Consider the following 54,935-nt stretch of genomic DNA (forward strand, 5'->3'; position numbering starts at 1 on the left):
AGGCCTGGTCCACGTGCGGCGGGGGGTGACCAACGCCATGATGGCGGGCATGTGGAACTGGCTCACGGAGGAGGTGGAAAGGAGGGCCCGCGAGGCCCTGTCCCGGGAAGAAGCCGAAGCCCTCGCTGGGGCCTGGCGGCGGCTGGCCTTCACCGTGGCCGCCCTGATCTCCGAGGAGTACCTGGACGCCTACCTCGAGGCCCTGGCCGAGGCCTTCGGCAGGGAGCCCAAGGAGTTTCGCCGCCTGGCCCAAGGGGAGGCGGAGCGCCTCCTAAGGGAGCTTAGCCCCCGGTGAACCCGCCCCGCCTCCTCCTCGCCGCCCCCCACTCGGGAGCGGGGAAGACCACGGCGGCCTTGGCCCTCCTCCTCCGCCTCCGGGGGCTTGGCCTCAGGGTGCGCCCCTTCAAGGTGGGGCCGGACTACATAGACCCCACCCACCTGGAGCGGGCGGCGGGCCTCAGGCCCTACAACCTGGACGGCTTCTTCCTGGACGAGGCGGGGCTCCTCGCCCTCTTTGCCCACGGGATGAGGGGGGCGGACCTAGCCCTCATAGAGGGGGTCATGGGCCTCTTTGACGGCAAGGACCCCCTGGGGCGGGTGGGCTCCACCGCCCAGGTGGCCCGGATCCTAGGGGCCCCGGTGGTCCTGGTGGTGGACGCCAAGGGCATGGCGGGCTCCATCGCCCCCCTGGCCCTGGGCTTCGCCCGCCATGACCCCGGGGTGCAGGTGGTGGGGGTGGTGGCCAACCGGGTGGGTTCCGAGCGGCACGCGGCGATTCTGAGGGAGGCCCTGGAGGCCCACGGCCTTCCCCTCCTGGGCTGGCTCCCCCAAGACCCCGCCCTGGAGCTTCCCGAGCGCCACCTGGGCCTGGTGCTGGCGGGGGAGGTGGAGCCTCCCCTAAGGGCCCTGGAGGGGGCGGGCTTTTGGGACCTCGAGGCCCTCCTCCGCCTGGCAAAGGCGGCCCCGCCCCTCCCCGAGCCCCCCTCCTTCCTTCCGGAAAGGCGCCCGCCCCGGGTGCGGGTGGCCTACGCCTGGGACCGGGCCTTTTCCTTCTACTACCCCGAGGCCCTGGAGCTCCTCTCGGCCTTGGGGGCCGAGCTCGTCCCCTTTAGCCCCCTGGCGGACGAGGCCCTCCCCGAGGCCCACGCCCTCCTCCTCGGGGGCGGCTACCCCGAGCTCTTCGCCGAGGGGCTTTCGGAGAACCAGGCCATGCGGGAGGCCATCCGGGGCTTCCGGGGGCCCATCCTCGCCGAGTGCGGCGGGTACATGTACCTCTCCGAGGGGCTTTGGGTGGGGGAGCGCCTCTTCCCCATGGTGGGCCTGGCCCCAGGGGAGGCCCGCATGGGGGGGAAGCCCGTCCTCGGCTACCGGGAGGTGGAGGCCCTACGGGACAACCCCGTGGCGGCGAGGGGGGACCGCCTCAAGGGGCACGAGTTCCACTACGCCAGGCTTCCCGCCTCCCCAAGCCCCGCCTGGCGGCGGGTGGGGGGAGGGGAGGTGGAGGGGTGGACGGACGGCCGGGTCCTGGCCAGCTTCGTCCACCTCTATCTCCCCGCCAGGCCTGCCGCGGCCCAGAGGTTTTTGGCCCAAGCCGAGGTGCTGATAGGGTGATCCCTTTGTGGCCTAGCCCCCTCGTCTCCTCCGCGCTTCGGGTATAGTGGAGCCTGCAGGCTGGGGGTGCCCCAAGGGAGGGGCTGAGAGCTGGGTGGTCCCAGCAACCCTTGGAACCTGATCCGGGTAATGCCGGCGGAGGGAAGCCTATGCGGAAGACCCCAATCCCCCAAAACCCAACCCCCCTCGGGCCGCGTGGGCCTTTCCCGTCGGCCTGAGGAGGTGGAAGCTTGCTGGGAAGGCTCTACCTGGTGGTGACTCCCAGGCCCGGTTGGTCCTGGGAGGAGACCCTGGACCGCACCGAGCGGGCCCTGGCGGGGGGCGTGGAGGTCCTCCAGCTTCGGGCCAAGGACTGGGAGGCAAGGCCCACCCTGGACCTGGGGGAGAGGATGCTGGCCCTGGCCCGGCACTACGGGGTCCCCTTTTTCTTGAACGACCGGCCCGACCTGGCGGCCCTCCTGGGGGCGGATGGGGTCCACCTGGGCCAGGGGGACCTGACCCCAAAGGAGGCCCGGCGCTTCTTCCGGGGCCTGATAGGCCGCTCCACCCACGCCCCGGAGCAGGCCCTAGGGGCTCTGGAGGAGGGGGCGGACTACCTCTCCGTGGGGCCCGTCTGGGAAACCCCCACGAAGCCCGGGAGGCAGGCGGCGGGGCTTGGTTATGTGCGTTGGGCGGCGGAGAACCTCGGGAATAGACCCTGGTTCGCCATCGGGGGGATTGACCTCACCAACCTGGACCAGGTCCTGGAGGCCGGGGCCAGGCGGATCGTGGTGGTGCGGGCCATCCTGGACGCCCCTGACCCCGAGGGGGCGGCCAAGGCCTTTAGGGAGAGGCTCTATGGTGTGGCTTAACGGCGAGGCGAGGCCCCTCGAGGGCCGTTCCCTCCGGGACGTTCTGGAGGAACTTGGGGTGGACCTGGAGCGGGTGGCCGTCCTCCTCAACGAGGAGGCCTTCCCCGGGCGGGACCTACCCCCCTACGTCCTGAAGGAAGGGGACGTGGTGGAGGTGGTCTCCCTCATGCAAGGAGGCTAGATGGACACCTGGAAGGTAGGGGAGGTGGAACTGAGAAGCCGCCTCATCCTGGGCTCGGGGAAGTTCCGGGACTTCGGGGTGATGCGGGAGGCCATCGCCGCTGCGGAGGCCGAGGTGGTCACCGTGTCCGTGCGGCGGGTGGAGCTAAAGGCCCCGGGGCACGTGGGGCTTCTGGAGGCCCTGGAGGGGGTGCGCCTCCTCCCCAATACCGCCGGGGCCAAGACGGCGGAGGAGGCGGTGCGCCTGGCCCGGCTGGGCCGGGTCCTCACCGGGGAGAGGTGGGTGAAGCTGGAGGTGATCCCCGACCCCACCTACCTCCTCCCCGACCCCGTGGAGACCCTGAGGGCGGCGGAGGTCCTCTTGGGGGAGGGTTTTTTGGTCCTCCCCTACATGGGGCCGGACCTGGTCCTGGCGAGGAGGCTTGCCGCCCTGGGCACGGCCACGGTCATGCCCCTGGCGGCCCCCATCGGTTCGGGCTGGGGGGTGAGGACGAGGGCCCTTTTGGAGCTCTTCGCCCGGGAGAAGGCCTCCCTTCCCCCGGTGGTGGTGGACGCTGGCCTGGGCCTCCCCTCCCACGCGGCCGAGGTCTTGGAGATGGGGCTGGATGCTGTCTTGGTCAACACCGCCATCGCCGAGGCGGAGGACCCCCCCGCCATGGCCCTGGCCTTCCGCCTGGGGGTGGAGGCGGGGAGAAAGGCCTTTTTGGCGGGGCCCATGCGGCCCAGGGAGGGGGCGAGCCCTTCCAGTCCCACCGAGGGCGTGCCCCTGGGGAGGGGGGGATGAGGGCCGAGGTGGCCGTGGTGGGGGCAGGGATCATCGGGGCCCTGGCCGCCTACGAGCTCGCTAGGCGGGGCCTTTCCGTCCTCCTCCTGGACGCGGGGAAGGAGGGAGCGGCCACCCCGGCCAGCGCCGGGATGCTCGCCCCCTACCCCGAGGGGCTTTCCGGGGAACTTCTGGAGGCGGGGCTTTTCGGCCTGGACTACTACCAGGAGCTCCTCGCCGAGCTCAAGGAGAAGGGCTTCCCGGTGGAGGCGGGCTTTGCCGGCACCCACGTGGTGGCCCTGAGCGAGGAGGAGAAGGGGATTTGGGCTGCCCAAGAGCCCCTCCCGTACCCCGTGCGGGGCGGGCAGGGGGCGAGGCGCTTCCCCGGGGGGTACGTGAACCCCAGGGCCCTCCGGGAGGCCCTCCTCGCCGCCCTCCGGGGGATGGGGGTAGGGCTGGTCCAGGCCGAAGCCGAGGGGGTGGAGGAGGGGCGGGTCTTCTGGCGGGAGGGGGAGGTGCGGGCCCGCTTCGTCCTCCTCGCCGTGGGGGCCTGGGGCGGGCGGTTTGGCCTCAGGGTGCGCCCCCTGAAGGGGGAAGCCCTTCTCCTAAGGGGCGAGGCCCCGCCCGGCCCCCTCTTCGCCGGGGACGGGTACCTCCTCTCCCGGGAGGGCGGGGTCTACGTGGGGGCCACGAGCCGGGAGGGTTGGGCCGAGGGCGTGGACCTCTTCGGCCTCCGTTGGCTTGCCGACTACGCCCACGAGCGCTTTCCCCTCCTGGAAGGGGCCCCCTTCCGGGGGGTCCTCTGGGGCTACCGGCCCTTGGGGGAGCTCTTCGTGGGGGAGGTGGCGAGAGGGGTTTATGCGGCGGTGGGGCACGGGCGGAACGGGGTCCTCCTGGCCCCGTGGACGGCAAAAAGGCTTCTTGGGCTTTTGGGGGTGGAGGGATGACGCAGTTGGAAGCGGCAAAGAAGGGACTTGTCACCGAGGAGATGGCCTACGTGGCCGAAAGGGAAGGGGTTTCCCCCGAGTTCGTGCGGGAGGGGGTGGCGGCGGGGCGGATCGTGATCCCCCGGAACCCCAACCACAAGACCCTCAAGGACTTCAAGGGGATCGGGGAGGGGCTTTCCGTCAAGGTGAACGCCAACCTGGGGACCTCCTACGACTACGTGGACGTGGAGGAGGAGGTGGAAAAGGCCAAGGTGGCCATCCGCTATGGGGCGGACACCCTCATGGACCTCTCCACTGGAGGGGATCTCAAGGAGATCCGCAGGAGGGTCCTCGAGGTGGCCACCGTTCCCCTGGGCACCGTCCCCATCTACGAGGCGGAGTTTAGGGCGGCGAAGCGCAAGAACTTCTTTGACATGTCCGCGGATGAGCTCTTCGGGGTCATAGAGGAGCACGGGAAGGAGGGTGTGGACTACATCACCGTCCACGTGGGGGTAACCCTGAAGAACCTGGAGGTTTACCGGAACGCCGCCCGCACCACGGGCATCGTGAGCCGGGGCGGGGGGCTCATGGCCGCCTGGATGCTCCATCGGGGGGAGGAAAACCCCCTCTACGCCCGCTTTGACGATCTCCTGGAGATCGCCCGTACCTACGACCTGACCCTCTCCCTGGGGGACGGCCTTCGCCCGGGCTCCCTGGCGGACAGCACCGACCGGGCCCAGATCGCCGAGCTCCTCACCATCGGCGAGCTGGTGGAAAGGGCCAGGAGGGCGGGGGTGCAGGCCATGGTGGAGGGGCCGGGGCACGTCCCCCTGAACGAGGTGGCCGCCAACGTGCAGATCCAGAAGAAGCTCACGGGGCACGCCCCCTTCTACATCCTGGGGATGCTCCCCGTGGACACGGCGGCGGGCTTTGACCACATCGCCGGGGCCATCGGCGGGGCCCTGGCGGGGTGGATGGGAGCCGATATGCTCTGCTACCTCACCCCGGCGGAGCACCTGGGCCTGCCCACCCCCGAGCACGTGAAGGCGGGGGTCATCGCCTTCAAGATCGCCGCCCACGCCGCCGACGTGGCCCGGGGGAACAAGGGAGCTTTGGAGCGGAACCGGAGGATGTCCTTGGCCCGCTACCAGCTGGACTGGGAGGCCCAGTTCGCCCTTTCCCTTTTCCCGGAGGAGGCGAGGCGCCTCAAGGAGGAGCGGGGGTCTAGGACCAAGGCCTGCAGCATGTGCGGCCCCTTCTGCCCCATGAACCTGGTGGAGGCAGTCCTCAAGGGGCGGGCCCGGATGGAGCTTCCCCTCGCATGATGCGGACCGCCCTCACCATCGCCGGCTCGGACCCCTCCGGGGGAGCAGGGCTCCAGGCCGACCTCAAGGCCTTCCAGCGCTTCGGGGTCTACGGGATGGCAGCCCCCACCCTCCTCACGGTGCAGAACACCCTGGGGGTCAGGCGGGTGGAGCTCCTGCCCCCGGAGCTCGTTTATGAGGAGATCGCCGCCATTCTGGAGGACATCCCTGTCCACGCCGCCAAGACCGGGGCCCTGGGGAGCGCCGCCATCATCGCCAAGGTGGCGGAGGCGGTGGAGCGCTACGGGATCTCCCCCCTGGTGGTGGACCCGGTCATGGTGGCCAAAAGCGGGGACCCCCTCCTGGACCCTTCCGCGGTCTCTGTCCTCGTGGAAAGGCTTTTCCCCCTGGCTACCCTCATCACCCCGAACCGCATGGAGGCCGAGGCCCTTTTGGGTAGGCCCATCCGGGGCCTGGAGGAGGCGGAGGAGGCTGCCTTGGCCCTCCTGGCGCTGGGCCCCGGGGCCGTCCTCCTCAAGGGGGGGCACCTCGAGGGGGAGGAGAGCGTGGACCTCTTGGCCACAAGGGGAAGCTTGAGGCGCTTCGCTGCTCCCCGCATCCCTACCCGAAACACCCATGGCACCGGGTGCACCCTCTCCGCCGCCATCGCCGCCCTCCTGGCCCTGGGGAAGCCCCTGGAGGAGGCCGTGGCCGAGGCCAAGGCCTACCTCACCCGGGCCCTCATGACCGCTCCCCCTTTGGGCCACGGCCACGGGCCCCTGAACCACGGGGCCTGATCACCAGGCCCGCACCCCCTGGACCAGGGCGTAGAGGTAGACCACGGCCGCGGCGTCCCAGGCCTGGGGGCGGCAGGCCACGGGGTAGGGCACAGGGGGTAGGCCTGCCTCCCTGGGGAAGCCCCCCACGAGCTCGGGCAGGCGCAGATCGGGCTGGCTTTGGGCTAGCTCCAGGAGGGCCTGGGCTACCTGCGCCCCCTGCTCCTTGCGGCCATAACGGAAAAGCCCCCCGGCGAAGAGGGCGGTGTCGTGGGGCCAGACGGAGCCGTTGTGGTAGGAGAGGGGGTTGTAGCGGGCCTCCCTCCTCCCCAGGGTGCGCAACCCCCAGCCCGTCCACATCTCCTCGGAGAGGAGGGTTTCTAAAAGGTCCCCCACCTGCTCCTCGGGTACCGCCCCTGCCCAGAGGAGATGGCCGGCGTCGGAGGCCTTCACCCTCAGGGGCTCCTTGTGCCGGTCCAGGGCCAGAGCGTAGGTCCCCAGCTCGGGAATCCAGAAGCGCTCCTGGATGAGATGGAAGAGTGCCTCCGCCCGCTTCTGGTGCCTCCTGGCCTTCTCCTCCTCCCCTAGGGCCATGTAGAAGTCCCGCGCCACCAGGTGGGCGGCGTAGGCGTAGCCTTGGACCTCGCTCACCGCCAGAGGGGGTTCGGCCAGGCGGCCGTCCCTATGGCTCATGGAGTCGTGGGAGTCCTTCCAGGACTGGACGGCGAGCCCTCCTCCCTTAGGGGCGAACTCCAGGAGCCCGTCCCCGTCCAGGTCAGCCCTCTCCAGCCAGCCCAGGGCCGCCTCCCAGTGGGGCCTCAGCTCCTGCACCAGGGCCAGGTCCCCCATGAGGTCCAGATACCGCCCCAGGAGGACTACGAAAAGGGGGGTGGCGTCCACGGTGCCGTAGTAGCGGGCGAAGGGGACATGGCCCAGGCGGGAGAGCTCCCCGAGGCGTTCCTCGTGGAGGATCTTCCCTGGCTCCTCCTCCCGAAGGGGGTCTAGGGCCGCCCCCTGCCGCCTGGCCAGGTAGCGGAGGACCCCGCGGGCCACCTCCTTTCCCCAAGGGAGGAGCATGAAGGCGGTGAGGAGGCTGTCCCGGCCGAAGGGGGCCACGAACCAAGGGATGCCCGCGGCGGGCACGGGGCCCTCGGGGGTGGCGAGGAGGAGGGCCCTCAGGTCCAGGAGGGCCTGCCGCAGGACCGGGGCCCAGGGGCCTTCCCCTTGGGGGAAAGCGGCTAGGAAGGCCTCGTAGCTGGGGAGGTCGCCTTGGGTCCCGAGGGGGCTTTCCAGGGCCACCGTCCAGCCCAGGACCCCCTCCTCCTTGGGGGGAAGGGCCAGCCGATGGCCGCCCGGCGGGGGGGAGGGGGAGAGGGCCACCCGCTTCTCCACCCCATCCGGGGCCCGGTAGGCGAACCCCCTTTCCGGAGGGGGGGAAGGGTGCCAGCCGCGGGCCTGGAACAGGTCTTGGAAGCTGGGCACCGCCTCCACCACCACGGCCACCTCCTGGGCTTCGCGGCCCAGGTTGCGGAAGAGGAGGACCTCCTCCACCCGCCCCCGGGCCACCCTCAGCGTGCGCCTCAGGTAAAGTTCCCCCTCCGGCCCCCCGAACCTGGCCCAGTCCTGGACCAGGTGGTCGGGCCTAGGGGAACGGCTTTCCAGCAGGGCGAGGCCAGGGGGGAGCCCCAGGCGGTAGCGGGAGAGGAAGCGGGTGTCGTGCCGGTAGAACCCCTCCGCTCCCGCCTCAGCGAAGCCCCGCTCGTTCAGGACCAGATAGGTGTCGTCTTCTTTGAGGGGAAGGACCATGGCTCACTCCTTGACCGCCCCCACGCTGACCCCCTCCACGAAGTAGCGCTGGAACACGGCGAAGAGGATCAGGATGGGGATCATGGACAAAAATCCCCCCGCCAGGATCAGCCCCCAGTCCCCCACCTGGCCGTAGGCGTTGCGGAAGGCGAGGAGGCCCAGGGGCAGGGTGTAGATCTCCCGGGGAGTGGTCAGGACGATGAAGGGCCAGAAGAACTCGTTCCAGGCTCCTTGGAAGGTGAGGATGGCCACGGCCCCTAGGGCTGGGGTGGCCATGGGCAGGACCACCCGGAACAGGGTCTGGAAGGGGGTGGCCCCGTCTATGAGGGCCGCCTCCTCCACCTCCTTGGGGATGGACTCAAAGAACTGCTTCATGATGAAGACGGCCCCGGCCCCCACCAGCCCCGAGAGGATGAGCCCGGTGTAGGTGTTGAGGAGGGTCTCCACGCCAAAGAGCCTGGAGAGGCCGAAGATCCCGTCCCTTAGGACCAGGTAGTTGGAGATGAACGTGACCTGGACCGGCACCATCATGCTGAAGAGCATGAAGAGGAAGAGGGCCTCCTTGCCCGGGAAGCGCAGCCGGGCCAGGGCGTACCCCGCCATGGAGGCGAAGACCAGGGTGGTGGTTACCTTGAGGAAGGCGATGAGGAAGGAGTTCAGGGTCCAGCGCAGGAAGAGGCTTTGGCCCGTTTCCAGGCTACGGGTTTCGCGAAAGGCCCGGACGTAGTTGTGGAAGGTATAGCCCAAAAGGCCGGGGACTACGTTGTCCCAGGAGGCCACCCTTCCCCGGCGCTCAAAGCGGATGGGGTCCAGGGTGGCCGCCACCAGGAGGGCCCCCCGGGGGGCCTCGAGGTCCAGGGGAACCCGCTCCAGGTAGGGGCCTTCCCCCTGGTAGGCGATCTGCAAGCGGTAGCGGTAGAGGTAGCCTTCGGCCTCCCCCAGCCGGAAGGGCCTCGTTTCCAGAAGGTCGGGGCCAAAGAGTTGCACGTAATCCGCGGCGTAGGGGCTCTCAAACACCGCCCCCATTCCCGCCCCCGGCCTGCGCCGAGGGATGACAGCCTGAAGCTCCGGGGGCGTGGCCTCGGGCCAGAAGTAGGCCACCTCCAAGGCCACCTCCCTTCCCGGGCGCATCCCCCCAAGCCAAGGATCCCCAGCCCCCTCCCGCCCCAGGCGCCAGGCCGCTACCCAGTTCTTGGGGCTCACCTGGGCGAAGCCCAGGTTGAAGGGCCACTCCAGGGGGTTGGTCTTGAGGCTAGCCAGAAAGCCCATGAGGAAAGGTCCCACGAAGAAGACCCCGAAGGCGAGGAGAAGGCCGTAGGCCCAGGCCACCCGGGCCCAGCGCCTCCTTGCCGCCTCTTTGGGGCTCATTACCCCCACCCCCTCTCGCTCACGCCGAGGCGGCGCTGCAGGAGGACCACGAGAAGGGTGAGCCCCGCCAGGAAGAGGGCTGCTGCCGAGGCCAGGCCCACCCGGGGCGTGGCCCCCGAGGGGAAGACGTTGCCGTAGACGTAGTAGGCCAGGGTGACCGTGGCCTCGAGGGGGGCCCCGCCCGAGCCGCCCACGAAGAGCACCTGGTCAAAGAGCTGCAGGGTGCCGATGAGGCCTAAGGTGATCACCAGGAAGAGGACCGGCCGCAGGAGGGGTACGGTGATGCGGCGGAACATGGTCCAAGGGGTAGCCCCGTCCAGGGCCGCTGCCTCGTAGAGGGTCTTGGGGATGCCCTTGAGGCCGGCCAGGAAGAGGACCATGAAGGTGGGGATGGTGGTGTAGGTGTTCATGAGGATGATGGCCCAAAGGGGGTAGGGGATGCCCAGGAAGGTGGCCGTGGTGGGGAGCCAGGGGATCTCCACCCGCACCTCCCGGGGCCCGACCAGGCCCAAAAACCCCAGGGCGTAGACCCCGAGGAGGGCCAGGGGCAGGCTGATCAGGGCCAGGGCGGGGTCCCAGAACCCCGTGGGGGCGCCCCTCCTCCTCTCCCAAAGCACCTGTCCTCCTTGGACCAGGGCGAAGATCAGGGCCAGGGCCAGGAGGTGGGGGAGGTAGGCGAGGAGGAGGGAAAGCCCCTGGTTCACCAGGCCTGTGCGCTGGAAGAGCCAGAGGAGGAGCAGGCTGGCGGCGGCGGTGGAGACCACCGAGGGCAGGTAGTAGACGGTCCGGAAGGCGGTGATCCCCCTTAGGGGCTGGTTCAGGGCTGTGGCCAGGAGGAGGGCGAAGAAGGTCTGCAGGACGGTCACCACCAGGCTGTAGGCCAGGGTGTGCCAGAGGGCCCTCAGGAAGAGGGGGTCCTCCAGGAGGCGGAGGTAGTTGGCGAGGCCCACGAACTGGGGCGGGGAGAAGAGGTCGTAGTCCGTGAAGCTGAAGTAGACCGCGCGCAGGAAGGCGTAGAGGAAGAAGACCCCCAGGGTGAAGAGGAAGGGAAGGAGGAGGAGGAGGGCGTAGAGGCCCTCGAGGGTGCGGGCATTCAGGCGCATGGGCGCTCCCAAAGGGGCAAAGGGGGGCGAGGCCCGCCCCCCCATGTTCTCCCTACCTCCTGCCCGTGAGCCGGTCCAGGGCTACCTGGGCGTCCCTCAGGGCCTGGTCCACGGTCTTTTGCCCGGTCATCACCGCCTGTAGGGCCTCGTTGATGGGCCGCATCCAGTCCCCGCCGAAACCCCGGAACTTGAAGGGATAGACCACCCCTCCCGGGGCCACAGAGCCTTGGAAGACGATGCGGTTTAGCTCGGGCTCCCTGCCCGCGCGCTGGAAGTAGGGGTTTTGGGCCAGGGCCCTGCGGCTCGGGATGGCCAGGCCGCGCTCCAAGACCCACTGCTGGGCCTCCGGGGAGGTGAGGGCCCTCAGGACCCTGGCCGCCGCCTCCTTGTTCCGGCTTTGGGCGTTCATGCTCCAGGACACGGTGAAGATGAAGTTGCCCCGCCTCTGGGTCACGGGGTCCAGGGGCAGGAAGGTGGTGCCGTACCTCAGGTTCGGGGCCCGGTCCCGGAGGAAGCCGGCGATCCAGGCCCCCTCTATGGCCGTGGCCGCCTTCTCCCCGCCGAAGCATCCCCCAGTCCAGCCCTCCCCCAGGTCCTGGGCGAAGCGGGCTGCCCCCCGCCTGGTCAGGCCGGTGTACCACTCAAAGGCCCGGCGGAAGTTCCCGTCCAAGACGGTGTGCCCCCGGTCATCAAAGGGCCTCCAGCCGGTGGCGAAGGCAAAGGGGGCAAAGCGGGCGACGTCGGCTACCACACAAAGCCCCGCGACGTCCCCCAGCCGGGTCTGCACCTGGCGGAGCTTGGCCTCAAAGGTTTCCCAGGTGTCCTGCTGGTTGGGGTACCTAACCCCCGCCTCGTCAAAGAGGTCCCTGTTGAACTGGAGGGCCAGGGTGTTGAAGTCCTTGGGGATGCCGTAGAGCCTGCCCCCGTAGGTGAAGGCCTGGACCAGGTTGGGCAGAAACTCGGCGATCTCCTGCCTGCTGAAGTAGCGGTCCAAGGGCTCCACCCGGCCGGTGGCGAAGAGGCTTTCCGACCAGAAGATGTCCACGTAGAAGAGGTCGGGGGCCGTGCCTGCAGAGAGGGCGTTGAAGAGCCACTGGGTGTAATCGCCTTCTATGGGCTCGTAGATGACCCGGATGCCCTCCCTGTCCAGCCTGGGCTGCACCACCTCCCGGAGAAGCCCGGTGACGATGGCGACATCAGGGCCGCCCCAGCCCGAGATGCGCACCTGGGTCTGGGCCAGGGTGGAGAGCCCGAAAAACACCAGAATGGTCGCAAGAATCTTGCGCATGGTTTGCCTCCACTTGGCGTTCCAGAAACCAAAGGACCTATGGCCGAAGACCTAGGGTTTTTGCCTGGCTATCACCTCCTTTGGGGCCGTGGTCCCCCGTACCACCAGGCGCACAGGGACCCGCTTGCCCGTGGGCGCCTCGCCTGCCAGGGCCTTGTGCAGCAAGGCTACGGCCTCCTCGGCGATGGTGGGGATGTCCTGGTGCACGGTGGTCAGGTCCTGCCCCACCTCGGGTAGGTCGTCGTAGCCCACCAGGCTCACGTCCCAGGGGATGCGGAGGCCCAGGTCCTCGAGGGCCGCCTTGGCCCCCAGGGCCATCTCGTCGGAGGCGGCGAAGAGGGCGGTGAAGCGCAGACCCCCCTCCCAGGCCCGGCGCACCGCCCGGTAGGCCCCAAGGGCTTCAAACTGCCCGTCCAGGACCAGCTCGGACTGGAACTTAAGCCCCTTCTCTTCCAGGGCCTTGCGGTAGCCGAGGAGGCGCTCCCGGCCCGCCTGGTGGTGGAGGTGGCCGGTGAGGTGGGCTACGCGCTCGTGCCCCAACTCCAGGAGGTGGCGGGTGGCCTGGTAGCCCCCGTCCACGTCCTCCGGGGCCACGGCGAAGACCCCGGGGTAGGCGCCGATGAGCACAAAGGGCCTTCCTTCCCGCTTCAGGTGCTCCAGCCTGGGGTCGTGGTCGTGGGCCCCGAGGAGGATGTACCCCAGGGCTTCCTCCCGGGGGAGGCCCACGGAGTCGGTGGCCACCTCCCTAACCCTGAGGCCCTCCTTGGCCAGGGCCTCGGACAGGGCCTCGAGGAGCAGGGTGAAGTACGGGGTGTACCGCCGCACCCTGGGGGCCAGGAGGAGGCCCACGGTGGCGGAACGCCCCACCAGTTCTCGGGCCGCCGGGGAAGGGGCGAAGCCCAGGTTCCGGGTCAGTTCCAGGATGCGGGCCCGGGTTTCTGGGCTCACGCCCGGGCGGTTGTTCAAGGCGCGGCTGACCGTGCCTACAGAAACGTTTGCTAGCTGGGCTATTTCTTTAACGGTGTAGCGCGCTTTTCTGCCCATCGTAAACGTTTACGAACACCATACCCTATCCCTCGCCTTCTGTCAAGTGGCCCTTCTGGGCTTCCCTTGTTCCAAAGGGCTACGGTGGAAGCAAGCGGCACCGCCAGATGGCCAAGCTCCCGCCGTTGGGCTATGGGAAGGCGGCCAGGCGCCTCCAAGAGGGAGGAAGAGACCAGAATCCCCCGCCCCTACCCCGCCCGACCCCCCTTTCCCCGTCGCCACTCCCCGCAGGGCCTCCCCCATCACCATCCCCAGTGCAGGCCAAGGCCAAAAGCCGCGGGGTCTGGGTCCCCAACCCCCACCACGTCCACCCGGTAGCCCCCCAAGACCCCTTGGCCCGCAGTAGGCCCCCAAGGGCCTCACCTCCCCCCCCGGCCAGGCTTCAGGGCGGTCCCCTCGCCCTCTCCGGATGGCGTGCCGCACCCCCGCTCCCTCCCTCACCCCCGGCCACCCGGCAAGGGCAAAGCGTCCCCCTTGGGGCAAAACCGCGCCCGGTCGCTCTTGTGGGCCGAGCCTGAGGCCAGGAGGGCGTGGCGCGAGCGGGCCGGCCTTTCCGTGCTCCTGGGGTCCGCTTTGGGGCCCCTACCCCAAATGAACCGCCAACCCCCGCTCCAAAAGGGGCATCGGGCCTTTGTGGGTGAAGGGAAGTATCCTGCATAAAAACTTATCCCTTTGCTGGAAACTGGTGGATAGGTTGGGTTCAACAGGGGGCTAAGGTTGCAAACTTATGCGGCAAATGGTAGTATGCGGTAGGTGGTAGAATGTCCAGCAAAGGGAGGTAAGCCATGTGCGCGCCCTTGGTGATGGAGACGGTGGCCCGTTCCCTCTCCCGCAGGGCCTTCCTAGCCTCGGGCCTTGGGGCCTTTTCGGGGGTGGCCCTGGCCCAGGCGAGGGTTCCCGGTAAGGCCTTCTCTCGGGCAGCCGACCTTACCCACGAGCTCTCCCCGGAGATCCCCCTCTTCCCTGGGGCTGAGCCCATGCGGATCACCACCCTGGTCACCGTGCGCCAAAACGGCTATTACGGCAACCGCTTGGACCTCTGGGAGCACTCAGGCACCCACATGGACGCCCCAGCCCACTTCGTGGAAGGGGCTCCCACCGCGGAGAGGCTCCCCGTGGCTAGCCTCATCGCTCCCCTGGCCATCATCCGCATCCGTGAGAAGGCGGCTAGGGACCCAGACGCCCAGGTCACTGCGGAGGATATCCTGGCCTACGAGAGGGCCTATGGCCGCCTGCCCAGGGGGGCCTTCGTGGCCATGGACTCGGGCTGGGAGGCTAGGTGGAAGGACCCCAAGGCCTTCCTCAACCAGGATGCCTCCGGCATCCTGCACTTCCCCGGCTTTTCTCCGGAGGCGGCGGAGTTTTTGGTGAGGGAGCGGGAGATCGTGGGCGTGGGGGTGGACACCCTCTCCCTGGACTTCGGCCCCTCCAGGGACTTTAGGGCCCACGTCACCCTCCTCGGCGCGGGGAAGTACGGGCTTGAGAACCTGGCGGGCCTGGCCCAGGTGCCCCCCTCTGGGGCCCTGATCTTCGTGGGTGGACCCAAGCACAAGGGAGCCTCCGGGGGTCCGGTGCGGGCTGTGGCGGTATGGTGATCTCTTGGCTTGGGGTTTTCCGAGGAGGTGCGGGGGCTCTTCGCCCGGTTTCAGGAGAAGACAGGTTTCGTACCCAACGTGGCCCGGGCCAGGATAGACCTAAAGCCTACCTACTCAGTTCCTGGGCCGGGCTTTGAAGCAATTAGGCATGAAGGAGGTGCGGCGATGAGGCGAATTCTTGCGGGACTCGGTTGGTTGACCCTTGGCGCTTTGGCCCAGGCCTGGAACATGGCCACCCCCTACCCCCCGGCCAACTTCCACACCCAAAACATCCAGCAGTTCGTCAAGGAGGTGGAGGAGGCCACGGGGGGTAGGCTCAAGGTCACCGTCCACCCCGGGGGCTCCCTCTTCCCCCATCCCCAGATCCTGCCCGCGGTGAGGAACGGCCAGGTGCAGATGGGGGAGGTGCTCATGTCCCTCCTGGCCAACGAGAACCCCCTCTTCAACCTGGACGCTATTCCCTTCGTGGCCACCAGCTATGAGGAGGCCTGGCGGCTCTACCAGGCCCAGCGCCTGGAGGTGGAGAGGTGGCTGGCGCAAAGGGGTGTGGTCTTCCTCTACGCAGTCCCTTGGCCGCCCCAAGGGCTTTACACCAGGCGGCCCGTGGACTCCGCCCAGGACCTCAGGGGCCTCCGCTTCCGGGCTTACAACCCCGCTACCGCTAGGATGGCGCAGCTCTTGGGCATGGCCCCGGTCCAGGTGGAGGCCGCCGACATTCCCCAGGCCTTCGCCACGGGGATTGTGGAGGCCATGGTGACCTCGGCCGTGACCGGGGTGGACAGCCAGGCCTGGGACTTCGCCCGCTACTTCTACGACGTCAAGGCCTGGATTCCCAAGAACATGGTGGTCATCGGCCGCCGGGCCTTTGAGAGCCTCCCGCCCCAAGACCGGGAAGCCCTCTTGCAGGCGGCGAGGCGGGCAGAGGAAAGGGGCTGGAGGCTTTCCCAGGAGCAGGAGACCAGGGCCATGCAGACCCTAGCGGGCCGGGGGATGCAGGTGGTGAAGCCGTCCTCCCAGCTCATGGCTGATTTCAAGCGGGTGGGGGAGGCTATGGTCCTGGAGTGGCAGCGGCAGGCGGGGGCCACGGGGATTAGGGTCTACCGCCAGTACCTGGGGCGGTGAGGGTGCTAGGGTGGGCCCTCGAGGCCCTCTACCGCCTGGCCGATGGGCTGGCCGTACTCCTGGGGCTCTTCATCCTTCTCGTGATCCTGGCCCAGGTGGCGGGGAGGTTCTTGGGGTTCGTAGTGCCCTCGGCCCTGGAGCTTGCCGGCTTCGCCACCGCGGGCCTCATCTTCCTGGGCCTCGCCCCCACGCTGAGGGCCGGAGGGCATGTGCGGGTGGTGGCCCTCTGGCAGAGGCTGCCTCCTGGATCTCGGGCTCTGGTGGAGCGGCTTAGCCTCCTCCTCAGCCTCCTGGCTGCCCTCTACGCTGCCCTCCAGGCCTGGGGCAGGGTTGGGGAGAGCCTCCGCTATGGGGACCTGGCCCCCGGGCTTCTCCCCCTGCCCCTATGGATTCCCCTGGCGGTGGTGGCCTTTGGGGTTAGCGTCTTCGCCCTGGCCCTCCTCGAGGCCCTTCTGAAGACCTTCCGGGGAGGAAGGACGTGAGCCTCCTTGGTATCGGCCTCCTTCTGGTGGCCCTCCTGTTCCTTCTCCTGGGCCTGGGGGTCTACGTGGGCCTGGCCCTCCTCCTGGTGGGCCTGGCCGGCCTCGCCCTCTTCACCACCGCTCCCCCTGGGCCCAACGTGGCCACGGCCCTTTGGACCAGCACCTCCGGGTGGAGCCTGGCCGCCCTGCCCCTCTTCGTCTGGATGGGGGAGATCCTCTACCGCTCCCGCTTGGCCCAAAGCCTCTTCCAGGGGCTTACTCCCCTCCTCGCCCGGCTTCCCGGGGGCCTGCTCCACGTGAACGTGGTGGCCAGCGCCCTCTTCGCCGCCGTTATCGGCTCCTCGGCGGCCACCACCGCCACCGTGGGGCGCTTCACCCTGCCCGAACTCCTCAGGCGGGGCTACCCCAAGCCCCTGGCCCTGGGCTCCTTGGCGGGAGCGGGCACCTTGGGCTTCCTCATCCCCCCCAGCGTGGTCATGATCGTCTACGGGGTCATGGCCGAGGTGTCCGTGGCCCGGCTCTTCATAGCAGGGGTGGTGCCCGGGGCCCTTCTGGCCCTCCTCTTCATGTTTACCGTGGCCTTTCTGGCCTTCTTCCGCCGGGAGGAGCTTCCCCGGGAGCCCGCCCCGCCCCTGGCCGAGGTCTTCCGAGGTCTTGGTGCCGTGCTCCCCGTCCTTGTCCTGATCCTCCTTGTTCTGGGTTCCATTTACCTGGGCGTGGCCACCGCCACCGAGGCGGCGGCCATCGGGGTGAGCGGGGCCCTAGCCCTCACCGTCCTAAGAGGAGAGTTCAACAGGGAGCTCTTACGGGAGAGTCTCCTTGGAGCGGTGCGCACCACTAGCCTGATCGGCCTGATCCTGGCGGGGGCAGGGGTCCTCACCTTGGCCATGGGCTTCACGGGCATTCCCCGGGCCCTGGCGGCCTGGGTGGCAGAGTCGGGGATCACCCCCCTCCTTTTCATCCTCTTTCTCAGCCTGGTCTACATCGTCCTAGGGTGGTTCCTGGATGGGATCTCCATCGTGGTCCTCACGATCAGCGTTATCCTGCCCGTAGTCAAGGCTATCGGCCTGGATCCCCTTTGGTTTGGTATCTATCTCGTGATCATGGTGGAGTTCGCCCAGATCACCCCGCCCGTGGGTTTCAACCTCTTCGTCATCCAGTCCCTCACGGGGGAGGACCTCTTCCGCATCGCCCGCTACAGCCTTCCCTTCATGGGGGTGCTCCTCCTCATGGTGGTCCTCCTGGTGGCCTTCCCGGGCCTGGCTACCTGGCTTCCCCGGACCATGATGGGAGGGTAGGGTGAAGCTGGTTCCCCTGTACCTCGGTTTCCCTGCCCGGAGCCACAGGGGTTACTTGGGCCTTTCTAGCGCCTACCTGGTCGTGGGGGAGCGCCTTTTCCTCTACGATACCCTGGGCTATGGGGAGCGGGAGGGGCTCTTTGCGCGCATGGAGGCCTTGGGGTTCTCGCCCTTGGACGTGGGAGTGGTCATCCTAAGCCACCTGCACTTTGACCACGCTGCCAATGCGGACCTTTTCCCTTGGTCGGAGGTGTGGGTGCATGAGGCGGAGCTGGACCATGCGCTCCGGGTCTACCGGGACCCAAGGGTGGACCCCGCCTGCCTGGCCTGGCTCCCTGAGGTCCTTCCGCGCCTGCGGCCCGTGGGGGAGGGAAGGGTGGCCCCGGGCCTCACCCTCCTCCACCTGCCGGGGCACACCCCGGGCCTTTTGGGCCTCGAGGTGGAGGGCCTTGGGGTACTGGTGAGCGATGCGGTAAAGAGCCGGTACGACCTGGAAGGACCAACTGCGCCCCCTTGCTGGAACCCGGGCTTGGCCCAAAAGAGCCGCCAGCGGCTCCTGGCCTATCCGAGGCTTTTCCCCGGGCACGACGTCCCCCTGCGCAAGGAGGGGGGAGCCTTCCTTCCCGAGGGGGAGGCGGAGATCCTCCTGAGGCTTGGCGATGGCAGGGAAGTGATTTTGCGTTTATAGGGGGTGGTGAAGGTGGTGGTGGACTTAAATGCGGACGCGGGGGAGTCCTATGGGGCCTTCACCTACGGCCACGACCGGGAGATCTTTCCCCTGGTGACCTCGGTGAACCTGGCCTGCGGCTTCCACGGGGGGAGCCCCGCCAGGATCCGGGAGGCCGTAGCCCTGGCCAAGGCCCACGGGGTGGCCGTGGGGGCCCACCCGGGCTTCCCCGACCTGGTGGGGTTTGGCAGGCGGGAGATGGCCCTTGCCCCGGAGGAGGTGTACTCCGACGTCCTCTACCAGCTCGGGGCCCTTTACGCCTTTTTGAGGGCAGAGGGGCTTGCCATGCACCACGTGAAGCCCCATGGGGCCCTCTACCTCAAGGCCTGCCGGGACCGGGAAACGGCCCGGGCCATCGCTGAGGCGGTGCGGGCCTTTGACCGGGGGCTTCCCCTGGTGGTCCTCCCTGGGACGGTCTACGAGGAGGAAGCGGTGCGGGCGGGGCTTAAGGTGGTGCGGGAGGCCTTCCCGGAGCGGGCCTACCTGCGAAACGGCCAGCTTGCCCCCCGCACCATGCCGGGAAGCTGGATCACCGACCCCGAGGAGGCGGCCCGGAGGGCCCTGGACATGGTCCATAAGGGCAGGGTGGAGGCCCTGGACGGGGGCGAGGTGGAGGTGCGGGCCGAGACCCTTTGCATCCATGGGGACAACCCCCGGGCCCCGGAGGTGGCCCGGGTGGTAAGGGAGGCCCTGGAGGGCGCAGGGGTGGGGATCCGGGCCTTCTGAGGTGCCCTATGGGAGGAAGGGGCTCGAGGGCCCAGCCCGGGCCTTACCTGTGGTATCCTGAAACCCCAAGGGAGGAAGGGATGGGCCGCCTACGGTGGGCTCCACCGGTTTCATTGGCTATGGGATGGGCGCTGGCCCAAAAGCCGCAGGCGATCGTCCCCCCTTTGCTGCGGAACCGCCCTTCCCGAGGCCGTGTCCCGCAGAGGTCCAAGTCCAGGCCCTTCAGTCCAAGGGTTGTTCATAGAATTTATGTAGATCGGCTACAACCTGGAGGTGAAGGGTGAAGACCAAGGCCGCGGTCCTGTTGGAGATGGGCAGACCCATGCCCTATGCGGCGACGAGGCCCTTGGAGGTCCTCGAGGTGGACCTGGAGGGGCCAGGGCTGGGAGAGGTCCTGGTGGAGGTGAAGGCGGCGGGGCTTTGCCACTCGGACCTTTCCGCCGTGGACGGCACCCGCCCCTGGCCCTTGCCCCTCGTCCTGGGCCACGAGGCGGCGGGGATCGTGCGGGCGGTGGGGCCTGGGGTTGGGGACCTAGCCGAGGGCGACCACGTGGTCTTTTCCTTCGTCCCCATGTGCGGGAACTGCCGCTACTGCGCGGCTGGAAGGCCCCATCTATGCGAACGGGGGGTGCAGGCCAACCGCGAGGGAAGGCTCCTCACCGGGGCCCGTAGGTTCTCCCTGGAGGGCAGGCCCCTGCACCACCACCTGGGGGTGGCGGCCTTCAGCCAGTTCACGGTGGCGGCCAGGGAGTCCCTGGTCCCCATTCCCAAGGAGGTGCCCCTGGAAACGGCGGCCCTCTTTGGGTGCGCCGTGGCCACGGGCGTGGGGGCTGTCCTCAACACGGCCCGGGTGGAGGAGGGGGCCAGCGTCGCCGTCCTCGGCCTGGGGGGCGTGGGCCTGGCCGCGGTGATGGGGGCGGCCTTGGCGGGGGCCCACCCCATTGTGGCCGTGGACCTCCTCCCCCACAAGGTGGAGCTGGCCAGGGGTCTGGGGGCGACCCATGGCGTCGTCGTGGGGGATGGGGATGCCGCGGAGGCGGTGCGGGAGATCACGGGGGGCGGGGCGGACTACGCCTTTGAGACCGCGGGCTCGGTGGCGGCCATGGAGCTGGCCTACAGGGCCACCCGGAGGGGCGGGGTGACGGTGACCGTGGGCCTGCCTCAACCGGAGAGGATGCTGGCCCTGCCCGCCGTGGGCCTCACCGCGGAGGAGCGGACGCTGAAGGGGAGCTACATGGGCTCCTCCAATCCCCGCCGCGATGTGCCCCGCTTCCTGGCCCTGTACCGGGCGGGGAGGCTGCCCGTGGACCGCCTGTTGACGGGGACCCTGCCCCTGGAGGCCATCAACGAGGGGTTGGACCGGCTGGCCCAGGGGGAGGCGGTGCGGCAGATCGTGATTCCCTAGAACGCTACCGACGGCTGGGAGGGCTAGAGTACGAAGGAGGAGGTGTTCATCTTGCCGGCTCTTGAAAAGGAGGTTTCCAGGGAGGCCCTGATCGGCGGGGCCTGGCGGCCCCTAAAAGAGCGGTTCCCGGTGGTCTCCCCGGCCACCGGGGAGGTGGTGGCCGAGGTGGCGGACTGCGGGGAAAAGGAGGCCCGGGAGGCCTTGGAGGAGGCGGTGGCGGCCTTTTCCACCTGGAGCCGGGCCACGGCCTATGAAAGGGCCCGGGTGCTCAGGCGCTGGTGGGAGCTCATCCTGGAGCACCGGGAACCCCTGGCCCGGCTCATGGCCCTGGAGATGGGCAAACCCCTAAAGGAGGGGAGGGGGGAGGTGGTCTACGCCGCGGGCTTCGTGGAGTGGTACGCGGAGGAGGCCAAGCGGATCTACGGGGAAACGGTCCCCTCCCAGTTCCCCCACAAGCGGATCCTGGTGCGCTACGAGCCCGTGGGGCCGGTCTATGGGATCACCCCCTGGAACTTCCCCGCGGCCATGGTGACCCGGAAGGTGGCCCCGGCCCTGGCGGCGGGGTGCACCTTCGTCCTCAAGCCCGCGGAGGAGAGCCCCCTGACCGCCTTGTACCTGGCCCGGCTCTTCCTGGAGGCGGGGGGGCCGCCCGGGGTCTTCCAGGTCCTCCCCACCTCCCGACCCGCCGAGGTCTCCCGGCCCTTCCTGGAGGACGAGAGGATCCCTAAGCTCACCTTTACCGGGAGCACCGAGGTGGGGCTTAGCCTCTACCGGGAGGCGGCCAAGACCCTGAAGCGGGTCTCCCTGGAGCTGGGCGGGGGGGCTCCGGTCCTGGTCTTCGCCGATGCCGATCTGGAGCGGGTGGTGGAGGAGACCCTGAGGGCCAAGTTCCGGAACGCCGGGGAGTCCTGTGTGGCGGCGAACCGGATCTTTGTGGAGGCTGCGATCGCCGAGGCCTTCGCCGAGGCCTACGCCGAGAGGGTCCGGGCCCTCAGGATGGGGGACCCCCTTTCCGAGGAGACGGACATCGGTCCCCTGGTGAACGAGGCGGCCCTCAGGAAGGTGCGGGCCCACGTGGAGGACGCCCTAGCCCTAGGGGCCTCCTTGGTGGTGGGCGGGGAGGCCAAGGGGCTCTTCTTCGCCCCCACGGTGCTTTTAGACGTGAAGCCGGAAAGCCTCCTCTTCCGGGAGGAGACCTTCGGCCCGGTGGCCCCCCTCACGGTCTTCCGGACCGAGGAGGAGGCGGTGCGCTGGGCCAACGGCTTCCCGGTGGGGCTCGCCGCCTACGTGTTCACCCGGGACCTCTCCCGGGCCTTCCGGGTGGCCGAGGCCCTGGAGTACGGGATCGTGGGGGTGAACGACGGGGTGCCCTCCACGCCCCAGGCCCCCTTTGGGGGGAGGAAGCGCTCGGGGTTGGGGCGGGAAGGGGGGAAGTGGGGCCTAGAGGAGTACCTGGAGGTCAAGTACATCTCCTTGGGGCTTTAGGAGCCGGGATCCCCGCTCTCCTTGGGTTTCCGCTTTGATGCCCAAGCGGAGGTACCTCACCTTCCCCTACGCCACCCCCGTGGCCCTGGTCTACGACTCGGGCAACTACGAGGAGGCCTTCCAGAAGGCCTTGGAGCTCGTGGGCTACTGGAACCTCCGCAAGGAGCAGGCGGAGCTCAGGGCCAAGGGGCGCTACCTGGGCATCGGCCTCTCCTGCTACATCGAGGCCTGCGGCCTCGCCCCCTCCAAGGTGGTGGGCCAGCTTGGGGCCCAGGCGGGGCTTTGGGAGAGCGCCCTGGTGCGGGTGGCCCCCACGGGCAAGGTGGAGGTCTACACGGGCAGCCACAGCCACGGCCAGGGGCACGAGACCGCCTTTAGCCAGGTGGTGGCCGACCTCTTGGGGGTTTCCCTGGAGGACGTGGAGATCGTCCACGGGGACACGGGCCGCATCCCCTTCGGCATGGGCACCTACGGCTCCCGGAGCGCCCCGGTGGGGCTTTCCGCCGTGGTCCGGGCGGTGGAGAAGGTCCTGGACAAGGCGAGGCGCATCGCCGCCCACCTCTTGGAGGTGGCCCCCGAGGACCTGGAGTACCGGGAGGGGCGGTTTGAGGTCAAGGGGGTGCCGGGGAAGGCCAAGGGCTTCCAGGAGGTGGCCCTCCAGGCCTACCTGGCCCACAACCTGCCTGAGGGGATGGAGCCGGGCCTGGAGGCCACGGCCTTCTTCGATCCCTCTAACTTCGTCTTCCCCTTCGGCACCCACGTGGCCGTGGTGGAGGTCTTCCCCGAGACCGGGGAGGTCAAGCTCCTCCGCTACGTGGCTGTGGACGACTGCGGCCCCCAGATCAACCCCCTCTTGGTCAAGGGGCAGGTGGAGGGGGGCGTGGTCCAGGGCATCGCCCAGGCCCTTCTGGAGGAGGGGGTGTACGACGAGAACGGCCAGCTCCTGACCACGAGCTACATGGAGTACGCCATGCCCAGGGCGGCCCACATCCCCCGGATCGAGCACGGCCATACGGTGACGCCCTCCCCGGTGAACCCCCTGGGGGTCAAGGGGATTGGGGAGGCGGGGACCATCGCCGCGGCCCAGGCGGTGGTCAACGCGGTGATGGACGCCCTTAGGCCCTTTGGGGTCCGGCATCTGGACATGCCCCTTACCCCGGAGAAGATCTGGCGGGCCCTTCGGGACAGGGTTCCCGTGGCTGCTGACTAGGGAGGTCTGGGATGTACCCGGCAAGCTTCCGCTACCTCCGGCCGCAGACCCTGGACGAGGCCATCCGGCTTCTGGAGGAGAACCCGGAGGCCAAGCTCCTGGCGGGGGGGCACTCCCTGATCCCGGCCATGAAGCTCCGCCTGGCCACCCCTCCTCTCCTCGTGGACATTGGCCGCCTCCCCGAGCTTAAGGGGATCCGCGAGGAGGACGGGGCCTACTTCGTGGGGGCCCTCACCACCCACGCCGAGCTGGAGCGCTCCTCCCTCCCCCTCCTCCCCCTGGTGGCCCGGGTGATCGGGGACCCCATGGTGCGCAACCTGGGCACCCTTGGGGGGAGCCTGGCCCACGCCGACCCCGCGGCGGACTACCCGGCGGCGGTCCTGGCCCTGGAGGCCGAGATCCTGGCCAGGGGGCCCAGGGGGGAGCGCTGGATCCCCGCCCGGGACTTCTTCCAGGGGATGTTCCAGACCGCCCTGGCCCCAGGCGAGGTCCTCGTGGGCCTAAGGGTCCCCAAGCTCCCCGGGTACCGCTTCGCCTACGAGAAGTTCCTCCACCCCGCCTCGGGCTACGCTGTGGTGGGCGTGGCGGCGGCGGTCCTCCAGGAGGGGGAGGCCCTCAAGGATGTCCGCCTGGGGGCCACCGGGGCGGCCTACGGGCCTTTCCGCCTGGAAGGGGTGGAGGCGGCCCTCAAGGGGGGTGCGGGCCCCGTGGAGGCCACCCGGGACTACACCCCCCCTGTCCCCCTGGCCGAGGACCGCTTCGCGAGCGCCGAGTACCGGCTCCACCTCCTCCGGGTCCTGGCCCGGCGGGCCCTGGAGAGGGCCCTGGCCGGATAGGGGTTCACCGGGCGGGCCTGGGGGGCTAACCTGGAGGCCATGGACCCCAAGCCCGCCTTCGCCCTGGAAAGCCCCGCGGCGGTGGCCGCCCTCCTGGAGAGGGAGCGGTACATCGCCGAAGAGGGGCTTGCCGTCGCCACCTTCCTGGCCCTGCGCCTGGGGCGGCCCCTCCTCCTGGAGGGGGAGCCCGGGGTGGGGAAGACGGAGGTGGCCCGGGTCCTGTCCAAGGGCCTTGGGGTGCCCCTGGTGCGCCTCCAGTGCTACGAGGGGCTGGAGCTGGAGCAGGCCCTCTACGAGTGGGACCACGCCCGGCAACTTCTGGAGATCCGCCTCCTGGAGTCCTTGGGGGAGCGGGACCTGGACCGCCTGCGGGCGGGGGTCTACCGGGAGGAGTTCCTCCTGAAGCGGCCCATCCTGGAGGCCCTGGAGCTAGGGGAGGCGGTGCTCCTCATCGACGAGGTGGACCGCACGGACGAGGCCTTCGAGGCCTTCCTCCTGGAGGTGCTCTCCGACTTCCAGGTCACCATTCCCGAGCTCGGCACCCTCAGGGCCAGGGCCCGGCCCCTGGTGGTCCTCACCTCCAACCGCACCCGGGAGCTCCACGATGCCCTGAGGCGGCGGTGCGTCTACTACTGGATCGACTACCCCTCCCTGGAGAAGGAGCTGAGGATCGTGCGGGCCCGGCTCCCCGAGCTCCCCGAGGCCCTGGCCCGCAAGGTGGTGGCCCTGGTGCAGCGGGTGCGGGGCCTGGGCCTCCTCAAGCCCCCTGGGGTGGCGGAGACCCTGGACCTCGCCGCCTCCCTCCTCGCCCTAGGGGTGGGGGACCTGGCCCCTGAGGCCCTGGACCCCGCCCTCGGGGCCCTCCTCAAGGCCCGGGAGGACGTGGAGAGGGTGCGGCGGGCCTTGGGGGACCTCCTCATGGCCCTCGGATGACCGACCCCCGTATCCTCGAGACCCCTCTTCTTCGAGGCCTCCTGGGGTTCGTGGGGGCCCTCCGCGCCGAGGGCCTCCACCCGGGGAGGGCCCAGGTCCAGGCCTGGCTCCAGGGCCTCCTCCTGGTCCCCTGGGAGGGGGAGGCCTTCTACCTGGCCTCCCGGGCCCTCCTCGTGGGGCGCAAGGAGGACTACGCCGCCTTTGACCGGGCCTTCCGCCGCTACTTCGGCCACCTCAGGCCCAAGGCCCTTCCCCGGCCCCAGGCCCAGGGAACCCTTCCCGTCCTGGGCTCGGGGGAGGCGGAGGGGGAAGGGGTCCTGAAGGGGGCCTACAGCCCCCTGGAGCGCCTCCTCAGGCGCCCCCTGGAGGGCCTGACCCCGGGGGAGGCCCTCCTCCTTGCCCGGTTGCTCGCCGCCCTGGCCTTCCCGCCCCCCCGCTTTGCGGCGAGGCGGAGGCGCCGGGCTCCCAAGGGGGAGAGGCTATCCCTCCCCGCCACGCTGCGGCGGGCCTTGAGGACCGGGGGGGACATCCTGGAGGCCCGCTTCCTCAGGCCCAGGCGCCAGGCCTACCGCTACTACGTCCTCCTGGACGTCTCGGGCTCCATGGCCCCCTACGCCCGGGCCCTCTTCCTCCTCCTCCAGGCCCTGAAGGGGCGGGGCCTCCCCCTGGAGGCCTTCGCCTTCGGCACCCGCCTCACCCGCATCACCCCCCTCCTCCCCCTGCCCCCCCAGGAGGCCCTCCCTGGGCTTGGCCGCCTGGCCGAGGACTTCGCCGGGGGGACGCGGCTCGGGGAGAGCCTCAGGGCCTTTCTGGAGGGCGAGGGGCGGAGGCTTGGCCGGCGGAGCCTCCTCCTCGTCCTGAGCGACGGCCTGGACCAGGGGGACCCTGAGGCGGTAGCCCGGGCCCTAGGGGCCCTGAGGCGGCGGGTGCGCCGGGTCTACTGGCTCAACCCCCTGGCGGGCCTCCCTGGGTACGCCCCCCTGGCCCGTGGGATGCGGGCAGCCCTGCCCTACCTGGACGCCCTCTTTCCTGCGGGGACGGGGGAGGAGCTTTTGGCCTTTCTCCGCCGCCTCAGGGACCTCCCCTGAGGAGGGTGGCCGCCCCCCGGGCGAGGAGGCGGAGGGCGTCCCGCTCCGCCAAGAGGGGGCCGGCGTAGGCCCCGGGGCGGCCATAGAGGAGGAGGGCGGGCCCCAGGCGGAAGAGGGGGGTGCGCCGGAGGAGGGCCGGGTGGGGGGGCCGCGCCAGGGGAGGGGAGGGTGGGGGAGGGTCCAGCCCAGGGCCCGCACCAGGTGGGCGTAGGCCTCCCAGGTGTCCACGTCCAGGCTCCAGGGCCCCGGGCCCAGCTCCACCACCCGGGCCCCCAGGGCCAGGAGGAGGCCCTTGGCCCCCTGGTCGCCTTGGATCCGCCAGGCCTCCCTCCTGGCCTCCTTCCCCAGGAGGGCGGGGCTCATGGCCACTCCCCCGTGCCCCGAGAGGACCCCGGGTTCGCGAAAGGCCCTGAGGAGGGCTTCCAGTTCCCCTGGTCCCACGCCCCCTTGGTCGGCGGGGAGGACCAGGACCGGCCCCTCGGGGAGGGCCCGGAGCCCGGCCTTGAGGCTTTGGGAGAGGCCCAGGGCCCAGTTCCTGCTATGGGCCAGGCGGACCCCCCTCACCCCCTCCAGGGCCCGGCGGTGGAGAAGGGCCTCGTGGCCCAGGACCACGGCCACCTGCCCTGGGACGCTCTCCCGCAGGAGGAGGGCCATGCGGCGAAGGAGGGTGCCCTCGGGGGCGGGGAGGAGGAGCTTGGGGGCCCCCATGCGGCTTGCCCCCCCGGCAGCCAGGAGGAGGCCGTGGAGGCTCACGCCTTGTGGATCTTGCCGGGGCGGTGCCGGAGGGACCCCCCTTCGTAGCCCCGGGACACGGCCAAGACCTCCCCTAGGACCGAGAGGGCAATCTCCTCGGGCCCCTCGGCCCCGATGTCCAGCCCCACGGGGTTGTGGATGCGGGCCATGGCCTCTGGCCCGAAGGCGAACCCCTCCTTCTCCAGGGCCTCCCGGAGCCTCTGGAAGCGGTCCCGGGGTCCCAGGACCCCGATGTAGGGGGCCTGGGAGCGGAGGGCGTAGGCCAGGGTTTTGCGGTCCCTTTCCAGGTGGTGGTTCATGATGACCGCATAGCTCTGGGGCCCGAGGAGGCCTTCGGGGAGGTCCTCGGGGTGGGCGAGGACCAGGCGGCAGCCGGGGAAGTTCCCCTCGTGGACGTAGGCCGCCCGGGGGTCCACCACGGTGACCTTGAAGCCGTAGCGCCGGGCCAGTTGGGCCAGGGGGATGGCGTCGTGCCCGCCCCCGAAGAGGACGAGCTCCAGGGGAGGGGCGTGGGGGTCCAGGAAGACCTCGGCCCCCGCCACCTCCAGGAGCTTGGCCCTGGGGGTCTGGGCCGCCAGGAGCGCCTCCCCCAGGGCCTTGGTCCCCTCTTCCAACGCCCTGGGCTCCATCCTGCCCTCCCAACGCCCCTCCCGGTAGAGGAGGCGGCCCTCGCCGCCGGAGAGGGCGGTGGCCAGGAGGCTTGGCTCCTCCCCTCTGAGGCTCTCCAGGAAGGCCAGGAGGAGGGGGTCCGTGAGGGGTTCCAGGTAGACCTCCACGCTCCCCCCGCACCCCAGGCCGAGCCCCCAGACCGTATCCTCCTCCAGGTCGTAGGCTACCCGGAGGGGCCTTCCCGTCTCCATCACCTCCAGGGCCCTTTGGGCCACGTCGGGCTCCAGGCAACCCCCCGAGAGGCTGCAGACCGTGGTGGCGTCGGGGAGGACGAGCATCTTGGCCCCCTCCCTGCGGTAGGCAGAGCCCCGGACCCAGATGACCGTGGCCAAGGCTCCCCGGTTGGGGGAGAGGGCTTCCAAAAGGCTTGCGATCTCGGCCGGGCTCATGGTGGTCCCCTCCATTTTAGGGTTTGCGGGTCCAGGAGGCGAGGGGGTGGGGCGGAGGCTGGCGGCGGGCGGGTTGCGTCCCGTGGGAGTGCGGGAGGCCCCATCGGCCCCCACCCAGACCCGGGAAGGGCCCCCGTCAGGACCTGGGCTCCCCCGGGCCTGCGTAGATGTTCATGCGGCCGGGGCGCAGGAAGCCCACCAGGGTGAGGCCGAAGGCCCGGGCCAGGGCCACGGCCAGGCTGGTGGGGGCGGAGACGGCGCAGAAGACCGGGATCCCCGCCATCACCGCCTTGGCCAGGAGCTCGTACCCCGCCCGGCCGCTCACCAGGAGGAGGTGGCCGTGGAGGGGAAGCCTCCCCTCCAGGAAGGCCCAGCCGATGAGCTTGTCCAGGGCGTTGTGCCGCCCCACATCTTCCCTAAGGGCTAGGAGACGCCCCTCCTGGTCGAAGAGGGCAGCGGCGTGGAGGCCCCCCGTGGCGCGGAAGAGGCGCTGGGCCTCCTGGAGGCGCTGGGGCAGGGTGAGGAGGAGCTCGGGGTCCACCCCTAGGGGCGGGGGAGGGGCGGAGCCCAGCCGGGCGGGGTCCAAGACCTCCCCCCGGCCACAGGCCCCGCAGGCGGAGCTGATGGCGAAGCGCCGCTCGGGAAGCGGGGGGATGGGGCGGCGGAGGAAGACCTGGAGGACGTTCTCCCGCTCCTCAGGGGGGAGGCTTCCGTCCGTGCAGGGGGCCATGGCCAGGATCTCCCCGGGCTCCCTCACCAGCCCCTCGGTATAGAGGAAGCCCGCCGCGAGCTCCACATCCTGCCCCGGGGTGCGGAGGAGGACCCCCAGGGGGGCCACCTCCTCCCGGTAGCGGAGCCGGATCTCCAGGGGGGCCTCGGCGGCCACCTCGTCCACGACCTCCCGCCACCTGCCCCCCTCGAGGCGGGCCACCCGGACCCTGGCCTTGGCCCTCATGGCCTAAGGATAGGGGAGGCCTCGGCGGGAGCCCGCTCCACGCGGGCCACGATCTCCTTGTAGGCGGGGATGCGGGCCAGGGGGGAGCGGGCCTTGGGGTCTACCAGGACGTTCCCCTCGGGCCAGTGGACCTCCAGGGTCCCCTCCTTGACCTCGGCCAGGTGGACCCGGCCCACGTAGCGGCCGAAGGGGTTCTCCAACGCTACCTGGTCCCCCGGCTTAAGCCCTAGGCGGGCGGCGTCCTTGGGGTTCATGTAGACCGCATCCCGCGGGGCCCCGGTGAGGGGGTCCTGGTCCTCGTGGACCATGGAGTTGAACTGCTTCCCCCGCCGGGTCACCACCCGGAAGGCCCCCTGGGGCACCTCCCGCCGGGGTAGGGGGACAGGGGCGAAGCGGGCCTTGCCCTCGGGGGTGGGGAAGCGCCAGCCCTCGCAGAGCCTCCTCCCCCCGTACTGGAACTGGTCCCCCTTGGCCTTGAGGCGCCCGATCCCCTCGTAGAAGGGGACGACCCGGGCGATCTCCTCCCGGATGGCCCCTGTGGAGGCGAAGCGGAAGCGGTCCCTGAGCTCGGGGCGCACCCGGTGGACGAGCTCTTGGAAGACCTCCCACTCGGGGCGGGCCTCAGGGGGCCTCGGGCCCGGGATCTCTGGGCTATAGATCACCCGCCTCTCCGTGGAGGTCTCCGTGACCCCGCCCGGGACCTCGTAGCGGGTGGTGGCGGGGAGGAGGAGGACGGCCTCGAGGGGGTCCACGAGCATCTGGCCTGAGAGGACGATGTCCTGGTGGACCCTCAAGGGGATCCGCCCCAGGGCCTCCTCCACCCCAAGGGGGCCAGGCATGACCTCGCGGAAGTCCCCCCCGATGGCCCAGAGGACCCCGAGCTCTCCCTTCAAGGCCCTGTCCAGGGCCTCGGGCAGGGTGAGCCCCGGGCTTGCGGGCACGGGGAAGCCCCAAAGGGCCGAGAGCCCCCTGGCGTTCTCCTCGTTCACGGGTAGCCCCCCGGGAAAGGCGGTGGCGTAGGCCCCCATCTCCGCCCCGCCCTGGACCCCGGATTGGCCGCGGATGGGCATGAGGCCGCACCCCTCGCGGCCCACGAAGCCCTTGAGGAGGGCCAGGTTGACGATGGCCCGCACGTTGTCCTCCCCGTGGGTGTGCTGGGTGATGCCCATGCTCCAGACAAAGACCGCCCGCTCTGCCCGGCCCACCATCTCCGCAAAGGCCCGCATCTCCTCCCGGGAGACCCCCGAGGCCTCCTCCAGGGCCTCAAAGGGGGTGGCCTCGAGGAGGGCCCTGTAGTCCTCAAAGCCCAGGGTGTGCTCCCGGATGAAGCCCAGGTCCACCCAGCCCTCCAGGAGCATCCACTTGGCCGCCCCGTGGAGGAGGGCGATGTCCCCCCCGGGGAGGATCTGGAAGAAGCGGTCGGCGATCCGGGTGCCGAAGAGGGCGCTTTCCAGGTCGGAGGGAACCCAGTAACGGGCCATCCCGGGCTCCCGGTGGGGGCCCACCACGGCCACCTTGGTCCCCGCCCGCTTGGCGTGGTAGAGGTACTTCATCATCACGGGCTGGTTGTTGGCCACGTTGGACCCCAGGAAGACCACGAGGTCCGTGCCGATGAGGTCGGTGTAGCTGCAGGTGGTGGCCGCCACCCCCAGGGCCTCCTTGAGGGCCTGGGTGGAGGGGGAGTGGCAGACGCGGGCGGCGTTGTCCACGTGGTTGCACCCCAGGGCCCGCACCGCCTTCTGGACCACGTAGTAGGTCTCGTTGGGCGTGCCCCGGCTGGTGAGGTAGAAGAAGGCCCCATCGGGGAGGTAGCGCCTCAGGTAGTCGGCTGCGAGGTCCAGGGCCTCGTCCCAGGGGATGCGCCGGAAGCCCCGCTCCCCCCTGAGCCGAAGCATGGGGTAGGGGAGGCGGCCCAGGAGCCTAAGTTCCCGGCTCCGCCTGCCCCTTAGGGCCTCGGCGTCCCCCAGGACCCTGGGGTCCAAGGGGGGCAGGGTGTTCAGGCGGAGGAGCCTCAGGCGCACGTTGCAGAGGTGGACCCCGTGGACGGTCCAGTCCTCGAGGCCCGAGGTCCCCAGGGCGCAGCCGTCGCAGACCCCGTCCCGGAGGATCCGCCAGGCGTAGCCCAACTGGTCTCGGTTTTCCCAGATGGCGCGGAAGACCTCGTAGAAGTTCTCCAAGTGGGTGAGGGGGATCCGGCTTGCCCAGAGCTCTGGGGCCAGGCCCCGCTTGGGCGGCCGGACCCAGGCCTTGGGGCGGCTATAGAGGGGGTTGGGCATTGGCACCTCCTAAGCGGTTGTTCCCACCTACCCTAGTACCCCTGACCGGTCCCCAGGGTGTCTTTAGACACCTTGGCCCTACCGAGGCAAGGCGCCTCCGATTTATCCCCCTTCTGCGTCCCACCTGGGCTCGCGGAGCCCCTGAAGTCACCCTCTAAGGCTTTGGTGGGGAGGCGACCCATTTCTCGGTAGTGGGGAGGGAGGGGCTTGTTGCGGACCCCCCTACCTGGAGCTAGTGGACGCCATCCCCCTTCTCCCTGAAGGGATGCGGCGAGGGAAGAGCCTTGAGGAGTTCCCCGCCGAGGAGAGGCCCCCGGGGAGCTTGGGCCCTGACCCCCTGCCAGCGGCCTAGGCCTCCCACCGGCCCCTGGCCTAAAGGCCGGGCCTACTCCCCAGGACTGGAGGTTCCTCCGCTGGGAGACCAGGTCGTCTTTGAGCAGGGGACCGCTTCCCCAAGGGGCCATGGACCTAAGAAGCTGGCCGTGGGATGCCTCCTACGGGACCTCGCCTGACCTCTTCCGTGCTATGCTGGAAGTGGCCCCAAAGGGGGCGAGAGAGATGCCTAGGGAAGGGGAGTTCAGGGCCGGCAACCGGTCACGTCGGACTCCCGGGAGGCCCTTCCCTTGGACCCTGAGGGTGTTCCCGGCGCTCTGCGTGGTCCTCTTGGGTCTTCTCGCGGGATGCGGGGGGGAGGGGACCGCGGAAAGAACCGCTCCGCCGCCCTCCCCAACCGGGGGTTGGGTGGAGCTCGCCCCGGGGATCTGGTACTGGGAAGAGGAGGGCAGGATCAGCATCGATACGAAGCCCCCGCTTTTCACCGAGGAGGGCGTGCAAAGGTTCGCCGAGTTCGCCCAGGGGCGGATGGCCCAGGCAGCCTTCCCCGAGGAGAGGGAATTCTGGCAAAGGCAACAGGATTTTGTGAAAGGGCAGTACGCCCTCTGGTCGGACGAGGAGAGGGTGATCAGGGCTTTGGAGAACGCGGCTATTCTTCCCCAGGACGAAAGCCAACGCCAGGGCCTAAGGGAGAGGCTGGGGGAGATCATCCAGCAGTGGAAACGGCATGGCCCCGGTAACCCTCTTGGGGACACTAGAGGGTTGCCCCTGGAGCCCCAGGGCCCCTGAGGGAGGGGTGGCGGGCGGCCCTTTGGGCGGCGCGCCCGAGGGCCTCGGTTTGGTTCAGCTTCTTGATGGCGTGATCTCCATTCCCGGAAGCCCCTCCTCCCCACACAGGGCAATCCCTTGCGCCCGGTCTAGGCGGCCCGGGAGGTCTCCAGTCCGATCTCCCTCCCGGGCAGGAGCAGGCGCAGGGGCCTGCCCCCCAGGAAGAGGGCGTAGATGGGGGAAAAGCCCTCGGGGTTGGGGGCCTCCCCGGCCCAGAGGCCAGGTCGCTTTCCGCTACCCTGGCCGCCCCACCAGGGTCTTTGGGCAGGTCCACCCTCCTGTGGGCGGCGATGCGGTTGCGGTCCGGTGGGGCACTCCAGTTGCACCGCCCAGCCCTTGACCTGGCTCCTTTCTACCTCCAGCGTGACCCTAAGGCGTCGGTCTGGGCCGATGGCGACCTCCCGGCGATGGGCCATGGTCCCAGGCTACCCCGTCTGCATACCCTCTCACCCCCGAGGGGAGGCTTGGGAGGGGTCGGTTCTGGTGAGCCCCCTGGGGGTGGGGTGCAGGGGGTGCTTCGGGTCTGGTTTGTCCGCCGGGGGCTGGGTCACGCGCCAGCGTACGTTGGGGTGGCGAACCCGGGGCTGCCCTGCGGGAAGGCCAGGGAGATGGCCTATAGGCGGCTAGGGGATGCGGTATTGACCGGAGCTCCTGGCCCCAGACCCCCAGGGAAAGCGCTTCGGAAGGAGGGTGGGAACGAGGGGTGAGACTCCTGTGAAACCATCCTGCCGAAGGCCCGGGAAGCCTTTGCTACACTGAGGAAACGGGCCCGGGATCCCCCCGGTCGCCCAGGAGGAAGGATGCGCGCCCACATCATCACCTTTGGATGCCAGATGAACGAGTACGACTCCCACCTGGTGGCCAGCGAGCTGGTGAGTCTGGGGTGGGAGCTGGTGGACGCCGTGGAGGAGGCGGACTTCGTCTTGGTAAACACCTGCGCCGTGCGGGGCAAGCCGGTGGAGAAGGTCCGCTCCCTCCTGGGACAGCTCCGCAAGGAGAAGGAGAGGCGGGGCCTCCTCCTTGGGCTCATGGGCTGCCTGGCCCAGCTGGACGAGGGCCAGCAGATGGCCAGGAAGTTCGGGGTGGACATCCTCCTTGGCCCCGGGGCCCTCACCTCTCTCCCGGAGGCCTTGAAGCAGAACGAGCGCTTCTTTGACCTCACCTTCCGGGAGGACATCCTGGACTACATCCCACCGCCTCCTAAGGGGGCGCTTTCCGCCCACGTGACCATCATCCGGGGGTGCAACCACCACTGCACCTACTGCATCGTCCCCACCACCCGGGGGCCCGAGGTCTCCCGCCACCCGGACCTCATCCTGAAGGAGATAGAGCTGCTTAGGGAGGCGGGGGTGGTGGAGATCACCCTCCTGGGGCAGAACGTGAACTCCTACGGCAAGGACCAACCGGGCTTCCCCTCCTTCGCCGAGCTTCTGCGGATGGTGGGGGGGATGGGGATCCCCAGGGTGCGCTTCCTCACCAGCCACCCGGTCAACTTCACCGACGACATCATTGAGGCCATCGCCGAGACCCCGGCCATCACCCGCTACATCCACCTCCCCGTGCAGTCGGGCTCGGACCGGGTCCTCCGCCGCATGGCCCGGGAGTACCGCAGGGCCCACTACCTGGAGAAAATCCGGAAGATCCGCGAGGCCCTGCCCGACGCCGTCCTCTCCACAGACATCATCGTGGGCTTTCCCGGGGAGACGGAGGAGGACTTCCAGGAGACCCTCTCCCTCTACGACGAGGTGGGCTACGACCAGGCTTACATGTTCATCTACTCCCCCCGCCCTGGCACCCCCGCCTACAAACACTTCCAGGACCTGCCCCGGGAGGTGAAGGTGGAGCGCCTAAAGAGGCTCATTGAGAAGCAGAAGGCGTGGAGCTACCAGAGGAATCTGGAATGGGTGGGGAAAGAGGTGGAGGTCCTGGTCCGGGGGGTGGCCAAGGAGGAGGGGTACGTCCAGGGGCATGACCGGGGGAACCACCCCGTCCTCATCCCTGCCCACCAGGCCCCGACCCCTGGGCTCTACCAGGTGGAGATCAAGCAAGCCACGCCCCACCTGCTCTTTGGGGAGGTGGTGGGGACCCGGGAGCCCGGCCCCATCCCCTTGCCCGTGGCCTAGGAGGTGAGGGTGCGGGCCCTTCTCCCCCTTTCCGCCGCCTTGGCCCTCTTTCTGCTCCTCTTCGCTGCCTTCCGCTTTTCGGGCCTGGGTGGGGCCTTGGCCTTTTTGGCCGCGGGCCTCCTCTACCTGGGCGTGGCCCGCTGGCAGGGGCAGGCTCTCTCCAGGAGACCCTCCAGGGCGGCTCTGGAGCGGCTCGCCATGAAGGAAGCCTGGCGGCGGGGAGGGTATCTCCTCCCTGCCCACCTTGCCCCTTTCCTGCCCGAGGGGGAGGCCAAGGACCTTCTGGAGGCCCTGGCCGCCCGGGGGCTTTGCCGGAGGGAGGGGGAAGGCTACAGGTTCTAACCACTCCGTTGGGGCTTCTGCCGCAACAGGGCCCCGGTGAGCAAGGGATAGGGTTGGCGGAGTGGGGTGGGAGGTTCTTTGGGCATCCTCCTGGTGGGCGCAGGGGTGGCAGGGGCGGCCTTGGCCCTGGCCCTAAAGGAGGCGGGCCTGCCCTTCCTCTGGCTGTCTGAAGAGGTGGGGGGGGCCAGCCGGGTCCCCGTGGCCCTGGTAAACCCGGTGCGGGGAAGGCGGGGGGTCTTGGTGCCTGAAGGGGGGGAGGCCTTGCAGGCTGCCCGTGCCCTTTACGGCCGCTACGCCCCCCTCCACATGGGCCTCCTCCGCCCCGTGCCCGAGGGGGAACGGGAGGCGTGGGAAAGGCGCCTAAGGGGGAGCGGCCTCCGCTACCTCTGGCGCAGGGAGGGGCTTTACCTCCCCGAGGCCTTCTGGCTGGAGCCCGGGCCCTTCTTGGAAAGGGTGTGGGCGGAGCTGGGCGGGGTAAGGGCCCGGGTGGCGGCCTGCGCCCCGGGGGAGGTGGTCCTGGAGGGGGGGAGAAGGCTCAGGCCGGAGGTGGTCCTCTATGCCGGGGGGGCCAAGGGGGCAGGGGTCTTTGGCCTTTCGGGCCGGTTCGTAGCGGGGCTGGAGCTTCTCCTCGCGGAGTACCGGGAGGAGGCCTTAAGCTACCGGGTCTTCCTAGCGGGGTGGGCCCTTGGGGGAAGCTACCTGGACCTCCCCGGCTACGATGAACCCGAGCCCCAGGAAGGGGAGACGGCCTGGCTTCTTGAGGGGGCGGAGGCCCTTCTGGGGTACAGGCCCCAGGTGGCCGGGGTCTGGCGGGGGGTGCGCTTCCGCAGGCCTGCCCCCTTAAGCCCGATCCCCGGGGGATACGCCCTCACGGGCTTTGGCTCCACGGGGTTCCTCCTCGCCCCCCTCTGGGCCAAGAGGTTGGTCCAGGCCTTAGGCTAAGGCCATGGGCTACTCGGGCGCGGTCCTTGCGGGGGGGGCCTCGAGGCGGTTCGGGGAGGACAAGGCCCTCTTCGCCTACCGGGGAAGACCCCTCTTGGCTTGGGTGCTGGAAAGCCTTTCGGGAGCAGGAGAGCGCTTCATCGTGGCGAACCGCCCTTACGAAGGCTTCAGCGTCCCCGTCTACCCCGACCTCCTCCCGGGGGCGGATAGCCTCTCCGGCCTCCACTCCGCCCTCTTCCACGCCCACTTCCCCTGGGTGGCCGTGGCCGCTTGCGACCTCCCCTTCCTTACCCGGAGTTATTGGGACTTCCTCTACGAGAAGGCCCTCGCTTCCCCCTACCCGGTGGTGGTGGCCCGCGCCAAGGAAGGGCACCTGGAGCCCCTGGCCGCCCTGTACCACAGGGACTGCCTGCCCCAGGTGGAGCGGCAGATCCGGGAGGGGGACTTCCCCGTGCGCCGGGTCATGGAGGCCTTGGGGGCCACCTACGTCCCCTTCCAAGAGGTGGCGGCGAGGTTTGGGGAGAAGGTCTTCCTCAACGCCAACCGCAAGGAGGAGCTCCCCTAGGCCCCCGCTCCTGGCTGGGGCCTCTCCCCGGCAGGGAGGGGGGGAGGGGAGGGAGGAAGGAGCAGGAGCCTCAGGACTTCCCCCACCTCCTCCACGAAGGTGATCTCCAGGTCCTTGAGGATCTCCTCGGGCACCTCCTTGAGCTCCGGGGCGTTCTCCTTGGGGAGGAGGACCTTGTAGATCCCCGCCTGGTGGGCGGCCAGAAGCTTCTCCTTCACCCCCCCGATGGGCAGGACCTTGCCCCTCAGGGTGACCTCCCCGGTCATGGCCACGTCCATGCGCACGGGGCGGCCCGTGAGGGCGCTGGCCAGGGCGGTGGCCATGGTGATGCCCGCCGAGGGCCCATCCTTGGGGATGGCCCCTTCGGGAACATGGATGTGGAGGTCAAAGTCCTTGTGGAAGCCCTCAGGTAAGCCCCACTCCTCCCGGTGGGCCCTTAGGTAGGTGAGGGCCGCCTGGGCCGACTCCTTCATGACCTCCCCCAGGTTCCCCGTGAGGTTCACCTTGCCGGTGCCGGGCACGGCCATGGCCTCGATGGTGAGGAGGGTGCCCCCGTAGGGGGTCCAGGCCAGGCCCTGGGCTAGGCCCACCTGGGGCTCCCTCTCCGCCTTGTCGGGGCGGTACTTGGGCACGCCCAGGTAGCGCTCGAGGTCGGGGGCATCCACCACCCGCACCCCTTCCCAAGGGGATTCCAGGAACTCCTTGGCCGCCTTCCGGGCCACCTTGGAGAGCTCCCGGTCCAGGTTCCTCACCCCCGCCTCCCGGGTGTACTCCTGGACGATGCGCTCAATGGCCCCATCGGTGATCTCCAGCCTGCCTTCCAGCCCCGCCTCCTTCACCTGGATGGGCCAGCGGAAGTGGCGGGCGATGGCCCGCTTTTCCTGCAGGGTGTAGCCGGGGATCTGGATGACCTCCATGCGGTCCAAAAGGGGCTTGGGGATGGTGGAGAGGGTGTTGGCGGTGGTGATGAAGAAGACCTTGGAGAGGTCGTAGGGGACGTCCAGGTAGTGGTCGGTGAAGGTGTGGTTCTGCTCGGGATCCAAGACCTCCAAGAGGGCCGAGGCCGGGTCGCCCCGCCAGTCGGAGGAGAGCTTGTCGATCTCGTCCAGGAGGAAGACGGGGTTCACCACCCCCACCTGCCGCATCCCCTGGATGATCTTGCCGGGGAGGGCCCCGATGTAGGTGCGGCGGTGGCCCCTGATCTCCGCCTCGTCCCGCACGCCTCCCAAGGAGATGCGGTGGAAGCGGCGGTTCATGCTGCGGGCGATGCTCTTGCCCAAGGAGGTCTTGCCCACCCCGGGGGGACCCACGAAGCAGAGGATGGGGGCGTGCCCCTTCACCTCTTTGCCCTGGGTGAGCTGGCGCACGGCCAGGTACTCCAGGATGCGCTCCTTCACGTCTTTGAGGCCGTAGTGGTCCTCATCCAGGACCCTCTTGGTGACGGCGATGTCCAAGGTGTCGGGGTCGGCCTCGCTCCAGGGGACCTCGAGGAGCCATTCCAGGTAGGTGCGGCTCACCGTGGCCTCGGGGGAGCCGGGTTGCATCCTTTCCAGGCGCTTGAGCTCCTTTAGGGCCTTGTCCTTGACCGCCTCGGGCATGCCCTTCTTCTCTATGCGCTCCCTGAGCTCCTCTATCTCCGAGAGGAAGTCCTCGCCACCCCCGAGCTCCTTCTGGATGGCCTTCATCTGCTCCCTGAGGTAGTACTCCCGCTGGTTCTGGTCCATCTGCTCCTTGACCCGGGCAGCGATCTTCCTGTCCAGGTCAAAGCGCTCCAAGTCGCGGAGGAGGAGGGCCAGAACCTTCTTCAGACGCTCCTCCGCCCCAGGGGTCTCCAAAAAGTCCTGCTTTTCTTCCAAGGACCAGGTGGCGTAATGGGCCACCAGGTCGGCCAGAATGGCAGGGTCCAGGGTGCTCTTCACCGCCTCCTGCTGGTAGCGGTCCAGGCGCAGGGTCTTGTGGTTCTGCAGGTAGCGTTCAAAGGCCTCCTGCACCTCGTTCACCAGGACCCGGGCGAGGCCTTTGTCCTGCAGGGGAGGCTCGGGCAGGATCTCCCCCACGGCCCGGAGGTAGGGGGCGGCCACGTAGGTTAGGAGGCGGGCCCGGTTCCGGGCCTCCACCATCACCTGCAAGGTACCGTCGGGCAGGCGCATGGCCTGCTTGACCACCGCCAGGGTGCCCACGGCGTAGAGGTCCTCCGGGGTGGGGTCGTCCACCTCAGGGTCCCGCTGGGCCACCAGAAAGAGGTAGCGGTCGGCGTTCAGGGCCTCTTCCACCGCCCGCTTGCTCTTGGGGCGGCCCACGTCCACCCCAGTGGTGGTGTGGGGAAGGATGAGGGTGTTCCTAAGGGGCAGGACGGGGAGTTCCAGGCGAAGCTCCTTCATCTACCCCCATGATACGGGATGCCCTAGGCCCAAAGGGACCCAGGGGCACAAAGGGTCTAGAGGCCCAGGACCACGTGGGCCCTCATGTTGCGGAAGATAAGGGTGACGGGGGTGGAGGGTAGCCCGCTGGCCTTGATCCCAAGCCAAAGCCTACCCGTCCTGATGCCCTCGGCCAGCCTGGTTCCCTGGAGCGTAAAGGGCGTCGTCCGGCTGTTTTGGAAGCGGGCCTCGCCCACCCTCTCGTCCTCGGGGCCGATGGGGCAGAGGTAAAGGGTGGGTTCTACCCCGATCCCCTGGGGGGCGAAGGGGAGGCCAGGGGACCTGCAGTCCGGGTCCTGCCCGGGGTCTTGGGTGCGGGCGTAGAACTCCAGGGTGAGGCTTAGGGGCTGGGAAGCCTCGAGGACCCCCTCCACCCGGAGGCCCCGGACCACGCCCAAGGCAGGAGGGGCGAAGGCGAGAGGGTCCTTGGGGTAGGCCACACGCTCCCCCGTGTCCGCAAGCCCCGGCAGTTCCAGGGTTTGGTCGGGCAGGTTCACGGTAAGGGCCACCGAACAGGCAGCAAGGAGGAGCGCTAGGGGCCACAGGGCTCGCCGCATGGGGAAAGCTTACCATGGGGAGGATGCACCGCCTCCTCTTCCTCCTGGAGCCCGAGAAGGCCCACGGGCTCGCCCTAGAGGCCCTCTCCCTCTGGTCGGGGTGCGGGCCCCTCCTGGAGGTCCCGGCCCGCCTCTTCCGGGTGGAGGACCCGGGGTTAAGGGTGGACGCCTTGGGCCTAACCTTCCCCAACCCCCTGGGCCTGGCGGCGGGGATGGACAAGGACGCCAGGGCCCTCCCCGCCTGGTGGGCCCTGGGCTTCGGCTTCGCCGAGGTGGGGACCCTCACCCCCAGGCCCCAGGAAGGAAACCCCAGGCCCAGGCTCTTCCGCCTCCCCGAGGACCGGGCCCTCATCAACCGCATGGGCTTCAACAACCGGGGAGCGGAGGAGGCGGCGGGAAGGCTTAGGGCCTTCCGCGCCCGGGGGCTTCCCTTCCCGGTGGGGGTGAACCTGGGGAAGAACCGGGACACCCCCCTGGAAAGGGCCTTTGAGGACTACCTCCTGGCCCTGAAGGCCCTGGAGCCCCACGGGGACTACTTCGTCTTGAACGTGAGCTCCCCCAACACTCCCGGGCTTCGCGCCCTACAGGAGGGGCCCTTTTTGGACGAGCTCCTCGCCCGCCTCCGCCCGGCCACCCCTAAGCCCCTCCTCCTCAAGCTCTCCCCGGACCTCTCCTTCACGGCCCTGGACGAGGCCCTTTCCTTGGCCAAGAAGCACGGGCTCCAGGGCCTGGTGGCGGTGAACACCACCCTGGCCCGGGAGGGCCTGAGGAGCCCCCTGGCCCGGGAGGCGGGGGGGCTTTCCGGGAGGCCCCTCAAGGGGCGGGCCCTCGAGGTCCTGAGGCACTTGGCAGGGGGGGCGGAAGGGATGGTCCTCATCAGCGTGGGGGGCATAGAGACTCCCCAGGATGCCTGGGAGCGCCTGAAGGCGGGGGCTAGCCTGGTCCAGGCCTACACGGGCTTTGTGTACGGGGGGCCCTTCTTCCCCAGGCGGCTCCTAAAGGGCCTCCTAAGAATCATGGAGGCGGAGGGGGTGGGCACCCTCCAGGACCTCAGACGGTGAGCCGGCAGCTGGAAAGCTCCAGCTCCACCGGGGAGACGTGCCTATAGGCCCCCTCCCGGCGCAGGTGCAGGACCAAGAGGGTGTAGGGGTCAAAGACCACCACGTCCTTGACCCCTTGGGAGAGGTAGAAGCGGGGGGCGATCTCCAGGTCCTTGGCCTCGTAGCCCCGGCTCACCACCTCCACCACCGCTTCGGGAATCTGGGTGATGGCCTCGTCCAGCTCCTCGGGCTCCCGGCAGAAGATGGCGATGTCGGGGCGCTTGTAGGAGCCGTCGGGAAAGCGTACGTAGACGTCGGCCACGTGGATGCACCCGCAGGCCCCGCCCTCCTTGGGGCGGATGTTCTGGCGGATGCGGTCCACGGCCTTCTGGTGGCGGTAGGTGGGGTGGGCCTCCCAGAGGGGAAGACCGCCCACCCACTCCAGCCTTAGGCCCACCTCGTCCGCTTCCAGGAGCTTCTTCAGCACGCACTCATTCTACCCGGTGGACCACCCGCCCCTCCACCAGGGTGAGGGCCGGCCACCCGGCCAAGACCCAGCCGGCCCAGGGGGAGTAGCGGGCCTTGGAGGCGAAGCGGCTGGGGTCCACGGGGGCCTCCTTGGGGTCCAGGAGGACCAGGCTGGCCTCGGCCCCCTCCTCCAGGTGGAGGGGGGCTAGGCCCAGGACCCTCCTGGGCCCGTCGGTAAAGAGCTCCACGAGCCTTGGGAGGGGGAAGCCCCGCCTCAGGTGGAGCTCGGTGTAGAGGAGGGGGAAGGCTATCTCCAGGCTGGGGATGCCGAAGGGGGCCCTTAGGAGGTCCCACTCCTTCTCCGCCAGGGTGTGGGGGGCGTGGTCGGTGGCGATGGCGTCCAGGGTCCCGTCCAGAAGCCCCTCCAGAAGGGCCTCCTGGTCCTCCTCCGTGCGGAGGGGCGGGGCCACCTTGAAGAGGGGGTCAAACCCCCTTAGGGCCTCCTCGGTAAGGGTGAGGTGGTGGGGGGTGGCCTCTGCGGTCACCGGGAGGCCCGCCCGCTTGGCCTCGCGCACGAGCTCCACCCCCCTCTTGGTGGAGAGGTGTTGGATGTGGAGGTGGGGCCTGGCCTTTGAGCGCCTTAGGGCGTAGCGGAGGACCTCGAGGTCCCGGGCGATGCGGGCGGCCTCGGCCTCGGGGGGGTTTCCGGGAAGGCCCAGGCGGTGGGCCAGGGGCCCGTCGTTCATCACCCCGTTCCGCCTCAAGGAGGCGTCCTCGGCGTGCACGGCCACAGGGAGGCCCAGGGGGGCCGCCTGCAGAAGCCCCGCCGCCAGCACCCCGGCGTCCTCGTTGGTGCGCCCGTCGTCGGTGAGGAGGGCCGCCCCCGCCTCCTTTAAGGGCCCCGCCGGGCTCAGGGTCTTCCCCTCCTGGCCCAGGGTGAGGGCGGCCCCGGGGTGGAGCCGGGCCAGGCCCAGGTGCCGGGCCTTCTCCTTGAGGGCCAGGACCGCTTCCTCCGTGTCCACAGGGGGCTTGGTGTTGGGCATGGAGACCAGGTCCGTGTACCCGCCCCGCACCGCCGCCAAAAGCCCCGTGGCCAGGTCCTCCTTCACCTCCTCCCCGGGCTCCCGGAGGTGGGCGTGGAGGTCCAAGAAGCCCGGGGCCAGGAGCTTCCCGGTGCCGTCCAGGACCAAAGGGGCCTCCCCCCCTTCCAGGGAGAGGATCCGCCCCCCGCCGATCAGGACGTCCAGGGGGCCCCGCTCTCCCCGGGCGTCCACCAGTTTCACGTTTTTGATCAGGATCATCGCTCCCTCCCCACGAGGAGGTGGTAGAGCACCGCCATGCGCACGGCCACGCCGTTTTGCACCTGCTGGGTGATCAGGCTCCTGGAGGAATCCGCCAGGGTGCCCGCAAGCTCCACGTCCCGGTTCATGGGGCCGGGGTGGAGGAGGGGGGCGGTGGGCTTGGCCCGGGCAAGCCTCTTTTCCGTGACCTGGTAGCGGGCGATGTAGTCCTCCAGGTGGATAAGCCCTCCCTCCATCCGTTCCCTCTGGAGCCTTAAGACCATGACGGCGTCCGCCCCCTCCAGGGCCTCCTCCAGGTTTGGGGTGAGGCGGGCCCCGGGGAGGCTTTGGGGGAGGAGGCTAGGGGGCCCTGCGCAGAAGACCTCGGCCCCGAGGAGGGGGAGGAGCTCCGCATTGGACCGGGCCACCCGGGAGTGGAGGATGTCCCCCACGATGGCGATCTTCCTCCCCTCCAGGCTGCCTAGGGCCTCGAGGAGGGTGTAGGCGTCCAGGAGGGCCTGGGTGGGGTGGGCCCTTTGGCCGTCCCCCCCGTTGATGACCACCCCCTTGACCCATCGGGCCGCCTGGTGGGGCACCCCGGCGGCGTCGGCCCGGATCACGTAGGCGTCCACCCCCATGGCCTCGAGGGTGAGGAGGGTGTCCTTGTAGCTTTCCCCCTTTTGGAGGCTGCTCGTTTGGGCAGCGAAGGAGACCACGTCGGCGGACATCCGCCTCGCTGCTAGCTCAAAGGAGGTGCGGGTGCGGGTGGAGGGCTCAAAGAAGACCGTGGCCACGGCGAAGCCCTGGAGGGCGGGGACCTTCTTGATGGGCCTCTCCAGGACCTCCCGCATCACCTTGGCGGTGTCCAGGAGGCTTTCCACCTCTTGCTTGGTCCAGCCCTGAAAGTCCAGAAGGTGCCTCATGGGGCCTCCTTTTCCCAAAGCTCCACCCGGTCCTCCCCGTCCACCTCCGCCACCTTGACCTTGACCACCTCGCTCCTGGCCGTGGGTACGTTCTTGCCCACGAAGTCCGCCCGGATGGGAAGCTCCCGGTGCCCCCGGTCCACGAGGACCGCCAGGTAGATGCGCCTGGGCCTCCCCAGGTCCATGAGGGCGTCCAGGGCGGCCCTGACCGTGCGCCCCGTGTAGAGGACGTCGTCCACCAGGACGATGGCCTTGCCCGTGAGGTCAAAGGGGATGCGGGTCTCCCGCACCTGGGGCCTATGGCCGATCTCCGAGAGGTCGTCCCGGTAGAGGGTGATGTCCAGGAGGCCCACGGGGACCTCCTTGCCCTCAAACTCCCCGATGAAGCGGGCGAGGCGCCTCGCCAAGGGGATGCCCCGGGTGTGGATGCCCACCAGGGCCAGCCCCTCCACCCCCTTGTTGGCCTCCACGATCTCGTGGGCGATGCGGTAGAGGGCCCGCCGCATCTCCTCGGCGTTTAGGAGCTCCGCCTTGAAGCGCACGCTCCACCTCCAAAAAAAGGGGAGGCCGAAGCCTCCCGGTCCTTCTCCTGTCGCCGCACCCTAGGTTCTCGCATCTCCCCTCCCTTTCCGGCCTCGCGGGACCGGTTTAAAGGCCAGGCTCACCTTACACCCTAGGGTTCCAAAGTGCAACGGCCCCCGCCCAAGGCCTGGACGGGGGAGCCCAGGTGGACAAGGCTTAGGCGGCCTTGGGCGTTCCCCGGGCTACACTGAGGGCCAGGACCCCCACCAGGATGCCCACGATCACCGCGTTCCACATGGCGCCCGTCATCCCGCTAAACCCCAGGATCCAGGGGGATAGGATGAGCCAGACGCCCAGGATCACGTTGACCCATTCCTCCCACATGGGGCCACCCCGGAGGTGCAGAAGGGTCATCAGCCCCACCACCACCCCGATGATGACCGCGTTCCACATGGCCGCAGGGGTACCGCTAAAGCCCAAGAGCCACGGGGAAAGGATGAGCCAAACGCCTGGAACAAGGTTGGCCCCGTCTTGCCAACGCCGCATAGACCCTCGCCTTCTTTTGACACGAGTTAAACCCCCTTGGCTCTGCGAAATGGTGCGTTAGATCACTTTCCTGGACCCGGGGCACCGAGATAGCGCCAGGCCGTCCAGAGGAGGACGGCGGCGAAGACGAACCTTAGGCCCCCCTCGGGCAGGAGATGGGCCAGCTCCCCCCCTAGAAAGGTGCCCAGGAGGACGCCAGGGACGAGGCCTGGCACCAGGAGCCTCTCCACGTTGCCCAGGCGGAAGTGGGCGTAGGCCCCCACGAGGCTGGCGGGCACCATGGCGAGGAGGCTCGTCCCCTGGGCGGTGTGCTGGGCCATGCCCAGGAGGAGGACCATGGCGGGCACCATGACCGTCCCGCCCCCCACCCCCATCATCCCCGAGAGGAAGCCGGTGAAAGCCCCCGCTAGGAGGAGGGCGAGGTCCTGGGCCACCTCCCCCCGCACCAGGCCCACGGGGGCCAGGTAGGGTCTGAGGAGAAGGGCCAGGGACACGAAGAGGAGAAACCACCCAAAAGCCCGCTTGAGACGGGCCTCCGGGAGGCTGTGGGCATAGCGGGCCCCGTAGCGGGCGGTGAGGATGGCGGTGAGGGCCAAAAGCAGGCCCGCCTTGGGGTCCAAGGAGCCCTGGAGACCGTAGGCGAAGGCCCCCATGAGGCCGGTGAAGAAGACGGCCACCAGGCTGGTGCCGTGGGCCTTGTGCTGGGAGAGCCCCAAGGCCCCCACCATCAGGGGGATCATCACCGTCCCCCCGCCCAGGCCCACCAGCCCGCCGAAAAGCCCGCCCAAGAAGCCCACCAGGAGGCTCATGGGCCTATGCTACCGGGTTGGGGGGCTCCTGGCCCTTGAGGACGGAAAGGAGGTTTTCCACCGCCATCTCGGCCATGCGCTCCCGGGTGCGCCGTCCGGCGGAGCCCACGTGGGGGGTGAGGACGGCGTTCTTGCGGGCGTAAAGGGGGTGGCCCAGGGGCAGGGGCTCGGGGTCGGTCACGTCCAGCCCTGCCCCGAAGAGGTGGCCCTCCAGGGCCTCCACCAGGGCCTCGGTGTCCACTAGGGCCCCCCGGGCGGTGTTGAGGAGGATGGCCCCCCGCTTCATGGCGAAGAGCCTTTCCCGGTTCAGGAGGCGGTGGGTTTCCGGGGTCAGGGGGGCGTGGAGGGAGACGATCTCGGCGGAGGCCAGGAGGTCGTCTAGGGGGAGGTGGGGGTAGGGGAGGGGCTTCTCGGTGCGGCTATGGTAGACCACCCGCATTCCAAAAGCCTCGGCCCGTCTGGCCACCGCCTGGCCGATCCGGCCCATGCCCACGATCCCCAGGGTAAGGCCCCCAAGGTCTAGGCCCAGGAGGAGCTCGGGGTGCCAGGCCTGCCAGCGCCCCTCCCGGGCGTAGTCCACCCCCTCCACCACCCGCCGGGCCACGGCCAGGAGGAGGGCCAGGGTGAGGTCGGCGGTGGCCTCGGTGAGGACCCCGGGGGTGTGGGTGACCCGGATGCCCCGCTCCCGGGCGGCCAGGAGGTCCACGTGGTCCACCCCCACGCTGTAGCAGGCGATGACCTTGAGGCCTGGCCCCGCCCGGTCCATGACCTCCCCGTCTATCCGGTCCTCCACCGTGGGGATGAGGCCCACCACCCCCTCCACCTTTTTTAGGAGCTCCTCCCGGGGGAGGAGGAGGCCCTGGTAGACGTCCACCTCGAGGCCCTCCTCCCTAAGCCGCTCCAATGCGGGCCCCGGTAGGGTGCGGGTGACGAAGACCCTCATGCCCCGGCGAAGGAAAGCTCGGCCACGGCCACTGTGGGGCTCCCGTAGGCCGCGTCCAGGAGGACCCAGTCCAGGTCGTTCCCCACGGCCTCCACCGCCTGGAAAAGCTCCAGAAGGTTCCCGGAAACGGCGAAGTTCTCCACGGCGTGCCGGACCTCCCCCTCCTCCACCCAAAGCCCCAGGGCCTGGAGGGAGAAGTCCAGGCTCACGGGGTTGGCCCCGGCGTGGAGGCCCATGAACTCGGTGACCACCACCCCCTCCGTGAGCCTCAGGTCCCCCACGGGGGCCAGGTAGAGGTTGCTGGGGGCTACCCCCAGGGTGCCCTTATAGCTCCTGCTGGCGTGGCCGGTGTTCTCCTGGCCCAGGGCCCTGGCGGTCTCCGAGTTGTGGAGGAAGGTCCTGAAGATGCCCCCCTCCACCACCACTGTGGGCCGGGCCGGGGTGCCCTCGGCGTCAAAGGGACGGGAGAGGAGGCCCTTTTCCAGGGTGGGGTCGTCTATGAGGGTGACGAGCTCGCTCCCAATCCGCTCCCCAAGCCTTCCCCAAAGGCGGCTTTTCCCCTCCAGGGCCGCCTTACCGGAGAGGGCCTGGGCGAAGACCATGAGGAGGCTCGCCATGGCCTCGGGCTCCAGGTAGGCCCGGTAGCGGCCCGTCTTCAGGGGCTTGGCCCCCAAGAGCCTCCCCGTCTTTTCCCGGAACTCCAGGGCGGTGCGGCCGGGCTCCAAGGTGTGGAACTCCTTGCCAAGCTTCACCTCCCAGCCCTGCTTGCGGCTTTCCCCTTCCGCCATGACGAAGCTTCCCATGAGCCCGGCAAGCCCCGTGCGGTAGCCCCCTTGGGCACCCTGGGTGCTCTCTAGGACCACCCTTGCTTCCCGCTCCAAGTACCCCCCCATGAGGACCGCCCTGACCCTGGGGTCTTCCTGGAGGGCCTTTTCCAGGCTCAGGGCCGCCTGCCTTTTGGCCTCGAGGGGGGCGGAAAGCCCCTCCCCCAGGAGGTCGTGGCTCCCCAGGGGCTTCCCCGGGGGGATGGCCCCCTCCTTGGCGGAGAGGAGGGCGTTTTCCCGGGCCTCCTCCAAGGCCCAGTCCAGGGCCTCCTGGGAAAGCTCCTCGGTGTAGGCGTAGCCCACCCGGCCCCCAGCCACCACCCGGAGGCCCACCCCGCCCTGCCTTGCCTCCTTGAGCTCCTCTAGCCTCCCTCCCTGGGCCCTTAGGGAGAGCTCCCGGTTTTCCACGAAAAGGAGCTCGGCCTCGAGGCCCAGCTCCTTGGCCCGCCTGAGCACGTAGCCCTTGGCCTCTTCCAGGGTCATGCCCGACCTCCTACCACGATCTCCGAGACCAGCACGTGGGGCTGGCCCACCTCCACCGGCACCGCCCCGGAGAGGCTTCCGCACATGCCCGGGGCGTTTTCCCAGTCGTGGGCCACGGCCACCACCCGCATGAGGGTTTCGGGGCCCTTGCCCACCAGCATGGCCCCCCGCACGGGCTCCTCTATGCGCCCCTTGCGGATGATGTACCCCTCCTGGACGGCGAAGTTGTACTCCCCGCTTCCCGGCTTCACCTGCCCGCCCCCCATCTCCTTGGCGTAGAGGCCGAACTCTATCCCCTCAAAGAGCTCCTCCGGCCTCTTGTCCCCAGGGGCGAGGAAGGTGTTGCGCATCCTGGAGGTGGGGGCGAAGGTGTAGTCCTGCCTGCGGCCCGACCCCGTCATGGGGTAGCCCGTGAGGAGGTGGCCCAGCCGGTCCACCATGTAGCTCTTCAGGATGCCCCCCTCAATGAGGACCGTGCGCTCCGTGGGGCGCCCCTCGTCGTCCATTTCGGTGGAGCCAAAGGCGTGGGGGAGGGTGCCGTCGTCGATGTAGGTGACGGCGGGGCTGGCGATCCGCTCCCCCAGCTTGTCGGAAAGGACGCTGGCCTTCTTGGCCACGCTGGTGGTCTCTAGGAGGTGGCCCACCGCTTCGTGGAAGAGGACCCCGCCGAAGCCCGGCCCCACCACCACGGGGAAGGTGCCCGCGGGGGCGGGCTTGGCCCTTAGGTTGGTGAGGGCCTGGCGGGCGGCCTTTTCCCCCACGGCCTTGGGGGGGTAGAGGTCAAAGAGCTCCAGGCCCACGCTCTTCCCAGGCCCGGCGTAGCCCGTCTGCACCTCAGCCCCCTCCTGGGCCACCGCCAGGACGAAGAGCCGGGTCCTGACCCGCCTTTCCTCCGCCAGGACCCCTTCCGTGTTGGCGATCAGGACCTCCGCTTCCCACTCCAGGAGGCTCGCCTCCACCTGGCGGATCTCCGGGGCGATCCGGGCCCCGGCCTCGGCCTCCAGGAGCCTTTCCAGGCGGTAGCGCCTGTCCTTCTTCCCGTAGGGAATCTGGGGAGCGTGGAGGCCCTTGGGGACTTGTTTGCGGAAGTCCAAGCCCCCCCTGCCCTGCCCGTCCACCTGGCCCAGGGCCCCCTTGGCCCTAAGGAGGGTTTCCAAGGCCTCCAAGAGCCCCTCCTCCGTGAGGTCGTTGGTGTAGGCGTAGACCACCTCGGTGCCGAAGAAGAGCCTTATCCCGGCCCCGTAGTCCAGGCCGCTTAGGGCCTCCTCCAGCCTTCCCGAGCGCACCGTCATGCGCCTTCGCTTGGCGCGCTCGGCGTAAACCTCGGCGAAGTCGGCCCCGCCCCTAAGGGCCTGGCCCAGCACTTTTTCCAGGAGAGCGGGTTCCAGCATGCCCCGAGTCTACCCGGGGGCTGACCCGCCGGTCAACCGCTAGGCGGAGGACGGCCATCTCCAGGGCGAGCCAGGGGTCCTTGCCCCCTTGGCCCGGCGCTCCGCCGCTATCAGGGTGTCCAGGGCCTGGCGGAGGGCTTCTTGGTCCAGCTTCCTCGCCTCCTCCAGGGCCCTCTTGGCGGCGTAGGGGTGGGTCCCGAGCCGGGCCAGGTCCCCCTCGGTGGGCTTTGGGGTCTCCCTTAGGAGGAAGAAGGCCTTGGCCAGGAGGCCAAACTGCCAGGCCAGGGCCCCTAGAAGCCTCAGGGGCTCCTCCCCCTCCTCCTTGAGGCGCCTGAGGCGGCCCAGGGCCCCCTTGGGGTCCTTCTCCAGCACGGCCCGCACCAGGTCAAACCCCGTGACGGGGGGCCTCAGGGCCACTGCCTTCTCCACCTTCTCCAGGGTGAGGGGCGGGGCGAGGAGGGCGATCTTCTCCAGCTCCCGCTCCAGGGCCTCCAGGTCGGCCTCGAGGCCGGCCAGGTACTGGGCCACCCCGGCGGGGAGCTTTAGGCCCAGGCGCCTGGCCCGGTTCTCCAGGTGCCTCAGGAGGTCCTTCCCTTTGGGGGTGGGGAAGTCCCGCCGCTCCCTCTCCCGGTAGAAGGCGGCCCGGGCGGGGCTTGGCCTAGGGTCTAAGAGGAGGACCGGCACGTTTTCGGGAACGTTTTCCAGAATGAGCTTTAGGGCCTTCCACTCCTCCTCGGTGACCCCCCTCAGGTCCAGCATGGCCCCCCGCCCCCAAAAAGCCCCGGGGCCAGGGCCTCGGCCAGGGCCTCGGGGGTGGGCTCTATGAAGCGGGAAAGCCCATGAAGCCCCGCCTCCTGGAGGAGGGCCTCCCGCGCCAAAAAGGGGTCCCCGGTGAAGGCGATGAGCATCTAGAAGGCGTTTAGCCCCGTGATCTCCCGGCCCAGGACCAGGGTGTGGACCTCGTGGGTGCCCTCGTAGGTGTAGACGGTTTCCAGGTTGAGCATGTGGCGGATGGCGTGGTACTCCAGGGTGATGCCGCTTCCCCCCAGGATCTCCCGGGCCAGGCGGGCAGCCTCCAGGGCCTTCCTCACGTTCTGCCTCTTGGCCAGGGAGACCTGGGCGGGCCTAAGCTTCCCCTCGTCCTTGAGGCGGGCAAGGCGCCAGGCGAGGAGGAGCCCCTCCGTGTGCCAGGCCAGCATCTCCGCCAGCTTGGCCTGGACCAGCTGCTTCTTGGCGATGGGCTCCCCGAAGGCGGTGCGGCTCCCTGCGAAGGCGAGGGCCTCGGTGTAGACGGCCTCCAAGGCCCCCATGGCCCCCCAGGCGATGCCGAAGCGGGCCTGGGTGAGGCAGGAGAGGGGGGCCTTGAGGCTCTCCGCCTTGGGCAGGCGCAAAGCCTCGGGCACCCGCACCCCCTCTAGGACCAGTTCGCTGGTCACCGAGGCCCGGAGGCTCATCTTGTGCTTCACCTCCCGGGCCTGGAAGCCCTTGCTGTCCGTGGGGACGATGAAGCCTAGAACTCTTCCCGCCTCGTCCTTGGCCCAGACGATGGCGATGTGGGCCAGGTTGCCGTTGGTGATCCACATCTTGGTGCCGGTGAGGACCCAGGTGTCCCCTTCCCGCCGGGCCCGGGTCTTCATGTGGCCGTAGGGGTCCGAGCCCCCGTCGGGCTCGGTGAGGCCGAAGCACCCCACCATCTCCCCCCGGGCGAGCCTGGGGAGGAACTCCCGCTTCTGGGCCTCGCTGCCGAAGGCGTAGATGGGGTACATGACCAGGGAGCTCTGGACGCTCACAAAGCTCCTCAGGCCCGAGTCCACCCGCTCCAGCTCGTAGGCCATGAGGCCATAGGCGGCGCTGGACACCCCTGCCCCCCCGTACTCCGGGGGCAGGGTGGGGCCTAGGAAGCCCATCTCCCCAAACCTGGGGATCAGGTGGGTGGGGAAGACCCCTTCCTCCCACCAGTCCCGTATGTGGGGCAGGGCCTCCTTCTCCAGGAAGCGGCGGGCGGCCTTTCCGATCTCCCTCTCCTCGGGGGTGAGGAGGTCCCCAATGGCGTAAAAGTCCAGCATGGCGCACCTCGAGGGGAGTCTACCCCAACTCCCTCACCCAGACCTCGTGGATCACGGGGCGGCCCCGGTAAGGGGCCCAGAAGGGGCTGGCCTTTTTGGCGTAGAGGCGGAACCCCAGGCTCCGGTAGAGCTTCCGGGCCGTCTCATTGGCCCGGGTGGTGGAGAGCTGCACTCCCTTGATGCCGCGGACCTTCAAGCATTCAAGGAAGGCCGAGAGAAGCGCCTTCCCCAAACCCTTACCCCGGGCCTTGGGGTCCACGGCGATGTGGAGGTGGGCGGGGTAGCGTCCCCTTGGGGCCTTGGGCCCGGGGTAGAGGAGAAGGCGGAGGAGGTAAAGGAGGTGGGGGAGGATGGGCCCGTACCGGCCCAGGAGGAGGCGGAGGAGGACAAGGGGAAGCCTCGAGACCAGGTCCAGGCCCAGGGGAAAGGTGGCGCAGGCTCCCAGGATATAACCCAGCACCTCCCCCTCCACCTCGGCCACCAAGGCGCAGCACCCCCGGCGCAGGTAGGGAGCCACGAAGAGCTCACCCCAAAGCTCCCGGCTGGGGAAGACCGCCTTGCCCTCCCGGCCCAGGAGGAGGGTTTCGTGGGAGAGGCGGGCGATCTCCGCCAGGTCTTCCTCCTTGGCCGGGCGCACCTGGACCACAGGGCCAGTCTAAAACCCCTTCCGGTAGAATGCCCCCCGTGCGCCGCCTGGCTCCCTGGCAGTGGCTGCTTCTGCTCCTGCTCCTCTACGTGGGGGCGACAGAGGCCTTGAGGCTTTGGCTAGGGTTGCTTTGGGCCGAGCGCCTGGGGCTCCTCCTCGCCGCCCTAGGGGTTTGGGCCTTCATCAACGGCCGCTTCGTCTTCGCCTACTACCACGCTCTCCTGGCCTCGGCCTGGGTGCGCCGCCTACCCCTTTTCGCGCCAGGGCCTGGGGAGCGCCTCCTGGTTCTCGCCCCCCACCCCGACGACGAGGTCCTGGCGGCGGCGGGCCTCATGCGCCGCGTCCACGGGGCGGGCGGGCGGGTGAGCGTGGTCTACCTCACCTCGGGGGATGCCTTTGACCTGGCGGCGGGAAGCCCCCTTCCCTCCAAGGAGGCCATGCGCCGGCTGGCCCTAAGGCGGATGGTGGAGGCCTGGCGGGGGTTGGAGGCCCTGGGCCTTCCCCGGGAGCGCGCCCTCTTCCTGGGCTTCCCCGACCAAGGGCTTTTCCAGCTCTTCACCACCCACTACTACCTGGCCTACGAGAGCCCCCACACGGGCCTCGAGGCCGTGGCCTACCCCGGGGTTTACCGCCCGGGCCTTCCCTACACGGGGAAGGTCCTGGAGGCCACCCTGGTGGAGATCCTTCGCGAGCTTAGGCCCACCCGCATCCTCCTGCCAAGCCCTCTGGACGCCCACCGGGACCACCAGGCCACCGCCTACTTCGGCATGCGGGCGGCGGCCTCCTTGGGGCTCGAGGGGCGCCTGGAGTACTACGTGATCCACGGGGGCTACCAGTACCCCTTGCCCAAGGGCCTCCACAAAGGGCTTCCCCTCTACCCCCCACCCCGGGGCCGGGGGCTTCCCTGGCGGCGGTTTCCCCTTTCCGAGGAAGAGGTTCTCCTCAAGGAAAAGGCCATCCGGGCCCACCGGAGCCAGATGCGCCTTTTGGGGCGCTTCCTCCTCGCCTTCGTGCGGCAGAACGAACTCTTTAGCCCCCTCCCCGTTCCCGCCAAGGAGGTCCTAACCTCAGAGGAGGGCTGGACCGCCCTCGAGGAGCGGGAGGTCCTCTAAGCCCTCCAAGCCGAACGCTAAAAGCCCTCCCTGGTGCCTTGGGGCTGGAGGCTAGCCACGGGCCAGGTAGGAGAGGAGGGCCGCCTTGGGGATGGTCCCTTCCCGGAGGACCTCCCCCGTGCGCAGGTCCACCACGCTGGAGGCCAGCCCCCCCGCCTCCCCGGGGAAGACGAAGTCCACGGGGAAGGCCCGGGCCTCCTCCTCGGTGCCCACCGGGGGGAGGCCGCTTTTGTTCAGGCTGGTGGCCGCCGCATACCCTCCCACCCCCCGGAGGAGCTCCCGCAAGGCCCCGTGGGCGGGCATCCTCAGGCCCACGGAGCCGTCCTGGCTGATCCAGGAGGGGATGCCCCGCCCCGGGACCACCACGGTGAGCCCCCCCGGCCAGAAGGCCTCCGCCAGGCGCAGGAACCGCCCCTCCAGGGGGCCCAGCTGGGCCAGTTGGAGGGCGTCCTCGAGGTCCGCCACCAGGACCTGGAGGGGTTTTCCCTCCCCACGCCCCTTCATGGCGTAGATCCGTCGGCAGGCGGCCTCGTCCTCCATCCGGGCCAGGACCCCCCACACGGTGTCCGTGGGGAAGGCCACCAGTCCGCCCCTCTTCAGGATCTCCGCCGCTTCGGCCAACTCCTTCTGGTATACTTCGGCCATGCCGGTCTACCAGTATAAGGCTCGCGACCGTCAGGGCCGCCTGGTGGAGGCTACCATTGAGGCCGAGGACCTGCGCACCGCAGCCCGCCTCCTTAGGGACCGGGGCCTCTTCGTGGCGGAGATCAAGGAGCCCGGGCGGGGGCTCCAAAGGGAGGTGCGCCTGCCCGCCCTGGAGCGGGGTCCTGGGCTCAAGGACCTCGCCATCTTCTCCCGCCAGCTCGCCACCATGATCGGGGCCGGCCTCACCCTCCTCCAGTCCCTGGCCATCCTGGAAAAACAGACAGAAAACAAGAAGTTCCGGGAGATCCTCAGGCAGGTGCGCGGGGACATAGAAGGCGGCATGGCCTTCTCCGACGCCCTGGCCAAGCACAAGCTCTTCTCCCGGCTCTACGTGAACCTGGTGCGGGCGGGGGAGACCTCGGGCGGCCTGGACGTGATCCTGGACCGCCTGGCCGCCTTCTTGGAGAAGGAACTGGAGCTAAGGGGCAAGATCCGAAGCGCCATGACCTACCCCGTCATCGTCTTCGTCTTCGCCGTGGGCGTGGCCTACTTCCTCCTCACCGGGATCGTGCCCCAGTTCGCCCAGATCCTCAGGGACCTGGGCTCGGAGCTTCCCCTCCTCACCCGCTTCCTCATCGCGGTTTCCGAGTTCTTGAGGGCCGCCACCCTGCCCCTTCTCCTCCTCTTCGTGGCCCTCTTCTTCGCTTACCGCTGGTACTACGGCACCCCCCAGGGGCGCAAGGTCATCGACCGCATCAAGCTGAGGATCCCCGTCTTCGGCAACCTGAACCGCAAGACCGCCGTGGCCCGCTTCTCCCGCACCCTGGCCCTCCTCCTGGCGAGCGGGGTCAACATCCTGGAGTCCTTGGACATCACCAAGGGCACTGCGGGCAACAGCGTGGTGGAGGGGATCGTGGACCTGGCCAAGAACAAGGTCCAGCAGGGGGAGCCCCTGAACCTCACCCTGGCCCAGCACCCCTTCGTCTTCCCCCCCATGGTGAGCTCCATGGTGGCCATCGGCGAGGAGACGGGGGCCCTGGACACCATGCTCTCCAAGATCGCCGACTTCTACGAGCGGGAGGTGGACGAGGCGGTGGCCAGCCTCACCGCGGCCATTGAGCCCCTGATGATCATCTTCCTGGGCGTGATCGTGGGCCTGATCGTGGCGGGGATGTTCCTGCCCCTCTTCCGGATCATCGGGACCCTCTCCGCGCAATAAGCCCCTCGGCCACCTCCGGGGGGACCGGCATCACGGAAAGCCGGTTCCCCCTTTTGACCAGGGGGTGGTCTGGGGGGAAGAGGCGTTTGAGCTCGGCTAGGGGGATGAGGGGCCAGGCCTCGAGGAAGGCCACCTCCACCGTGTACCAGCGGGGCCTTTCCCGGGTGGCCTTGGGGTCAAAGTAGGGGCTTTGGGGGTCAAACTGGGTGGGGTCGGGGAGGCCGGCTCGCACCACCCGGGCCAGGCCCGCGATCCCCGGGGGGTTGGCGCTGGAGTGGTAGATGAAGCAGAGGTCCCCTTCCCGCATCCCCATCAGGTAGTTGCGGGCCTGGAAGTTCCGGACCCCGTCCCATATGGCCCGTCCCTCCCGCCTCAGGTCCTCTATGCTGTAGGTCTCGGGTTCGGTCTTCAGGAGCCAGTAGGCCACGTTCCAAGTCTAAAGGTCCCTTTAGCCTCCTCCAAGCTCCTCTAGGGGGGTCTGGGGCAAGATGGAAGCATGCGCGCCCTTCTCCTCCTTCTGCCCCTCCTCGCCGCCTGCTCCCTGACCCTGGAGGTGGCCTACCCCGGGCACCGCATCCAGGCCCTGCGCACCCAGGGCACCTACTGCGCGGATCGGAACACCCTTTTGGACTACCGCTTCCTCCTGGAGGGGCGCCTGGACGCCTTGGAGTTCTTCTTTGTGCCGGAGGGGGTGGACCCTTGGCGGGCGAGGCCCGAGGAAAGGTTCCGCCTTTCCGGCCCCATCTTTGGCCCCCAGGTGAGGGGGTACTTGGAGGTGACCCCAAGGGGAGAGGTCCGGGCGGGGACGGCGGTCTCTCCCCAGGGCATCGTGGTGGAGCCCTTGCCGGACCGCAGGCTCTGGGTTAGGGGGGTGACCGCCGGGGTCCTGGGCCCCTATGTGCGGGCGCAAAACCCCGTCCGCCCCGATGTTACGGCCTC

Annotated in this window: 53 protein-coding genes, 2 pseudogenes and 1 riboswitch (2 of these 56 only partly in view); of the genes and pseudogenes, 29 read left to right on the plus strand and 26 right to left on the minus strand. The window is 69.4% G+C overall.

Translation table 11 applies throughout. From position 1 onward, the window contains the following. The 8 genes from ATI37_RS10915 to thiD form a co-directional block, all read left to right on the plus strand. On the plus strand, positions 1 to 295 hold the 3' portion of the coding sequence (locus ATI37_RS10915) for a protoglobin domain-containing protein (RefSeq protein WP_117238368.1). 305 nt of this gene lie to the left of the window's left edge; only the last 295 of its 600 coding nucleotides appear in the window; its start codon lies beyond the left edge, outside the window; it ends in the stop codon at positions 293 to 295. Further along, positions 292 to 1,611 (plus strand): cobyrinate a,c-diamide synthase, encoded by a 1,320-nt coding sequence (locus ATI37_RS10920; RefSeq protein ID WP_117238369.1) that lies wholly within the window; start codon positions 292 to 294, stop codon positions 1,609 to 1,611. The genes ATI37_RS10915 and ATI37_RS10920 overlap by 4 nt, the downstream gene beginning before the upstream one ends. 52 nt (positions 1,612 to 1,663) lie before the next feature. Next, a riboswitch (TPP riboswitch) is annotated at positions 1,664 to 1,772 on the plus strand. Positions 1,773 to 1,841: 69 nt separating this feature from the next. Then, positions 1,842 to 2,462, plus strand: coding sequence for a thiamine phosphate synthase (gene thiE / locus ATI37_RS10925; protein WP_117238370.1), 621 nt, complete (start codon positions 1,842 to 1,844; stop codon positions 2,460 to 2,462). After that, positions 2,449 to 2,643, plus strand: a complete 195-nt coding sequence (thiS, locus tag ATI37_RS10930) for a sulfur carrier protein ThiS (protein WP_117238371.1) — start codon at positions 2,449 to 2,451, stop codon at positions 2,641 to 2,643. Before thiE ends, thiS begins: the two co-directional genes overlap by 14 nt. After that, positions 2,644 to 3,426, plus strand: coding sequence for a thiazole synthase (locus ATI37_RS10935; RefSeq protein ID WP_117238372.1), 783 nt, complete (start codon positions 2,644 to 2,646; stop codon positions 3,424 to 3,426). Beyond that, complete coding sequence (locus ATI37_RS10940) at positions 3,423 to 4,352, plus strand: NAD(P)/FAD-dependent oxidoreductase (protein WP_117238373.1); 930 nt, start codon at positions 3,423 to 3,425, stop codon at positions 4,350 to 4,352. Before ATI37_RS10935 ends, ATI37_RS10940 begins: the two co-directional genes overlap by 4 nt. After that, a complete protein-coding gene (thiC, locus tag ATI37_RS10945; RefSeq protein WP_117238374.1) occupies positions 4,349 to 5,656 on the plus strand; it encodes a phosphomethylpyrimidine synthase ThiC in 1,308 nt (435 codons plus the stop codon). Before ATI37_RS10940 ends, thiC begins: the two co-directional genes overlap by 4 nt. Then, a complete protein-coding gene (thiD, locus tag ATI37_RS10950) occupies positions 5,656 to 6,432 on the plus strand; it encodes a bifunctional hydroxymethylpyrimidine kinase/phosphomethylpyrimidine kinase (RefSeq protein WP_117238375.1) in 777 nt (258 codons plus the stop codon). Before thiC ends, thiD begins: the two co-directional genes overlap by 1 nt. On the opposite strand, the gene ATI37_RS10955 is transcribed toward thiD, so the two are convergent. The 5 genes from ATI37_RS10955 to ATI37_RS10975 are packed head-to-tail and all read right to left on the minus strand — an operon-like array spanning position 6,433 to position 13,020. Beyond that, positions 6,433 to 8,217: an MGH1-like glycoside hydrolase domain-containing protein gene (locus ATI37_RS10955; RefSeq protein WP_117238376.1), complete on the minus strand. Its 1,785-nt coding sequence runs from the start codon at positions 8,215 to 8,217 to the stop codon at positions 6,433 to 6,435. It lies immediately after the preceding gene. A 3-nt stretch (positions 8,218 to 8,220) separates the two neighbouring features. Then, positions 8,221 to 9,585, minus strand: a complete 1,365-nt coding sequence (locus tag ATI37_RS10960; protein ID WP_117238377.1) for a carbohydrate ABC transporter permease — start codon at positions 9,583 to 9,585, stop codon at positions 8,221 to 8,223. Beyond that, complete coding sequence (locus ATI37_RS10965; protein WP_117238613.1) at positions 9,585 to 10,688, minus strand: carbohydrate ABC transporter permease; 1,104 nt, start codon at positions 10,686 to 10,688, stop codon at positions 9,585 to 9,587. Before ATI37_RS10965 ends, ATI37_RS10960 begins: the two co-directional genes overlap by 1 nt. Before the next feature lie 52 nt (positions 10,689 to 10,740). Further along, on the minus strand, positions 10,741 to 11,976 hold the full coding sequence (locus ATI37_RS10970) for an ABC transporter substrate-binding protein (protein WP_117238378.1): 1,236 nt from the start codon (positions 11,974 to 11,976) through the stop codon (positions 10,741 to 10,743). 51 nt (positions 11,977 to 12,027) lie between these two features. After that, complete coding sequence (locus tag ATI37_RS10975) at positions 12,028 to 13,020, minus strand: LacI family DNA-binding transcriptional regulator (protein WP_117238379.1); 993 nt, start codon at positions 13,018 to 13,020, stop codon at positions 12,028 to 12,030. Between the two features lie 785 nt (positions 13,021 to 13,805). Between ATI37_RS10975 and ATI37_RS10980 the strand changes: the two genes are divergently transcribed. The 12 genes from ATI37_RS10980 to ATI37_RS11035 all read left to right on the plus strand — a co-directional run bounded on the left by ATI37_RS10980 (position 13,806) and on the right by ATI37_RS11035 (position 25,927). After that, positions 13,806 to 14,615: a cyclase family protein gene (locus ATI37_RS10980; protein ID WP_117238380.1), complete on the plus strand. Its 810-nt coding sequence runs from the start codon at positions 13,806 to 13,808 to the stop codon at positions 14,613 to 14,615. A 165-nt stretch (positions 14,616 to 14,780) separates the two neighbouring features. Then, entirely contained in the window at positions 14,781 to 15,737 is a 957-nt protein-coding gene (locus ATI37_RS10985; RefSeq protein ID WP_117238381.1) for a TRAP transporter substrate-binding protein, read from the plus strand. Then, a complete protein-coding gene (locus ATI37_RS10990; protein WP_117238382.1) occupies positions 15,734 to 16,219 on the plus strand; it encodes a TRAP transporter small permease in 486 nt (161 codons plus the stop codon). Before ATI37_RS10985 ends, ATI37_RS10990 begins: the two co-directional genes overlap by 4 nt. Next, the gene (locus ATI37_RS10995; RefSeq protein WP_117238383.1) at positions 16,216 to 17,517 is read left to right on the plus strand and encodes a TRAP transporter large permease; all 1,302 of its coding nucleotides are present in this window, start codon (positions 16,216 to 16,218) and stop codon (positions 17,515 to 17,517) included. Before ATI37_RS10990 ends, ATI37_RS10995 begins: the two co-directional genes overlap by 4 nt. A 1-nt stretch (position 17,518) precedes the next feature. Next, the gene (locus ATI37_RS11000; RefSeq protein ID WP_117238384.1) at positions 17,519 to 18,205 is read left to right on the plus strand and encodes an MBL fold metallo-hydrolase; all 687 of its coding nucleotides are present in this window, start codon (positions 17,519 to 17,521) and stop codon (positions 18,203 to 18,205) included. A 12-nt stretch (positions 18,206 to 18,217) separates the two neighbouring features. Then, entirely contained in the window at positions 18,218 to 18,970 is a 753-nt protein-coding gene (locus ATI37_RS11005) for a LamB/YcsF family protein (protein WP_117238614.1), read from the plus strand. A 280-nt stretch (positions 18,971 to 19,250) separates the two neighbouring features. After that, a complete protein-coding gene (locus tag ATI37_RS11010; RefSeq protein WP_117238385.1) occupies positions 19,251 to 20,375 on the plus strand; it encodes a zinc-dependent alcohol dehydrogenase family protein in 1,125 nt (374 codons plus the stop codon). Positions 20,376 to 20,417: 42 nt separating this feature from the next. Then, positions 20,418 to 21,860: an NAD-dependent succinate-semialdehyde dehydrogenase gene (locus tag ATI37_RS11015; protein WP_269801879.1), complete on the plus strand. Its 1,443-nt coding sequence runs from the start codon at positions 20,418 to 20,420 to the stop codon at positions 21,858 to 21,860. Positions 21,861 to 21,897: 37 nt separating this feature from the next. Beyond that, the gene (locus ATI37_RS11020) at positions 21,898 to 23,070 is read left to right on the plus strand and encodes a xanthine dehydrogenase family protein molybdopterin-binding subunit (protein WP_117238386.1); all 1,173 of its coding nucleotides are present in this window, start codon (positions 21,898 to 21,900) and stop codon (positions 23,068 to 23,070) included. A gap of 11 nt (positions 23,071 to 23,081) precedes the next feature. Next, positions 23,082 to 23,906: an FAD binding domain-containing protein gene (locus tag ATI37_RS11025; RefSeq protein ID WP_117236985.1), complete on the plus strand. Its 825-nt coding sequence runs from the start codon at positions 23,082 to 23,084 to the stop codon at positions 23,904 to 23,906. 39 nt (positions 23,907 to 23,945) lie between these two features. Continuing rightward, the gene (locus ATI37_RS11030; RefSeq protein ID WP_117236984.1) at positions 23,946 to 24,839 is read left to right on the plus strand and encodes an AAA family ATPase; all 894 of its coding nucleotides are present in this window, start codon (positions 23,946 to 23,948) and stop codon (positions 24,837 to 24,839) included. Beyond that, positions 24,836 to 25,927: a vWA domain-containing protein gene (locus ATI37_RS11035; protein ID WP_117236983.1), complete on the plus strand. Its 1,092-nt coding sequence runs from the start codon at positions 24,836 to 24,838 to the stop codon at positions 25,925 to 25,927. The genes ATI37_RS11030 and ATI37_RS11035 overlap by 4 nt, the downstream gene beginning before the upstream one ends. Before the next feature lie 285 nt (positions 25,928 to 26,212). Here ATI37_RS11035 and ATI37_RS12270 read toward each other — a convergent pair. The 4 genes and pseudogenes from ATI37_RS12270 to ATI37_RS11055 all read right to left on the minus strand — a co-directional run. Next, positions 26,213 to 26,680: pseudogene (locus ATI37_RS12270) on the minus strand (nucleotidyltransferase family protein); the annotation flags it as partial. Then, on the minus strand, positions 26,677 to 27,738 hold the full coding sequence (locus ATI37_RS12530; protein WP_198665558.1) for an XdhC family protein: 1,062 nt from the start codon (positions 27,736 to 27,738) through the stop codon (positions 26,677 to 26,679). The gene ATI37_RS12530 and the pseudogene ATI37_RS12270, both read right to left, overlap by 4 nt. Before the next feature lie 136 nt (positions 27,739 to 27,874). Beyond that, positions 27,875 to 28,693, minus strand: a complete 819-nt coding sequence (fdhD, locus tag ATI37_RS11050) for a formate dehydrogenase accessory sulfurtransferase FdhD (protein ID WP_117238389.1) — start codon at positions 28,691 to 28,693, stop codon at positions 27,875 to 27,877. Next, complete coding sequence (locus ATI37_RS11055; protein ID WP_198665559.1) at positions 28,690 to 30,969, minus strand: FdhF/YdeP family oxidoreductase; 2,280 nt, start codon at positions 30,967 to 30,969, stop codon at positions 28,690 to 28,692. The genes fdhD and ATI37_RS11055 overlap by 4 nt, the downstream gene beginning before the upstream one ends. A gap of 741 nt (positions 30,970 to 31,710) precedes the next feature. Between ATI37_RS11055 and ATI37_RS11060 the strand changes: the two genes are divergently transcribed. Continuing rightward, positions 31,711 to 32,091, plus strand: a complete 381-nt coding sequence (locus ATI37_RS11060) for a hypothetical protein (protein WP_117238391.1) — start codon at positions 31,711 to 31,713, stop codon at positions 32,089 to 32,091. Between the two features lie 128 nt (positions 32,092 to 32,219). On the opposite strand, the gene ATI37_RS11720 is transcribed toward ATI37_RS11060, so the two are convergent. Continuing rightward, entirely contained in the window at positions 32,220 to 32,546 is a 327-nt protein-coding gene (locus tag ATI37_RS11720; protein WP_198665560.1) for a hypothetical protein, read from the minus strand. Between the two features lie 384 nt (positions 32,547 to 32,930). Between ATI37_RS11720 and miaB the strand changes: the two genes are divergently transcribed. From miaB to ATI37_RS11085, 4 genes are all read left to right on the plus strand, one after another. Beyond that, on the plus strand, positions 32,931 to 34,253 hold the full coding sequence (miaB, locus tag ATI37_RS11070) for a tRNA (N6-isopentenyl adenosine(37)-C2)-methylthiotransferase MiaB (protein ID WP_117238392.1): 1,323 nt from the start codon (positions 32,931 to 32,933) through the stop codon (positions 34,251 to 34,253). A 9-nt stretch (positions 34,254 to 34,262) separates the two neighbouring features. Next, positions 34,263 to 34,595, plus strand: a complete 333-nt coding sequence (locus ATI37_RS11075; RefSeq protein WP_117238393.1) for a hypothetical protein — start codon at positions 34,263 to 34,265, stop codon at positions 34,593 to 34,595. Between the two features lie 78 nt (positions 34,596 to 34,673). After that, a complete protein-coding gene (locus tag ATI37_RS11080) occupies positions 34,674 to 35,537 on the plus strand; it encodes an FAD-dependent oxidoreductase (RefSeq protein ID WP_117238394.1) in 864 nt (287 codons plus the stop codon). A gap of 4 nt (positions 35,538 to 35,541) precedes the next feature. Then, entirely contained in the window at positions 35,542 to 36,102 is a 561-nt protein-coding gene (locus tag ATI37_RS11085; RefSeq protein WP_117238395.1) for a molybdenum cofactor guanylyltransferase, read from the plus strand. On the opposite strand, the gene lon is transcribed toward ATI37_RS11085, so the two are convergent. Together lon and ATI37_RS11095 are read right to left on the minus strand one after the other, a co-directional pair. Continuing rightward, a complete protein-coding gene (gene lon, locus ATI37_RS11090; protein ID WP_117238396.1) occupies positions 36,099 to 38,483 on the minus strand; it encodes an endopeptidase La in 2,385 nt (794 codons plus the stop codon). The genes ATI37_RS11085 and lon overlap by 4 nt on opposite strands. 56 nt (positions 38,484 to 38,539) lie before the next feature. Further along, a complete protein-coding gene (locus ATI37_RS11095) occupies positions 38,540 to 39,079 on the minus strand; it encodes a hypothetical protein (protein WP_117238397.1) in 540 nt (179 codons plus the stop codon). Between the two features lie 23 nt (positions 39,080 to 39,102). Here ATI37_RS11095 and ATI37_RS11100 point away from each other — a divergent pair, with 23 nt between their 5' ends. Then, complete coding sequence (locus tag ATI37_RS11100) at positions 39,103 to 40,140, plus strand: quinone-dependent dihydroorotate dehydrogenase (RefSeq protein WP_117238398.1); 1,038 nt, start codon at positions 39,103 to 39,105, stop codon at positions 40,138 to 40,140. Here the strand turns inward: ATI37_RS11100 and ATI37_RS11105 are convergent. The 12 genes and pseudogenes from ATI37_RS11105 to ATI37_RS11160 all read right to left on the minus strand — a co-directional run bounded on the left by ATI37_RS11105 (position 40,130) and on the right by ATI37_RS11160 (position 51,020). Further along, positions 40,130 to 40,606, minus strand: coding sequence for a Uma2 family endonuclease (locus ATI37_RS11105; RefSeq protein WP_117238399.1), 477 nt, complete (start codon positions 40,604 to 40,606; stop codon positions 40,130 to 40,132). The genes ATI37_RS11100 and ATI37_RS11105 overlap by 11 nt on opposite strands. Positions 40,607 to 40,610: 4 nt before the next feature. Next, positions 40,611 to 41,888, minus strand: coding sequence for a dihydroorotase (locus ATI37_RS11110; RefSeq protein WP_117238400.1), 1,278 nt, complete (start codon positions 41,886 to 41,888; stop codon positions 40,611 to 40,613). Beyond that, positions 41,885 to 42,790 carry an aspartate carbamoyltransferase catalytic subunit gene (locus ATI37_RS11115; protein WP_117238401.1) on the minus strand — a complete coding sequence of 302 codons (906 nt, stop codon included), beginning with the start codon at positions 42,788 to 42,790 and terminating at the stop codon, positions 41,885 to 41,887. The genes ATI37_RS11110 and ATI37_RS11115 overlap by 4 nt, the downstream gene beginning before the upstream one ends. Beyond that, a complete protein-coding gene (gene pyrR / locus ATI37_RS11120; protein WP_117238402.1) occupies positions 42,787 to 43,332 on the minus strand; it encodes a bifunctional pyr operon transcriptional regulator/uracil phosphoribosyltransferase PyrR in 546 nt (181 codons plus the stop codon). Before pyrR ends, ATI37_RS11115 begins: the two co-directional genes overlap by 4 nt. Before the next feature lie 196 nt (positions 43,333 to 43,528). Further along, positions 43,529 to 43,858 carry an SPW repeat protein gene (locus ATI37_RS11125; RefSeq protein WP_117238403.1) on the minus strand — a complete coding sequence of 110 codons (330 nt, stop codon included), beginning with the start codon at positions 43,856 to 43,858 and terminating at the stop codon, positions 43,529 to 43,531. A 62-nt stretch (positions 43,859 to 43,920) separates the two neighbouring features. Then, positions 43,921 to 44,667: a sulfite exporter TauE/SafE family protein gene (locus ATI37_RS11130; protein ID WP_117238404.1), complete on the minus strand. Its 747-nt coding sequence runs from the start codon at positions 44,665 to 44,667 to the stop codon at positions 43,921 to 43,923. Positions 44,668 to 44,671: 4 nt separating this feature from the next. Beyond that, positions 44,672 to 45,610 (minus strand): 2-hydroxyacid dehydrogenase, encoded by a 939-nt coding sequence (locus tag ATI37_RS11135; RefSeq protein WP_117238405.1) that lies wholly within the window; start codon positions 45,608 to 45,610, stop codon positions 44,672 to 44,674. Beyond that, a complete protein-coding gene (locus ATI37_RS11140) occupies positions 45,607 to 46,917 on the minus strand; it encodes a TldD/PmbA family protein (protein WP_117238406.1) in 1,311 nt (436 codons plus the stop codon). The genes ATI37_RS11135 and ATI37_RS11140 overlap by 4 nt, the downstream gene beginning before the upstream one ends. Continuing rightward, positions 46,914 to 48,308 (minus strand): TldD/PmbA family protein, encoded by a 1,395-nt coding sequence (locus tag ATI37_RS11145; protein WP_117238407.1) that lies wholly within the window; start codon positions 48,306 to 48,308, stop codon positions 46,914 to 46,916. The genes ATI37_RS11140 and ATI37_RS11145 overlap by 4 nt, the downstream gene beginning before the upstream one ends. Continuing rightward, a pseudogene (gene holA / locus ATI37_RS11150) lies at positions 48,262 to 49,216 on the minus strand (DNA polymerase III subunit delta). The gene ATI37_RS11145 and the pseudogene holA overlap by 47 nt, the downstream one beginning before the upstream one ends. Beyond that, entirely contained in the window at positions 49,217 to 50,374 is a 1,158-nt protein-coding gene (locus ATI37_RS11155) for an acyl-CoA dehydrogenase family protein (protein WP_117238408.1), read from the minus strand. 19 nt (positions 50,375 to 50,393) lie between these two features. After that, entirely contained in the window at positions 50,394 to 51,020 is a 627-nt protein-coding gene (locus ATI37_RS11160) for a GNAT family N-acetyltransferase (RefSeq protein ID WP_117238409.1), read from the minus strand. Positions 51,021 to 51,058: 38 nt separating this feature from the next. Here ATI37_RS11160 and ATI37_RS11165 point away from each other — a divergent pair, with 38 nt between their 5' ends. Continuing rightward, entirely contained in the window at positions 51,059 to 52,132 is a 1,074-nt protein-coding gene (locus ATI37_RS11165; protein ID WP_117238410.1) for a PIG-L deacetylase family protein, read from the plus strand. 51 nt (positions 52,133 to 52,183) lie between these two features. On the opposite strand, the gene ATI37_RS11170 is transcribed toward ATI37_RS11165, so the two are convergent. Next, positions 52,184 to 52,777, minus strand: a complete 594-nt coding sequence (locus ATI37_RS11170; protein ID WP_117238411.1) for an L-threonylcarbamoyladenylate synthase — start codon at positions 52,775 to 52,777, stop codon at positions 52,184 to 52,186. Here ATI37_RS11170 and ATI37_RS11175 point away from each other — a divergent pair. Further along, positions 52,776 to 53,996 (plus strand): type II secretion system F family protein, encoded by a 1,221-nt coding sequence (locus ATI37_RS11175; RefSeq protein ID WP_117238412.1) that lies wholly within the window; start codon positions 52,776 to 52,778, stop codon positions 53,994 to 53,996. The two genes, ATI37_RS11170 and ATI37_RS11175, sit on opposite strands and share 2 nt — an antisense overlap. On the opposite strand, the gene ATI37_RS11180 is transcribed toward ATI37_RS11175, so the two are convergent. Beyond that, positions 53,971 to 54,423: an EVE domain-containing protein gene (locus ATI37_RS11180; RefSeq protein ID WP_117238413.1), complete on the minus strand. Its 453-nt coding sequence runs from the start codon at positions 54,421 to 54,423 to the stop codon at positions 53,971 to 53,973. The two genes, ATI37_RS11175 and ATI37_RS11180, sit on opposite strands and share 26 nt — an antisense overlap. Before the next feature lie 69 nt (positions 54,424 to 54,492). Here ATI37_RS11180 and ATI37_RS11185 point away from each other — a divergent pair, with 69 nt between their 5' ends. After that, positions 54,493 to 54,935, plus strand: the 5' portion of a protein-coding gene (locus tag ATI37_RS11185; RefSeq protein ID WP_117238414.1) for a hypothetical protein. The gene runs 19 nt beyond the window's last position; the window shows 443 of its 462 coding nt (coding positions 1-443); its start codon is at positions 54,493 to 54,495; its stop codon lies beyond the right edge, outside the window.

The organism is Thermus sediminis, from assembly GCF_003426945.1.
In the GTDB taxonomy this organism is placed as follows: Bacteria; Deinococcota; Deinococci; order Deinococcales; family Thermaceae; genus Thermus; species Thermus sediminis.

Bases quoted from the DNA above. Each gene is read 5' to 3' on its own strand.
- thiS (WP_117238371.1), top strand. From the start codon at position 2,449: ATGGTGTGGCTTAACGGCGAGGCGAGGCCCCTCGAGGGCCGTTCCCTC.
- ATI37_RS10935 (WP_117238372.1), top strand. From the start codon at position 2,644: ATGGACACCTGGAAGGTAGGGGAGGTGGAACTGAGAAGCCGCCTCATC.
- ATI37_RS10940 (WP_117238373.1), top strand. From the start codon at position 3,423: ATGAGGGCCGAGGTGGCCGTGGTGGGGGCAGGGATCATCGGGGCCCTG.
- thiC (WP_117238374.1), top strand. From the start codon at position 4,349: ATGACGCAGTTGGAAGCGGCAAAGAAGGGACTTGTCACCGAGGAGATG.
- thiD (WP_117238375.1), top strand. From the start codon at position 5,656: ATGCGGACCGCCCTCACCATCGCCGGCTCGGACCCCTCCGGGGGAGCA.
- ATI37_RS10955 (WP_117238376.1), bottom strand. From the start codon at position 8,217: ATGGTCCTTCCCCTCAAAGAAGACGACACCTATCTGGTCCTGAACGAG.
- ATI37_RS10960 (WP_117238377.1), bottom strand. From the start codon at position 9,585: ATGAGCCCCAAAGAGGCGGCAAGGAGGCGCTGGGCCCGGGTGGCCTGG.
- ATI37_RS10965 (WP_117238613.1), bottom strand. From the start codon at position 10,688: ATGCGCCTGAATGCCCGCACCCTCGAGGGCCTCTACGCCCTCCTCCTC.
- ATI37_RS10970 (WP_117238378.1), bottom strand. From the start codon at position 11,976: ATGCGCAAGATTCTTGCGACCATTCTGGTGTTTTTCGGGCTCTCCACC.
- ATI37_RS10975 (WP_117238379.1), bottom strand. From the start codon at position 13,020: ATGGGCAGAAAAGCGCGCTACACCGTTAAAGAAATAGCCCAGCTAGCA.
- ATI37_RS10980 (WP_117238380.1), top strand. From the start codon at position 13,806: ATGTGCGCGCCCTTGGTGATGGAGACGGTGGCCCGTTCCCTCTCCCGC.
- ATI37_RS10985 (WP_117238381.1), top strand. From the start codon at position 14,781: ATGAGGCGAATTCTTGCGGGACTCGGTTGGTTGACCCTTGGCGCTTTG.
- ATI37_RS11020 (WP_117238386.1), top strand. From the start codon at position 21,898: ATGCCCAAGCGGAGGTACCTCACCTTCCCCTACGCCACCCCCGTGGCC.
- ATI37_RS11025 (WP_117236985.1), top strand. From the start codon at position 23,082: ATGTACCCGGCAAGCTTCCGCTACCTCCGGCCGCAGACCCTGGACGAG.
- ATI37_RS11030 (WP_117236984.1), top strand. From the start codon at position 23,946: ATGGACCCCAAGCCCGCCTTCGCCCTGGAAAGCCCCGCGGCGGTGGCC.
- ATI37_RS11035 (WP_117236983.1), top strand. From the start codon at position 24,836: ATGACCGACCCCCGTATCCTCGAGACCCCTCTTCTTCGAGGCCTCCTG.
- ATI37_RS12530 (WP_198665558.1), bottom strand. From the start codon at position 27,738: ATGAGCCCGGCCGAGATCGCAAGCCTTTTGGAAGCCCTCTCCCCCAAC.
- fdhD (WP_117238389.1), bottom strand. From the start codon at position 28,693: ATGAGGGCCAAGGCCAGGGTCCGGGTGGCCCGCCTCGAGGGGGGCAGG.
- ATI37_RS11055 (WP_198665559.1), bottom strand. From the start codon at position 30,969: ATGCCCAACCCCCTCTATAGCCGCCCCAAGGCCTGGGTCCGGCCGCCC.
- ATI37_RS11720 (WP_198665560.1), bottom strand. From the start codon at position 32,546: ATGGCCCATCGCCGGGAGGTCGCCATCGGCCCAGACCGACGCCTTAGG.
- miaB (WP_117238392.1), top strand. From the start codon at position 32,931: ATGCGCGCCCACATCATCACCTTTGGATGCCAGATGAACGAGTACGAC.
- ATI37_RS11085 (WP_117238395.1), top strand. From the start codon at position 35,542: ATGGGCTACTCGGGCGCGGTCCTTGCGGGGGGGGCCTCGAGGCGGTTC.
- lon (WP_117238396.1), bottom strand. From the start codon at position 38,483: ATGAAGGAGCTTCGCCTGGAACTCCCCGTCCTGCCCCTTAGGAACACC.
- ATI37_RS11095 (WP_117238397.1), bottom strand. From the start codon at position 39,079: ATGCGGCGAGCCCTGTGGCCCCTAGCGCTCCTCCTTGCTGCCTGTTCG.
- ATI37_RS11100 (WP_117238398.1), top strand. From the start codon at position 39,103: ATGCACCGCCTCCTCTTCCTCCTGGAGCCCGAGAAGGCCCACGGGCTC.
- ATI37_RS11110 (WP_117238400.1), bottom strand. From the start codon at position 41,888: ATGATCCTGATCAAAAACGTGAAACTGGTGGACGCCCGGGGAGAGCGG.
- ATI37_RS11115 (WP_117238401.1), bottom strand. From the start codon at position 42,790: ATGAGGCACCTTCTGGACTTTCAGGGCTGGACCAAGCAAGAGGTGGAA.
- ATI37_RS11125 (WP_117238403.1), bottom strand. From the start codon at position 43,858: ATGCGGCGTTGGCAAGACGGGGCCAACCTTGTTCCAGGCGTTTGGCTC.
- ATI37_RS11130 (WP_117238404.1), bottom strand. From the start codon at position 44,667: ATGAGCCTCCTGGTGGGCTTCTTGGGCGGGCTTTTCGGCGGGCTGGTG.
- ATI37_RS11135 (WP_117238405.1), bottom strand. From the start codon at position 45,610: ATGAGGGTCTTCGTCACCCGCACCCTACCGGGGCCCGCATTGGAGCGG.
- ATI37_RS11140 (WP_117238406.1), bottom strand. From the start codon at position 46,917: ATGACCCTGGAAGAGGCCAAGGGCTACGTGCTCAGGCGGGCCAAGGAG.
- ATI37_RS11145 (WP_117238407.1), bottom strand. From the start codon at position 48,308: ATGCTGGAACCCGCTCTCCTGGAAAAAGTGCTGGGCCAGGCCCTTAGG.
- ATI37_RS11155 (WP_117238408.1), bottom strand. From the start codon at position 50,374: ATGCTGGACTTTTACGCCATTGGGGACCTCCTCACCCCCGAGGAGAGG.
- ATI37_RS11175 (WP_117238412.1), top strand. From the start codon at position 52,776: ATGCCGGTCTACCAGTATAAGGCTCGCGACCGTCAGGGCCGCCTGGTG.
- ATI37_RS11170 (WP_117238411.1), bottom strand. From the start codon at position 52,777: ATGGCCGAAGTATACCAGAAGGAGTTGGCCGAAGCGGCGGAGATCCTG.